Origin of the sequence: Streptomyces sp. NPDC059010, assembly GCF_042740355.1 — a bacterium.
Classification (GTDB): Bacteria; Actinomycetota; Actinomycetes; order Streptomycetales; family Streptomycetaceae; genus Streptomyces.
Map to the genome: position 1 here is coordinate 149,617 of NZ_JBHYJA010000005.1, position 41,893 is coordinate 191,509.

The following is a 41,893-nucleotide window of genomic DNA, read 5'->3' on the forward strand; positions in this document are numbered from 1 at the left end:
GGCCGACCCCCTGCTGGCCCGCCGGATCGCGGGCGCCCTGACGAAGGAACGGGCGACGCCCGCCCACGCCCCGCTCTCGGCCAAGCCGGTGCTGGACACCACGCCCACCCCGCCCACACCGCTGGGCCAGTAGAGGCCGCATCCCGGGGGCCCGGCGGCGTCGGCCCCGCGCCGCCCGGCCCCACCTTGCCTACCCTGGAGATGTGGCCCGCCCCAACGACGAGGTCGCCGCGCTGCTCCAGGAGTACGCGGACCTGATCTCGATCACCGGAGGAGACGCGTTCAGGACGCGTACCTACGAGAAGGCCGCCCGGGCGATCGGCGGCTATCACGCCGACGTGTCCACGCTCGACGTCAAGGGCCTCAAGGAGATCCCGAACGTCGGCAAGTCGATCGCCGAGAAGGTGGTCGAGTACTTCTCCAGCGGCAGCGTCTCCGCTGTCGAGGAACTGCGCGCGAAGATCCCCGCCGGGGTCCGGCAGCTGACGGCCATCCCCACGCTCGGCCCGAAGAAGGCCCTCGTCCTCTACGAGGAACTGGGCATCTCCACCACCGAGGAGCTCGCCGACGCCATCCACGAGGAGCGGCTGCGCGACCTGAAGGGCTTCGGGCCGAAGACGGAGGAGAACATCCTGCACGGCATCGGCCTGCTGAAGTCCTCCGGCGACCGGGTCCTGATCGATGTCGCCATGAGCCTCGCCGAGGACATCGTCGCCGAGATGTCGCAGGTCACCGGGGTCGAGCGCTGCGCCTACGCCGGATCGCTGCGCCGCGTCCGCGAGACGATCGGCGACATCGACATCCTCGTCGCGTCGAAGAAGCCGACGCCGGTCATGCGGGCCTTCACCGAGCTGTCGTACGTCTCGGAGGTCATCGCACACGGCGAGAAGAAGACGTCGGTCCGCACCGACAAGGGCCTCCAGGTCGACCTGCGGGTCGTGCCGCCGGACTCCTGGGGCGCGGCGATGCAGTACTTCACCGGATCGAAGGCGCACAACATCCGCACCCGGGAGATCGCCGTCCACAAGAAGCTCAAGCTCTCCGAGTACGGGCTCTTCGACACCGAGACCGGCGACAAGATCGTCTCCAAGACGGAGGAGGACGTGTACGCCCGGCTCGGCCTGCCCTGGATCCCGCCCACCCTGCGCGAGGACCGGGGCGAGATCGAGGCGGGACTGCGCGGTGAGCTGCCCGAGCTGGTCCAGGAGCGGGACATCCGGGGCGACCTGCACACCCACACCGACCTCACCGACGGGCTCGCCCCGCTGGAGGAGATGGTCGCCGCGGCCGCCGAGCGCGGCTACGCCTACTACGCGGTCACCGACCACGGCCCCGACATGGCCATGCAGCGCATGACCGACGAACGCATCCTGGCCCAGCGTGAACGCGTCCGCGAGCTCGACGGGGAGTACGGCAAGCGGGGCGGACGGGGCGGCATGCGGGTGCTGCACGGCGCGGAACTGAACATCGGCCCCGACGGCGACGTGGACTGGCCGGCGGAGTTCCTCGCCGGGTTCGACCTGTGCGTGGCCTCGGTGCACTCGCACTTCAACCAGGGGCGCGAGGCGCTGACCCGGCGCATCGTCCGTGCCTGCGAGAACCCGCACGTCCACATCATCGGCCACCCCACCACCCGCCTCCTCGGCAGACGGCCCGCCATCGACGCCGACCTCGACGCGATCTTCGCCGCCTGCGCCCGCACCGGCACCGCCCTGGAGATCAACTCCCACCCGGACCGGCTCGACCTGCGCGACGAGGACATCCTGCGGGCCCGGCGGCACGGCGTGCGGTTCGCCGTCGACAGCGACGCCCACGCCGTCCCCCACCTGGCCAACCTGCGCTACGGCGTCGGCACGGCGCAGCGCGGCTGGCTCACCAAGGACGACGTGATCAACACCTGGCCGCTGACCCGGCTGCGGCGCTTCCTGGAGAAAAAGTGACCCGGGGGCCTACAGGAACGGCGTCCCCGGATCGAGCCCGGACAGGACCCGGCCGTAGATCTCCAGGTTGGTCGCGGGATTCACGAACGAGTGCAGACTCAGCGCGTGCAGATCGCGCACCGCCCGCTGCATCGGCACCTCCCGGTGCAGCGACGACGCCCCGGACGCGGAGCCCAGCAGATCGACGGCCTCCTTGCACAGCCGTGCCACATAGCCGCTCTGCGCCCGGATCCTGGCCCGCTCCTCGGGCGTGTACGGCTCGCCGGACTCGGCCCGCGACTCGATCAGGGCGACGAACTCGGCGGTCAGCAGCTCGGCGCAGGAGATCTTCATGGCCGCCTCGGCCGCCTGCAGATGGGTGACCGTCGCCTCGTTCTGCCGCTGGTGGAAGGTGTACGTGATGCCCCGCCGGTGGCTGCGCTCGGTGAACTCCGCCAGCGCCGAGCGGGCCAGACCGAGCGCGTTCGGCGCCGTCCACGCGCAGAACAGCAGCGGGACGGGCATCCGGTAGAACAGGTCGTCGGCGTTGGCCTTCGAGGGGAACCCGCCCGCCAGCAACGGCCCGACCGGCAGGACCCGGTGTGCGGGGACGACCACGTCCCGCGCCACGACACTGTTGCTGCCACTGCCCGCAAGCCCCGACACGTACCAGTCGTCGAGGATCTCCAGCTCGGCCATCGGCACGGCAGCCCACAGCACCTCGGGCGGACCCTCTTCGGCTTCCGACTCGACCCGGACCGTCAGCAGATGCCAGTCGGCGTCGTGGCAGCCGGTGGCGAAGCCCGACGTGCCGTTGACGACGTAGCCGCCGTCCGACCGGACCGCGGTCGCGTCCGGGATCAGGGTGCCGCCCACCCGGACGTCGGGGCTGGTGAAGATCTCGTCCTGCGCCTCGTCCGGGAAGAGCGCCGCGATGTAGGAGCAGCCGGCCTGGATCAGCGTCTTGAACGCGGTCGAGCCGCACGCCGCCGCGATCTCGGTCACCGCGTCCACCTGGGTGCGCAGCCGGCTCTGGTAGCCGCCGTAGCGCCGGGGGACGTTCATCCGGTGGATCCCGGCCTCCGTCAGCGCCGCGGCGACCTCCGGCGCCACCCGCCGCTCCTGTTCGGTGCGCAGCGCGTGCTCGCGGACGAGAGGGCGCAGAGCGCGTACACGTGCGACCAGATCGACGTCGGTTCCAGCTGGCGCCATGGATGACCTCCCGGGCACGACGGGTCCTCAGAGCCTGTGAAGAAACCCCCGCCTGCGCCCTACGGGCGGACGACGGGGGTTTCTTCACAGGCTCTCACCGTGACGCGCTTCCCGTGCGCTGTCAACGGCCTCTCCGGGGGCTGGAGTTGAAGCCGTTCGCCGTGTGGCGCCGCTCGTGATCTTCGTCCGTTTGAGCGGCGGCGGGGAAGGGGAGCGTGCGGGAGGCGGGCCGGGTCGTCCGGGTCAGGCTTTGCCCATCTCGCCGCAGAGGGGTTGTCCTGACATTCCGTCCCTGCCTAGGGTCAGCTTCGTAGTGCAAGCGCTTTCTGGTGCGGGCTGTCCGCCGGCCGTCCGAGGAGAACTGCATGTCCCCAAGTCCCGCCCGCCGCCGCGTCGCCGTGATCGGCACCGGCGCCATCGTCAGCGGAAGCCATCTGCCCGCGCTGAGACACCACGCGGACCGGGTGGAACTGGTCGCCGCCGTCGATGTGGACCAGGCCCGGCTGGACGCCTTCCGGCAGCTCGCGGGCGAGGAGGTCGCCGGGTACACCTCGACGGAGGCCATGCTCGACGCCGTACGCCCCGACCTGGTGCTGATCGGCACGCCGCCGTCGCTGCACCGGGAGCAGACCATCGCGGCGCTCAAGGCGGGCGCCTGGGTGCTGTGCGAGAAGCCGCTGTGTCTGTCGCTGTCCGAGTACGACGACATCGCGGCGGCCGAGGAGGCGTCGGGGGCGTATGCGTCGGTGGTGTTCCAGCACCGCTACGGCTCCGGTGCCGTGCACGCCCGGGAGCTGATCGCCGGCGGTGAGCTGGGCGCCCCGCTGGTGGCGCACTGCCAGACGACCTGGCACCGCGACGCCGCGTACTACGCGGTGCCCTGGCGCGGACGCTGGGCCAGCGAGGGCGGCGGGCCGACGATGGGGCACGGCATCCACCAGTTCGACCTGCTGCTGCATCTGCTCGGCCCCTGGTCGGAGATCCGGGCCATGGCCGCGCGGCTGGTCCACGACACCGAGAGCGAGGACGTCTCGACGGCTCTCGTACGGTTCGAGAACGGCGCCATCGCCACCGTCGTCAACAGCGTGCTCTCCCCGCACGAGGTCAGCCGTATCCGCATCGACTGCGCCGACGCGACGGTCGAGCTCACCCACCTGTACGGCCACCGCAACGACGACTGGGTCTACACCCCGGCCCCGCACGTTTCCTCCGAGCGCGCCACCGCCTGGCGCACCCCCGCCACGGACGTGCCCAGCTCGCACACGGCCCAGCTCGGCGCCCTCCTCGACGCCTACGACAACGGTGTCCGGCCGCCCGGCAGCGGCCCGGACGCGCGGGGCACCCTGGACTTCGCCGCCGCCCTCTACAAGGCCGCGTTCACGGACAGCACGGTGCTCGCGGGGGAGATCGGGCCGTGCGACCCCTTCTACCCGGCCATGCACGGCGACGACCCCCACTGGGCCCCCAAGGAGCGCGCATGAGCATCCGCGTCACCCACGCGCACGGCGACCACGTCGCGGTCACGGCCGCGAACGGCACCGAGATCCTGCGGTACGTCTACCGTCCCGACCCCGACGCGTTCGAGTCCCGCAAGCCCTACGCCCACCCGGTGCGCACCCTCGCCGGGCACACCGTGACCGGCTACCGGCCCAGCGACCACCGCTGGCACAAGGGCCTGCAGATGACCGCGAGCCATCTGTCCGGCCAGAACTTCTGGGGCGGCAACTGCTACATCCACGGCGAGGGCTACCTCCCGCTGCCCGAGCGCGTCGGCTCGATGCGGCACGACGGCTTCTCGCTGTTCACGGCCGACGAGGACCGGCTCGCCTTCACCGAGGAGCTCACCTGGGTCGAGAACGGCGGCGAGGAGTGGGCACGCGAGGTGCGCGGGCTCACCGTCCACTCGGTGGACGAGGCGGCCGGCGCCTGGGCCCTGGACTGGTCGATCCGGCTGACCAACCTCCGAGCCGAGCCCCTGGCCTTCGGCTCGCCCACCACGGCGGGCCGCGAGATGGCCGGCTACACCGGACTCCAGTGGCGCGGGCCCCGCGACTTCACCGGCGGCACGGCGTTCGGACCCGACCTCGACGGGGGAGCGGGCGCGGACGCGGGCAAGCTGATGGGCACGCAGGCCCCGTGGCTCGCGTTCACCACCGAGCACGACGACGTCGACGGGCACTCCACACTCGTCTTCGCGCACGCCCCCGAGAACCTGGACGAGCGGTCCGCGATCCACGAGTCGCACTGGTTCGTGCGCTCCGAGCCGATCCCGACGGTCGCGTTCTCCTGGGCGTTCTTCGAGGAGTTCGAGCTGCCGCCCGGCGAGTCCTTCGTCTACCGCTACCGGGTGGTCTTCGCCGACGGGGCCTGGGACCGGGAGCGGGTGGGCGCCCACCTGGAGGGGCTGCCGTGGTGAAGCCGGAGCTTCCGCACCCGCTGCCCGGCGCCGTCGGTCTGTCCCACCTCAGCGCCTACGACTGGGAGGCCGCCGACGGGGTGTGCGGCGGCAGCCCGCATCTGCACCTGGTGTGCACCGAGGCGTACGTCGTGACCGGCGGCCGGGGCGCGGTGCAGACGCTGAGCCCCGACGGCTACCGGGACATCCCGCTGGAGCCGGGCTCGGTCGCCTGGTTCACGCCCGGGACCGTGCACCGGATGGTCCAGGGCGGCGATCTGCGGATCACCGTGCTGATGCAGAACAGCGGGCTGCCCGAGGCCGGGGACGCCGTCTTCACGTTCCCGCCCGAGGTCCTCGCGGATCCGCAGCGGTACGCGGCCGCGGCCACGCTGCCGCCCGGCACCGGCCCGCAGACGGCCGCCGCCGCACGCCGCCGCAGGGACCTCGCCGTCGAGGGCTACCTCGCCCTGCGCGAGACGCTCGTCGCCGGGGACGACGGGCCGTACCGGGAGTTCCAGCGCGCCGCCGCCCGGCTGGTGCGTGCCAAGGTGCCGAACTGGCGGGAGCTGTGGCGGGCCGGCGCCCTGGCCACGGCCGAGCGCACGGGCGCCCAGCTCGACGCGCTGGAGGCGGGGGAGCCGGCGTACCTGACCGACGCGACCGCGCACGAGACGGCGCCCACCCGGCTCGGCGGCTTCGGGATGTGCGGCCGCCGCGACGAGTACAACCTGCCCGGGACGACGCTGCCGTACGGCGGCGAGTAGCAGATCAGGGGGACCGAGGGGGGCCAACGCAAAGCCCGAGGAGAGGAGAGGTGACCTCGGTATGCCCGGACACAGGACAAAGGGGTTCTGCGTGTCGGCCGCCGCACTGGCGCTCTGCGTGGTGCTGGCGGGCTGCTCAGGATCCGGGGAGTCGGTCGGCGGCGGGAAGGTCGTGCTGCGCTACACATGGTGGGGCAACCCCGACCGCGCGGAGCGCACCGAGCAGGCCCTCGCCCTGTTCGAGAAACAGCATCCGGACATCCGGGTGCAGACGTCGTTCTCGGCCTACGAGCCCTACAAGCAGAAGCTCGCCACCCAGGCCGCCGGCGGTGACGCCCCCGATGTGATGCAGCTGGACTACCGGCAGATCGACCAGTACGCCTCCGGCGGCGTCCTGCTCGACCTCGCGCGGCAGAAGGCCGTACTGCGCACCGATCAGATCGACGCGGGCCTGCTCGCCACCGGCCGGCTGGGCGGCACGCAGTACGCGATCCCGCAGGGCCGCGGCACCGAGACCGTCGCCTACGACGTCAAGGCGTGGCAGGCGAGCGGAGTGCCGCTCCCCGGCAAGAGCTGGACCTGGACCCAATGGGCCGACGCCATGCGCGAGTTGGCCGAGAGGACTGGCAAGCCCGGCGCCACCGACCCCGGCCAGAGCGAGGACTGCTTCGAGGTCTGGCTGCGCGGCCGGGGCAAGTCCCTCTACACGAAGGACGGCGGCCTCGGCTTCACCTCCGACGACCTGACCCGCTGGTGGACGTTCACCGACGGGCTCCGGCGCGAGGGCGTCGTCTCACCGGCCGAGCAGACGACCCAGATCGACGGTTCGGTCGAGAACACCCCGCTCGGGCGCGGCGAGGCCGCCTCCGACGCCAACTGGGACGCTCCGGCCAGCGGTTTCCTCGCCCTCATACCGAGCGGTGTCGCGCTCGCGCCCATGCCGTCGGGGGAGGACGGCACCCCCGGGCAGTACTTCAAGCCGTCGATGTTCCTCGGCGTCGGCGCCAACACCGCTCACTCCGAGCAGGCCGCCCAGCTCGTCGACTTCCTCATCAACGACGCGCAGGCCGCGAAGATCCTCGGCGCGACCCGCGGCATCCCCGCCAACGACGCCATCCGCGAGGAGATCGAGCCGCAGCTCAAGGACTTCGACAAGACGATCGCCGCCTATCAGACGTCCCTGGAGGGCACCCTCAGGCCCCCGCCGCAGGCGCCGCCCTCCGGTGACAACGCCCTGCAGACCACCTTCCAGCGCGACTACGACCAGGTGTCGTACGCGCGCATGTCGCCCCGCGAGGCGGCCGAGAACTACGTCACCGAGGCGAAGGCGGAGCTGAGGTCATGACCACCACCACGATCCGCACCGGTAAGAAACCCGCCACGACCGCCACCGCGAAACGCCGCCCCAGGCGCGAACACCAGGGCCCCGCCTGGGTGTTCCTCTCCCCATGGGTGCTCGGCGCGATCGTCCTGACCCTGCTGCCGATGGCCGTGTCGCTGTACCTGTCGTTCACCGACTACGACCTGTTCAACGCGCCGCGCTGGGTGGGCCTGCGCAACTACGTCCAGATGTTCACCGAGGACCCGCGCTACTGGCGGTCGGTGCTGACCACCGTGACGTACGTCGTGATCGCCGTGCCGCTGCAACTGGCCCTCGCGCTGGCCGTCGCCCTCGCCCTGAAGTCCATGAAGCGCGGCAAAGGGTTCTACCGGTCCGCGTTCTACGCCCCTTCCCTGCTCGGCGCGTCGATGTCCATCGCGCTCGTCTGGCGGGCGGTCTTCAACGACGGCGGAACGGTGGACCACCTGTTCGGCACCGGCGGCTGGGTGAACCGGCCCGGCTGGGCGCTGCTCGCCGTGGCACTGCTGACGGTGTGGCAGTTCGGGGCGCCGATGGTCATCTTCCTCGCCGGACTCCAGCAGATCCCGGCCGAGCTCTACGAAGCGGCGGCGGTCGACGGGGCCGGGAAATGGCGGCAGTTCCTGTCCGTCACGGTGCCCATGCTGTCCCCGGTCCTGTTCTTCAACCTCGTCCTCCAGACCATCCAGGCCTTCCAGGTCTTCACACCCGCCTTCGCGCTCAGCGCGGGCAAGGGCGGCCCCGCCGACTCGACCCTCGTCTACACCCTCTACCTCTACGACCGCGGCTTCGTCGCCTCCCACATGGGCTACGCCTCCGCTATGGCCTGGGTGCTGCTGATCGTGATCGGCGCCGTCACGGCGGTGCTGTTCCGCACCTCGCGCTCCTGGGTCTTCTACGCCTCCGAGGGGGACCGATGACGACAACTGCCGTGATCCGCAAGCCGGTTCGCCGGGGGCGGGTCGTCCTGCACCTCGGCTGTCTGGCCGCCCTGCTGGTGATGCTCTACCCGCTGGCCTGGCTGCTGGCGACCTCGCTCAAGCCGGCCGACGAGGTCATCGCGAGCCTGGACCTGCTGCCCCGCCATCTGGAGTGGTCGAACTACTCCACGGCCCTGGACGGCGTCAACGACGTGTCCATCTGGCGCCTGTTGACCAACTCGCTGCTGATCGCGGGCGGCGCGGTCCTCGGCAACGTGATCAGCTGCTCGCTCGCCGCCTACGCCTTCGCGCGCCTGCGGTTCCGGTTCCGGGGGCCGCTGTTCGCGTTCATGATCGCCACGATCATGCTGCCGCATCACGCGGTGCTGATCCCGCAGTACATCATCTTCAACCAGCTCGGCCTGGTGAACACCTACTGGCCGCTGATCCTGCCGAAGTTCCTGGCGACGGAGGCCTTCTTCGTGTTCCTCATCGTGCAGTTCATGCGCGGTCTGCCGCGTGAGCTGGAGGAGGCGGCCCGCATCGACGGCTGCGGCCCGTTCCGCAGCTTCTTCCAGGTCGTCCTGCCGCTCACCCGTCCCGCGCTGATCACGACCGCCATCTTCACCTTCATCTGGACCTGGAACGACTTCTTCACCCAGCTCATCTACCTCTTCGACCCGGACAAGTTCACGCTCACGCTCGCCCTGCGGTCGTTCGTGGACGCCTCCAGCACCTCGGCGTTCGGCCCGATGTTCGCGCTGTCCGTGATCGCGCTGCTGCCGATCGTGCTGTTCTTCCTCGCCTTCCAGCGCTTCCTGGTGGAGGGCATGGCCAGCTCCGGGCTGAAGGGGTGAGCGGGATGCCGGCACGTGAGGCGGGCGAGGTGTTCGGCCCGCGCATGGCCCTGTTCGCCGACGTACTGAGCGTCGGCCTCGCCACGGCCGTGGCCGGTCTGCCCCTGCTGACCGCCCCGGCCGCGCTGTCGACGGCGTGCGCGGTGCTGCGGGGCGCGCGGGAGGACCAACCGGCCACCGCCGGGCGGTACTTCGCGCTGCTACGGCGCCGACTGCGGGCCGGCGACCTGGCGGCGGGCGCCCTCGCACTGGCGGGTGCGCTGCTGCTGGCCGCCGATCTGGCGCTGGCCGGGGCGGGGCTGCCGGGTGCTCCGGTGTTCGCGGTGACGGCCGCCGCGATCGGCGCGTGCGCCGCGGTCGTGGGCCTCAGGGCCTGCGCCCGCCCCGAGTCGCTCACCGACTGGCGGACGGCCGTAAGCGAGGCCGCCCGGGACGCCGTCCAGGACGTGGGCGGCAGCGGCCTGGTGCTGCTCGCGGTGGCGACCGCCGTCCTGTGCTCCTGGATGCTGGTGCCGCTCGCCTTCCTCGCCCCGGGGCCGTTGGCCCTGGCGCTGACCGCCGTTCATGTCCGACGGACCGTCATGTCCAAGAGTTAAGAGCGCATTGGGGCACTGGCGGTGTGAAGGTTGGTTGGCGCGTCAATCATCTTGTCATGAACCTGCGATCCGATGGGCGGGTCGCAGTCTCATGGAGGTGTGCCATGCACCGCAGACTCGCCACCGCACTGACCGCCTCGGCCTTCGCCCTCCTCACCGTCCTCGGCGCCGCCTCGGCCGCCGAGGCCGCCCCCGCGGACAAGCCCCAGGTCCTCGCGGGCTGGACCCAGACCAGCGCGTCCAGCTACAACGCCTGGGTCGCCGCCCGCGGCAACCAGTCCGCCTGGGCCGCCTACGGCTTCGACTGGTCCACCGACTACTGCTCCTCCTCGCCCGACAACCCCTTCGGCTTCCCCTTCGCCACGTCCTGCGCCCGCCACGACTTCGGCTACCGCAACTACAAGGCGCTGGGTACCTTCAGCGCCAACAAGGCGCGTCTCGACAGCGCCTTCTACGAGGACCTCAAGCGTGTGTGCGCGGGCTACGGCGGGGCGACGAAGTCCGCCTGCAACAGCACCGCCTGGACGTACTACCAGGCCGTGAAGGCCTTCGGCTGAGAGCAGCGCAGCGCGGAGGGGGCGCCGCGCGAGCGGCGCCCCTTCCGTCCGTGGGTGATCAGACCGTGGGCGATCAGTCCGCGGCCCGGAACGAGCGCAGCCGCAGCGAGTTGCCCACCACGAACACCGACGAGAAGGCCATGGCCGCCCCGGCGATCATCGGGTTGAGCAGTCCGGCCGCGGCGAGCGGCAGGGCGGCGACGTTGTAGGCGAAGGCCCAGAACAGGTTGGACCGGATGGTGCCGAGCGTCCTGCGGGCGAGCCGGATGGCGTCGGCGGCGACACGCAGGTCACCGCGGACCAGAGTGAGGTCGCCGGCCTCGATCGCGGCGTCCGTGCCCGTGCCCATCGCCAGTCCCAGGTCGGCCTGGGCCAGGGCGGCGGCGTCGTTGACCCCGTCGCCGACCATCGCGACCGAACGGCCCTCGCCCTGAAGGCGCTTGACCACATCGGCCTTGTCCTGCGGCAGCACCTCGGCGACGACGTCCTCGGGCGCGATGCCGACCTCGCGGGCCACCGACTGGGCGACGGCCGTGTTGTCGCCGGTCAGCAGGATCGGGGTGAGGCCGAGGGCGCGCAGCCGCCGTATCGCCTCGGGGCTGGTCTCCTTCACCGCGTCGGCGACCTCCAGCACCGCCCGTGCCTCGCCGTCCCAGGCGACCGCGATGGCGGTACGACCGGCAGCCTCGGCCTCGGCCTTGGCTCGCCGCAGATCCTCCGGCAGCTCCATCGCCCACTCCGCCAGCAGCCGCTCCCGGCCCACGAGCACCGCGTGGCCGTCGACCACGCCCTGCACCCCGAGACCGGGCACGTTCGCGAAGTCCTCCGGCGTCGGCAGCGAACCCAGCTTCTCCAGCGCCCCGTCGGCCACGGCACGGGCGATCGGATGCTCGGAGGCGTGCTCCAACGCGCCCGCGAGACGCAGCACTTCGGCCTCGTCGGTGGTGCCGGCGCTGTGCACGGCCAGCAGGGTCATCCGCCCCGTGGTCACGGTGCCCGTCTTGTCCAGGACGATCGTGTCGACCTTGCGCGTGGACTCCAGCACCTCCGGACCCTTGATCAGAATGCCGAGCTGCGCGCCCCGCCCGGTGCCCACCATCAGCGCGGTCGGCGTGGCCAGCCCCAGCGCGCACGGGCAGGCGATGATCAGTACGGCGACCGCCGCGGTGAAGGCGGCCGCCACACCAGCGCCGTTGCCGAGCCAGAAGCCGAGGGTGCCCAGCGCCAGCGCGATCACGACCGGCACGAAGACGGCGGAGATCCGGTCCGCGAGCCGCTGCGCCGCGGCCTTGCCGTTCTGCGCGTCCTCCACCAGCCGGGCCATCCGGGCGAGCTGGGTGTCGGCGCCCACCCGGGTCGCCGCCACGACCAGGCGCCCGCCCGCGTTGAGCGTCGCGCCGGTGACCGGGTCGCCCTCGGCCACCTCGACCGGCACGGACTCGCCGGTGAGCATCGAGGCGTCCACCGCCGATGAACCCTCGACGACGGTCCCGTCGGTGGCGATCTTCTCGCCGGGGCGCACCAGGAAGCGGTCGCCGACCTTCAACTCGGCCACGGGGACGGTCCGTTCGGCGCCGTCCGCACCCAGCACGGTGACGTCCTTGGCGCCCAGTTCCAGCAGCGCCTTCAGTGCCGCGCCCGCCTTGCGCTTGGAACGGGCCTCGAAGTAGCGCCCGGCCAGGATGAAGGCGGTGACTCCGGCGGCCGCCTCCAGATAGATGTTCCCGGAGCCGTCACCGCGCGAGATGGTCAGCTCGAAGGGGTGCGTCATGCCCGGCTCGCCCGCCGTGCCGAGGAACAGCGCCCACAGCGACCACAGGAACGCGGCCGACGTGCCGACCGAGATCAGCGTGTCCATGGTGGCCGCGCCGTGTCGCAGATTGGTGAACGCCGCCTTGTGGAAGGGCCATGCGGCATACGTCACGACGGGCGCCGCCAGCGTGAGCGACAGCCACTGCCAGTACTCGAACTGCAGGGCCGGGATCATGGCCATCGCGACGACGGGCACGGCCAGCGTCACCGCCGTGACCAACCGCTGCCGCAGCGGCCGTAGTCCGTCGTCCGCGTCGGTGTGTTCGGCCTCGTCCCGCTCGGGCGGCGTCGGCTCCTGCGCGGTGTAGCCGGTCGCCTCGACGGTGGCGATCAGGTCCTGGACGGAGACGTCAGCGTCGTAGCTGACCTTCGCCTTCTCGGTGGCGTAGTTGACGGTGGCCGTCACCCCGTCCATCCGGTTCAGCTTCTTCTCGATGCGCGCCGCGCACGAGGCGCAGGTCATGCCGCCGATGGCGAGCTCTACCTCGGTGGTGGGGCGGGACGCGGTGGTGGTCATCGCTGCTCCTCGTGCGGGTGGGCCCGGCAGCCCGGTGCGGCCGGGCCCGGGCGGTTCGGGACGGGTCAGGCGGCGCGGCCGGTCAGCTCGTAACCGGCCTCGTCCACGACCTCGGCGATCACGGCGTCGTCGGGCTCGCCGGCGCTGGTGACGGTGACCCGGCCGGTCGCGAGATCGACGCCGACCTCGGTGACGCCGTCCAGCTCGCCTATGGCCGTGGTGAGTGTGGCCTTGCAGTGGGCGCAGCTCATACCGGAGACGGCGTATGTGGTGGTGGCCATGGGTTCCTCCTGAGAAACGGGGTCCGAAGCAGAGTCGGAAACGGGCGAAGCGTGGTCCGAAGCGGGCCGGATGCGACCCGCATACGGGGTGGGGGTATCCTTCCCGGTGTCCATGTATACCCCTAGGGGGTAGTCAAGGCAAGCTCGGGATCAGGTTGACTTGATACCCCCCAGGGGTATGGTGAAGTGCATTGAAGGACCGTATCGAGCAATCGACCCGCAGGAGACCGTCATGCATGCCGGACTGAGGATCACGGCGTTCGCCGCCGCACTGGCCGCGACCTTCGGCACCGCCTACGGCGTGGGCCAGGGCATCGACCCCGTGGTGAAGGACCCCGCGCCCGCCCGCCACGAGAGCCACGGTGAGGCGTCGCCCGAAGCGGAGGGGGCGGGCGGCCGTGGTGCGCAGGAGACGGCGGCGGCCGGCGGGCTCCAGATCTCCGAGGGCGGCTACACCCTCGACCTGCGGACCCCGAGCGTCACCGCCGGCAAGCGCTCCGACCTGAGCTTCGTGATCCGCGACAGCGGCGGTCGCGCCGTCACCGCGTTCCAGCGCGAGCACGACAAGGAACTGCACCTCATCGTGGCCTCACACGACCTGGCCACCTACCGCCATCTGCACCCCGCCCGCGCCGCCGACGGCACCTGGAGCACCCCCGTCGACCTGCCCCGCGCCGGCGGCTACCGCGTCTTCGCCGACTTCACCCCGGCGAAGCAGGACGCCGGGAACCTCGTCCTCGGCACGGACCTGGCGGCGTCCGGCTCCTACGACCCGCAGAAGCTGCCCGCCCCGAACACCACCGCGAAGATCCACGGCTACGAGGTCCGCCTGGACGGCGGTCTGCACCCGGGCAAGGAGAGCGAACTCAAGCTGAAGGTCAGCCGAGACGGCCGCCCGGTCACCAACCTCCAGCCCTACCTGGGCGCCTACGGACACCTGGTGGCCCTGCGCTCCGGCGACCTCGCCTACCTGCACGTCCACCCGGGCGGCGAACCCGGCGACGGCAGGACGAGGCCCGGCCCGCAGATCTCCTTCGCGGCCACGGCACCGAGCAGCGGTACATACCGCCTGTACCTCGACTTCAAGCACGAGGGCCAGGTGCACACTGCGGCGTTCACGGTCCGCGCCGGTGCCGGGGCGACCACCGCAGAAGCGCCCGCGCACGACGACGGGACCGAGGGGCACGGGCACTGAGCGGCGCGGGGCACGGCGGGGCACAGACGCTTGGGCGTTCAGCGCACTCAGAGCACTCGGAGCGCTCAGATCCGCCCCGCCCGTCGCTGCCTGCGCAGCAGCAACCCCAGGTACACCCCGCCGACGACCGCGGTCACCACGCCGACCGGCAGCTGGGCCGTCTCGTGGACGTGCTGGGAGGCGAAGTCCGCCGTCACCACGAGGAGGGCGCCGGTGCAGGTGGCCGCGAGGAGGTTCGGGCCGGGGGCCCGGGTGAGGCGTCGGGCCAGCTGGGGGGCGATGAGGGCGACGAACGGGATGGGGCCGGCCGCGGCGGTGGCCACCGCGCAGGCCGCCGTGGCCAGCACCAGCAGCACGAACCGGGTCTGCTGGACGGGCACTCCGAGGCCGCCCGCCACGTCGTCGCCCATCTCCAGGATCTTCAGCCTGCTCGCGACGAGCGCCACCAGCGGCAGCACGACGAGCAGTCCGAGCGCGGCCGGGCGGACGTCCGCCCAACTGCGGCCGTTGAGGCTGCCGTTGAGCCACACCATCGCCTGCGCCGCCTGGGTGAAGCGGGCCTTGGCGAGGAGATAGGCGTTCACGCCCTGGAGCAGCGCGCTCACCCCGATGCCGACCAGCACCAACCGGTAGCCGTGGATGCCCTGCCGCCAGGCCAGCAGATACACCAGGATCGCGGTCGCGAGGCCCCCGCCGACCGCCCCGACGGCGATCTGCCCGCCGGTGCCGCCGACGAGCAGGACGACCAGCAGGCCCCCGGTCGCCGAGCCGTAGGTGAAGCCCACGATGTCGGGGCTGCCCAGCGGATTGCGGGTCAGGCTCTGGAAGAGGGCACCGCTCAGCCCGAGTGCCGCGCCGACCAGGATGCCGGTCAGCAGCCGGGGCAGCCGGAGGTCGTTGATGACGAAGTCGGTGCGCGGGCTGCCGTTGCCCAGCAGCGTGCGGACCACGTCCGCCGGGGAGATCGTGTACTCGCCGGTGCCGAGCGCCAGGACGCCGGCTCCGGCGGTCGCGGCGAGCACCAGCAAGCAGACGGTGGCCGCGCGTACGTCCACCCGCAGGGAGATGCGGTGCGAGCGGCTCCGTACGACATGTGCGCGGGTGCGCGGACCGGTGCGGGCCGGCGTCGGAGTCGGTGCCGGGGCCTGGGCCGTCATCCGGTCACCGCCCTGCGGTAGCGGACCAGGGCGATGAACACCGGGGCGCCGACGACCGCCGTGACCACGCCCGCGTCGAGTTCGTCGGGGCGGACGACGACCCGGCCGAGGACGTCCGCGAAGAGCAGCAGGGCCGGTGCCAGCAGCATCGACAGCGGCAGCGTCCAGCGCTGGTCGGCCCCGACGATCATGCGCGCGATGTGCGGGACGGCGAGGCCGACGAAGACCAGCGGCCCCACGGCCGAGGTCGCCGCGCCGCACAGCACCGTCATGGCGGCCAGGCCCAGGAACCGCGTCCGGTCCACATGGGCGCCCAGCGCCCGGGCGCCGTCGTCGCCCAGCGCGAGCGCGTTCAGCGGCCGGACCAGCGCCAGCGCCAGCACCAGGCCGACCACGACGAACGGCGTGATGGTCGTCAGCGTCCCGCTGTCGGCCCGGGCGAGCGACCCCACGCTCCAGAACCGCAGTTGGTCCAGCGCCTGCGCGTCGAGCAGCATCAGCGTCTGGCTGATCCCGGTGAACACGGCCGCGATCACCGCACCGCCGAGGGCCAGCCGCTCCGGGGTGGCGCCGCCCCGGCCGCCCGAGGCCAGCGAGTACACCAGCAGACCGGCGACGACCGCACCCGCCATGGCGAACCACACCGACGCCCACAGGCTCGTGATGCCGAGCGCCGTGATGGACAGGACCACTCCGGCGGCGGCGCCCGCGTTGATGCCGAGCAGCCCCGGATCGGCGAGCGGGTTGCGGGTGAGCGCCTGGATGAGCGCACCCGCGACACCCAGCGCGGCACCGGCCGCGATGCCCGCCAGGGTGCGCGGCACCCGGACGTCCCAGATCACCGAGGCCGCCGTCGACCCGTCGTCGTGGCGCAGCGCGTCGACCACGACGTCGAGCGGCAGCGCGCGCGAGCCGATCGCGAGGCTGAGCATGGCGGCGACGACCAGCAGGAGCAGGGCGCCGGCCACGGCCAGGGTGCGAGTGGAGCCGCGGCGCCCGCGGGGCTGCTTCTCCGTCTGTACGTCCGCCTGTACAAGTGGGGCCGTCCCGGCCTCAGTCGCCACCGGTGCCCTCCGCGCGGAGGCGATCGGCGATCAGCCGGCCGAGCGCCTTCTTGTCGATCTTGCCCACCGAGGTCCGAGGGAAGGTATCGATGACCTCCACCCGGTCGGGGAGCTTATACGCGGCGACCCCCCGCTCGGTGAGAAATGCCGCCAACTCCAGTTTCCCCGGGGCCTGTTCGCGCGGGACGAGATAGGCGCAGGTGCGCTCGCCCATCGTCTCGTCGGGCATGCCGACCACGGCAGCGTCGTGCACGCCCGGGTGGGCGAGGAGGTGGTTCTCCAGCTCCTCGGCGGAGATCTTGTCGCCGCCCCGGTTGATCTGGTCCTTGGCCCGGCCCTCCACGACCAGATGCCCGGAGGGCAGGATCCGCACCAGGTCGCCGGTGCGGTAGTAGCCGTCGGTCGTGAAGGCGCGGGAGTTGTGCTCGGCGGCGCGGTAGTAGCCGCGCAGGGTATAGGGGCCGCGGGTGAGCAACTCGCCGCTCTCACCGGACGGTACGTCGCGGTCGTCCTCGTCCACCACGCGGAGCTCGTCGGCGGGGGACAGCGGGCGGCCCTGGGTGCCGGTGACCAGCTCGGGCGGATCGTCGAGCCGGGTGTAGTTGAGCAGGCCCTCGGCCATCCCGAACACCTGCTGGAGCGTGCAGCCGAGGGCCGGTTCGACGCGGGCCGCGGGCTCGGCGCCCAGCTTGGAGCCGCCGACCTGGAGCAGGGCGAGGGAGGTGAGGTCGGCCTCCTCCCACTCCACCGCGTCCAGCCACAGCAGCGCGATCGGCGGGACCACGGCGGTGGCGGTGACCTGCTCCCGTTCGATGAGCTCGAAGGCGTCCTCCGGGCTCGGCGTGGGGGAGAGCACGACGGTGCCGCCCGCCAGCAGTGTGCCCAGCAGTCCGGGGCAGGCCAGCGCGAAGTTGTGCGCGGTCGGCAGCACCACCAGATAGACGGTGTCGCGGTCGAAACCGCAGACCTCGGCGCTCGCACGGACGTTGTACGCGTAGTCGTCGTGGGTGCGCGGGATGAGCTTCGGCTTGCCGGTCGTGCCGCCGGACAGCAGCAGTACGGCCACATCCCCGGGGTCGCGCCCGGGCAGCGGGGACGGTTCGGCGTCCACCTTGGCCAGCGCCGTGAACTCGGCGGCGTCGCCCGCCACCAGGATGTGCTCGACACCGGGTACGGCCTTGCGCAGGGCCCTGGCGAGTCCGCGGTGGTCGAAGCCGTCGTGCAGATCCGGGATCGCGTACGCTGTCGCGCCGGCCACCTCGGCGACATGGACGATCTCGCTCTCGCGATGTGCGGGCAGCGTGAGCACGGGTATCGCACCTGCCCTCAGCAGTGCGAAGAACAGCACCACGAACGCGTCGGTGTTGGGCAGCTGGACCACCACCCGGTCGCCGTCCCCGATGCCGAGCCGCCTGAGCCCCGCCGCCATGCGGTCGGCGCGCAGGTCGAGTTCGGCGTACGTCCACCGGTTGCCGTCGGCGTCCACGAGCGCCGTCCGCGTCGGCTCGCGCTCGGCGCTGTCCGTGAGCAGCCGGTCCAGTGGCCGCCCCTCCCAGTAGCCCTCCGCGCGGTACTTCTCGGCCAACAGGTCCGGCCAGGGCACCCAACCGTCGAGCATGCTCAACTCCCGCCTGCTGTTTAGGAAAGGCTTGCCTAATGAATCAGCGCGGTCAAGCCTGGGGGTGTGATCTGGACGGCGCCGCGCTGCGGCGGCTAGGGTCGGTACTGATTAGGTTAGGTTAACCTAAGTCCAGGGAGGTAGGTCCTTGCTGCGTTATCGGAGCGCGGAGACGGAACTGCCGGGAGACCCCGTTCAGTTGGCGGCGAAACTGGCGGAGTCGGGCTTGTTCGACCAGTACGTGATCTACGAACAGAACGGCGACGTCTGGTTCGCCGGAGGGGCGCTCGGCGAGATCCTGGTCGGCCGCTCCGAGATCCGCCGCCGATGGCTCGACGAGGAGACCGTGGCCCCGCTCGGGCCGCATCCGCTGCGCCAGGTCCACGAGAACCTCGGGCGGATGGGCGTCGAGGGCTGGAACGCCTACGGCTGGATGGCCTTCGAGTTCTCCCACCTCCACGCCGGCCGCCCCGACCGCGCGGGCGACGACGACCTGCTCCATCTGCTCGTCCCGCACAGCGAAGTCAGGCTCGGTCGGAACACCGCCCTCGTCCGCAGCGCGGACCAGGAGACGCTGGACGCGCTGCTCGCGTTACTCGACCGCGCCGACGCGCACCCCAGCGCCGTACCCCGCCCCATCGACGTGTCGGACACCGAGAGCCGCTACCCGGACATGGTCGCCCAGGCCATCGAGGAGATACGGACGTCCGACCTCCAGAAGGTCATCCTCTCCCGCTCCGTCGACGTGCCCTTCCCGGTCGACTTCGTCGCCACCTACGTCCACGGACGCTCGCACAACACCCCCGCCCGCTCCTTCCTGTTGAGCCTCGGCGGACGCCGGGTCGCCGGATTCAGCCCCGAGACCGTCGCCGAGGTGAGCGCGGACGGCGAGGTGGTCACCCAGCCGCTCGCCGGCACCCGGGCCCGCGGCTTCGGTGAGCGGGAGGACGAGCGGCTGCGCGCCGAACTCCTCGCCGATCCCAAGGAGATCTCCGAACACGTGCTGTCCGTCAAACTCGCCGAGGAGGAGATGGCCACCGTCTGCCGCCCGGGCACGGTCTCGGTGCGCGACCTGCTGAGCGTCCGCAGACGCGGCAGCGTGCAGCACCTCGGCTCCAGCGTGCACGGTCAGCTGGCCGACACGGCCACCGCCTGGGACGCCCTGCGCGCGGTGTTCCCCGCCGTGACCGCCTCCGGCATCCCCAAGGGCCCGGCCTACGACTGCATCGCGCGGCTGGAGAAGGAACCGCGCGGCATCTACAGCGGGGCCGTACTCCGGGCCGGCGGCGACGGATCCCTCGACGCGGCCCTGGTGCTGCGCAGCATCTTCGAGGAGGACGGCCGCACCTGGCTGCGGGCCGGCGCCGGGATCCTCGCCGGGTCGACTCCGGCCCGGGAGCTGGAGGAGACCTGCGAGAAACTGCGCAGCGTCGCCCCCTACGTCGTTCCCGCACAGGGTTAGGGGCGCGCGTGCGACTGGGAGAAGTGGTCGTCGACGTAGCGCCGTTGCGCTCCAGCAGGGACTTCAGACTGATCTTCGCCACCCAGGCGATCTCCATGGTGGGCACCCACCTCACCTCGGTGGCGGCCAGCCTGCAGATCTACACCCTCACCGGCTCGTCGGTCCAAGTGGGCCTGATGAGCCTGGTGCTGGGCCTGTCGCTGCTGGTCGGGCTGATCACCGGTGGCCTGCTCGCCGACCGGGTCGACCGGCGCCGGGTCATGCTCGTCACCCGGGCCGTGACCGCGATCGTGATCGCGGGGCTCGCGGTGAACGCGGCGCTGCCCGACCCGCAGGTGTGGTTCGTCTTCGTGGCGGCCGTGCTGGCGGGCTTCACCGCCGGGCTGGGCGGACCGGCCCTGATGGCCGCGACGCCCGCCCTGGTGACCCCCGGGCAACTGGCCGCCGCCGGCGCGCTGACCACCCTCACCGCCCAGCTCGGCGGCATGGTCGGGCCGTCCCTCGCGGGCGTGATCGCGGCCGGGCCCGGCGTCGCCTGGTGCTTCGCCATCGACGCGGCCATATACGTCGTGGGACTGGCCCTGCTCGCACCGCTGCCGAAGCTTCCCCCCGAGGGATCGGTCGAGGCGCAGCATCCGCTGAAGGCGATGGGGGAGGGGCTGCGCTTCCTGCGCGGCAACCAGGTGGTGGCGGGACTGCTGCTGATCGACGTGTGCGCGGTGGTCTTCGCGATGCCGTACGCGCTGTTCCCCGAGCTCGGTACCGAGCACTTCGGCGGCGGACCGTCCACCGTCGGACTGCTCTACACCGCGCCCGCGGTCGGCTCCTTCTTCGGGGCGCTGACCAGCGGGTGGACCGGCCGGGTGCACCACACCGGACGGGCGCTGATCGGCGCGGTCGCGGTATGGGGCGTGGCGATCACCTGCTTCGGCCTGAGCCCCAGCCTGGGGTTCGCGCTGGTCTTCCTGGCCCTCGCCGGCCTCGGCGACACCGCCTCGGAGATCCTGCGCCGCGCCCTGCTCCAGCACTACACGCCGGACCGGCTCCAGGGCCGCGTCGGCAGCCTGTGGCTCGCCCAGGCCACGGCCGGGCCCTCCGTCGGCAATGTCGAGGCGGGCCTGGTGTCCAGGGCGCTCGGCTCGTCCAGTGGGGCCGTGGTGGTCGGCGGACTGGTCTGCCTCGCGGGCGTCGGGGCCCTGGCCCTGGCCATGCCGGGGCTGCGCAGGGCCACGCTCAGCAGGCCTCCGGACGCGGACGAGGACGACCGGGCGGCGCCCGCTGAAGCGTCCCCGGCAGCCGACTGACACAGCCTCGGACGACAGGGCGGTGAACCATGCCGAGCGCGCGGATCAACGGAATCCGGCTGCACTACGAGGACACCGGCCACGGCGATCCGGTGGTCCTGGTGATGGGCCAGGGCGCCGCGGGCCGGGCCTGGCACCTCCACCAGGTGCCGGACCTGGTCGACGCCGGATACCGGGTCGTCACCTTCGACAACCGCGGCATCCCACCGACCGACGAGTGCCCGGACGGCTTCACCGTCGAGGACCTGGTGGCCGACACGGCCGGCCTGGCCGAGCACCTCGGCCTCACGCCGTGCCGCTTCGTCGGCGTCTCCATGGGGGCGTACGTCGTCCAGGAACTGATGCTGGCCCGGCCCCGCCTCGTCCGGCAGGGCGTACTGATCGCCACCCGCGGCCGCACGGACGCACTGCGCGCCGCGATGGCCGAGGCCGAACGCGCCCTCCACGACAGCGGGTTGGAGCTGCCACCCGCCTACACCGCATGGATCCGCGCCCTGCAGAACCTGTCACCCGCCACCCTGGACGACGAGCGGCAGGTCCAGGACTGGCTGGAGCTCTTCGAGTTCTCACCGCAGCCCCAAGGGCCCGGCGTACGGGCCCAGTTGGACCTTGAGATCCCGGACGGCCGACTGGCGGCCTACCGGGCGATCGACGTGCCCTGCCTGGTCGTCGGCTTCGCGGACGACGTGGTCCTCCCGCCGCACCTGGGCCGCGAGGTCGCCGACGCCATCCCCGGCGCCGTCCACCAGGAGATCAAGGGCTGCGGGCACTACGGCTACCTGGAACGCCCGGACGAACTGAACCGGGTGCTCCTGGAGTTCTTCCGCGACCGTCCTTCCCCACCCGGCGAAGTTAATTTAGGTTAGCCTCACCTAAGTAGTCTCCCCAGGGGGTCATGGTGCACCGCACCTTGCTGAACGGCAAGATCCACCGAGCCACCGTCACCCAGGCAGACCTGCACTACGTGGGATCCCTGACGATCGATCAGGACCTCATGGAGGCCGCCGACATCGTCGAGGGCGAAGCGGTCCAGGTCGTCGACATCGACAACGGCGCCCGGCTCACCACCTACGCCATCACCGGTGACCGCGGCAGCGGCGTCATCGGGATCAACGGCGCCGCCGCCCATCTCGTCCACCCCGGTCACCTGGTGATCATCATGTCCTTCGCCGCGCTCCCCGAGTCCGAGCGCGTCACCCACCGGCCCAGGGTCGTCCACGTCGACAAGGCCAACCGGATCGTCGCGCTCGGCGCCGACCCCGCCGAACCGGTACCGGGCGCGGCCGACCAGTTCACCGGCGCCTTCACCCACGTCGCGCCACATCCGTCCGGCGAGCAGGAGAGGAACTGAGCCATGGCCAACCCCTTCGACGACGACAGCGGCGTCTTCCGTGTCCTGGTCAACGACGAGGGCCAGCACTCCCTGTGGCCGGACTTCGTCCCCGTCCCCGACGGCTGGTCCTGCGTGCACGGCCCGGCCGACCGGGCCGCCTGCCTGGAGTACATCGAACGGCACTGGACGGACATGCGCCCGCGCAGCCTCGCCGAGGCCATGCGCCGGGCCGAGGGCTGATGGCCGGCCGCCCGGCCGTGGAGGACGTCCTCCCCCTGTCGCCCATGCAGGAGGGGATGGTCTTCCACGCGCTGTACGACGAGCAGGGGCTCGACGTCTACACCGGCCAGATGACCCTCCGCCTCGACGGCCCGGTGGACCAGGAACGGATGGGCACGGCGGTCGCGCGGCTGCTCGTCCGGCACGCCAACCTGCGGGCCGCGTTCCGCACCCGGCGCTCCGGAAGCCCCGTCCAGGTGATCAGGAGCACGGTCAGGGCGCCCTGGCAGGTCACCGACCTGTCCGCCCTGCCGCCGGAGACACGCGAACCGGCCCTGGAGCGGCTGCTCGCCCAGGACCGTGCCGAGCGGTTCGACCTGGCCCGGCCACCGCTGCTGCGGTTCCGCCTGATCGCGCTCGACGCGCGCGACCACCGCCTGGTGATCTCCTCCCACCATCTGCTCTGGGACGGCTGGTCCGCGCCCGTCCTGGTCCGCGAACTCTTCCAGCTGTACGCCGCCGACGGCGACCCCGACGCCCTGCCCCGCGCACGGCCGTACCGCGACTACCTGGCCTGGCTGGCACGACAGGACCGGGCGGCCGCCGAGCGTTCATGGCAGGTCGCGCTGGCAGGACTTGACGATCCGTCATTGATCGCGCCGGATGCCCGGGACCTGCCCGCCGAGGAGCCCGAGAGGCTGGTACGGGAACTCTCCGAGCGGGACACCGAGGCCCTCACCGCCACCGCCCGGGCCCACGGTCTCACCGTCAGCACCGTGCTCCAGGGCCTGTGGGCCGTGCTGCTCGGCAGACTCACCGGCCGCACGGACGTCGTCCTCGGCGCCACCGTCTCCGGGCGCGACGCCGACGTCCCCGGCATCGAGTCGATGGTCGGCCTCTTCATCAACACCCTGCCGGTCCGCGTACGGTTACGCCCCGCCGAAACCCTCGCCGACCTGCTGACCCGCCTCCAGTCCGAGCAGTCCGCCCTCCTCGACCACCGGCACCTCGGCCTCGCCGACATCCAGCGCGCCGCCGGACACACCGCCCTGTTCGACACCCTGGTCGTCTTCGAGAGCTACCCCATCGACGACGACGGCATCGCCCGCGCCCTCGGGGCCGACGGCCTGCGCATGACGGATGTCTCGGTCCATGACGCCACGCACTACCCGCTGACCCTCACCGCGTTGCCCGGCACCCGGCTGACGCTGACCTTCAGCCATCGGCCGAGCGTGTTGGACCGTGCTGCCGTGACCCACATCGCGTCCCAACTGGACCTGCTGGTCCGGGACTTCACCGAACGGCCCGAGACCCCCGTGGCCCGGCTCGGCCCGCCGCCCCAGGCACACGAGCCGGACGCCCGAAACGAGCAACCCCTCCCGCACCTCACGGTCCGCGAACTGTTCGAGGACCAGGCGGCCCACACCCCCGACGCCCCCGCCGTCCTCCACGACGACACCACCCTGACCTTCACCGAACTCGACGCCCGCGCCGACCGATTGGCGGCTGCCCTGACCGCACGGGGCACCGGCCCGGAGTCCGTCGTCGCCGTGGCCCTGCCCCGCAGCCCCGACCTGGTCACCGCGCTCCTCGCGGTACTGAAGGCCGGAGCGGCCTGTATGCCGATCGACCCGGGCTACCCGCCGGACCGCATCGCGCTGATGCTGGACGACGCACAGCCCCGACTGGTGATCTGCGATCCACCCACGGCCCAACAGCTCGGCGTCGACCGGGAGTTGGTGTGCCCGCCGGACGCGGAGGCAGCCGTACGAGAACGACCGCCGCTGTCTCCCGACCACCCGGCGTACGTCATCTTCACCTCGGGCTCCACCGGCCGCCCCAAGGGGGTGATCGGAACCCAGCGGGCGCTGGCCAACCGGCTCCGCTGGGGCCGGGAGCTGGGGGACGCCGGACGCGGTGTCCGCGTCTCGAAGAGCCCGCTGAGCTTCATCGACGGCCTCACCGAACTGCTCGGCGCCCTCGTCGCCGGCGAAGCGGTGGCACTCGCCGACGACGAGGCGACCGGCGACCCGACGGCCCTCGCCGCACTGGCCGACCGCCACCGGGCCACCCTCCTCACCGCGGTCCCCAGCCTCTACACCACCCTCGTCGAATCCGCCCCGCCGGACGCCTTCGCCTCCGTCCGCACCTGGATCTCCAGCGGCGAACCCCTCCCCGGCGAACTCGCCGAGGCGATCACCCGGCGCTGGCCACACGCGCGACTGGTCAACCTCTACGGCTGCTCCGAGGCGGCCGGCGACAGCCTCGTCCAGGTCCACGACGGCGGCGAAGGCCCCGTGCCGCTCGGACAGCCGATCGCGCACACCCGCGCCCACGTCCTCGACCCGTTCCTGCACCCGTCGCCCGTCGGCGCGGTCGGCGAGCTGTACCTGGCTGGAGCAGGTCTGGCCCGCGGCTACCTCAACCAACCGGGCCGCACCGCCGAACGGTTCGTAGCAGACCCCTTCGGCCCGTCGGGCAGCCGCCTCTACCGCACCGGCGATCTGGCGAGGCTGCGGGCCGACGGCACGGTGGAGTTCCTCGGCCGGGCCGACGACCAGGTCAAGGTCAGGGGCTTCAGGATCGAACCCGGCGAGATCGAGGCGGCGATACGGGCGCTGCCGGATGTCGGCAGGGCCGCGGTCGTGGTCCGGGAGGACGGCTCGGCCCCACGACGCCTGGTCGCCTACGTCACCGCGGCCCCCGGCACCGACCTCGACCCCCTCACCCTGCGGCGCGCCCTCGCCGAGCGGCTGCCCGCCCACCTCGTCCCGTCGGCCGTGGTGGTGCTGGACGACCTGCCGCGCACCCCCAGCGGCAAACTCGACCGACGCGCCCTGCCCGCCCCCGACTTCACGGAGACATCCGCCTTCGAACCACCGCGCACCGAACCGGAGAAGGTGCTGTGCGGGCTGTTCGCGGAGGTGCTCGGGCTGGAACGGGTCGGCGTCCACGACGACTTCTTCGAACGCGGCGGCGACAGCATCGTCTCGGTCCGCCTGGCCGACCGCGCCCGCAGAGCCGGACTCGCCCTGTCGCCGCGGGACGTGTTCACCCACCGCACCCCGGCCGGGCTCGCCCGGGCCCTGCCCGACGAAACCGGCCCCGCGCCCGAGGAGTTCACTCCGACCGGCGCCCCACTGGTGTCACTCAGCCAGTCGCAGCTCGACAAGGTCAAGGCGAGGTGGAGGACTCGATGAGCAAGACACCCGGGGACGACGGTTCCCTGGTCGAGGACGTTCTGCCGCTCTCCCCGCTCCAGCAGGGCCTGCTGTTCCACGCCCTGTTCGACGAGGGCGCCCAGGACGTCTACACCATGCAGTCCCTGGTGGAGATCGAGGGCCCCCTGCGCCCCGCACTGCTGCGCACCGCCGCCGAGGAACTCTTCGCCCGGCACGCCGGCCTGCGCAGCGCCTTCCTGCACGAGGACCTGGACGAACCGGTGCAGGTGGTGCTCAAACAGGTACCCGTGAACTGGGCCGAGGAGGACGGCGACCCCGCCGCCCTGATCGCCGCGGACGCAGCCGCCCGCTTCGACCTCACCGACCCACCCCTGCTGCGCCTGACACTCGTGCGCCGGGGCGCCGACCGCTGGCTCCTGATCCTCACCAACCACCACCTCCTGCTGGACGGTTGGTCCATCCCCCTCCTGGTCCGCGAACTCCTCCAGCTCTACGCCGCCCGGCTCGCCCCCGGCACGACGGCCCCGCTGCCCGCCGTACGGCCGTACCGGGACTTCCTCGCCTGGCTGGCCTCCCGCGACCGCGAAGCCTCCGCCGAGGCCTGGCGCACGGCGCTGGCCGGCGCGGCACCGACGGTCCTGGCGCCGTCGTCCGCCGGGCTGGTCCCGGTACCGCCCGAGCTGCATACCCTGCGGTTGACCGAAGAACTGACCGGACGGGTACAGGAGTTCGCGCGGAGCAGGGGCATCACCGTCAACACGGTCGTGCAGGGCCTCTGGGCGCTGCTGCTGGCCCGGCTGACCGGCCGGGACGACATCGTCTTCGGCGCGACGGTGGCCGGACGGCCCGCCGAACTCGCCGGGACGGAGTCCATGATCGGCCTGTTCATCAACACGGTGCCGGTCCGGGCGACCGTACCGCCGGCCGAACGGGCGGGCGACTTCCTGCGCCGACTGCAGGACGAGCAGTCACGCCTGATGGACCACCAGCACCTGGGCCTCACCGAGATCCAGCGCCTCGCCGGCGCGGGCGACCTCTTCGACACTCTGCTGGTCTTCGAGAACTACCCCATCGACGAGACCGCGGTGGCCGAGGCCGAGGCATCCGCCGGTCTGCGCATTGTCGACGTGAAGGGCTCAGGGGCTACCCATTACCCCCTGACCCTGGCCGTACTGGCCGAACGCCGGCTGGGCGTCGTCTTCGAGTTCCGCCCCGACTGCTACGAGCGTGCGGCGGTGGAGAGGCTGGCGGGCCGCTTCGAGCGCCTGCTCCTGGCGGTGCTGGCCGCCCCCGACGTCCCCTTGGCCCGCCTGGACGTCCTCGCCCCCGAGGAGCGGACGGCGCTGCTGGCGGGCGGGGCGGGGGAGCGGCTGCCGGTGCCGTACCGCACGATGCCGGAGGTGTTCGAGGCGCAGGCGGCGCGCACGCCGGACGCGGTGGCGGTGGTCGGGGACGGCCGGAGTCTGACGTTCGAGCAACTGAACAGCGCCGCGAACCAACTCGCCCGGCATCTGGTGGAGTTGGGAGCCGGACCGGAGCAGATCGTGGCCTTCGCCCTGCCTCCGACGCCGGACATCATGATCGCACTCCTGGCGATCCAGAAGGCGGGCGCGGCCTATCTGCCCCTGGATCCGGCATGGCCGGAGGAGCGGATCGCCGGGATGCTGGCGGATGCGAGCCCGGTGGCGCTCATAACAACGTCGACCGCAACGCCCCCAAAGGGGCGCGGGGCCGCGACATATGCGGCTCCGCCGCGTGGGCGCGACCAGCCACGGACAACCGGTAGCCGCCATCCGGCAGCGCCCCCCGACCGCTCAGTGCTTCTCGACGCCCCCGACACGCGACAGCGCCTCGCGCACACACCCGCCTCCAACCTCACCGACACCGACCGCCACCATCCCCTCCTCCCCGAACACCCCGCCTACGTCATCCACACCTCCGGCTCCACCGGCCGCCCCAAAGCCGTAGTCGTCCCCCAGCGAGCCATCACCAACCTCTTCACGGCCCACAACACCGCCCTGCACAACCCCGCCTCCAAGGCCACCGGCGGACGCCCCCTCCGCATCGGCCACGCCTGGCCCATCGCCTTCGACGCCTCCTGGCAGCCCATGCTGTGGATGTTCGCCGGCCACGAACTGCACATGGTCCCCGAGGACGTCCGCCGCGACCCCGCAGCCCTGCGGGACTTCCTGGCCAGGCACGCCATCGAGTTCATCGAGCTGTCCCCGTCGCTGCTCGGCGAGCTGGTCGCCCAAGGGAGTGACTGGCAGGCCGAGTTGAAGGTCATCGGCGTCGGCGGCGAGGCCGTACCGCCCGACCTCTGGCGCACCCTGCGCGACACCGACGGACTCGCCGCGCACAACCTCTACGGCCCCACCGAATGCACCGTCGACTCGGCCGACTGCGACCTCGCCCGCACCGACCACCCCGCCATCGGCCGCCCCGTGGCAGGCGGCACCCTCTACATCCTGGACGGACACCTCAACCCCGTCCCCGTCGGAGTCGAGGGCGAGCTGTACGTGGCGGGCGCCGGCCTGGCCCGCGGCTACCTCGGCCAACCGGCGGCCACCGCGAGCCGTTTCGTCGCCGACCCCTTCTCCGGCGCCCCCGGCGCACGCATGTACCGCACCGGCGACATCGCCCGCTGGACCGAGGACGGCCTGGTGGAGTGCCTGGGCCGGGTCGACGACCAGGTCAAGATCAGGGGCTACCGGATCGAACCCGGCGAGATCGAGGCGGTCCTGCTGGAGCACGACCTCGTCGAGCGAGCGGCGGTCGTCGTCCGCGAAGACGCCCCAGGGGTACGGCGGCTGGTCGCCTACGTCGTCCTGTCCGCACCGCCCACCGAGGAGGTCGCGGAGTTGCTGCGCCGGGCCGTGTCCGCCGTACTGCCCGACTACATGGTGCCGTCGGCCTTCGTCCCCGTGGACGGCTTCCCGCTCACCCTCAACGGCAAGCTGGACACCGCCGCCCTTCCGGCGCCGACCCGGTCCGCGGGGCCGGCCGCGCAGCCGCCCCGGAACCCGGCCGAGGAGCGGCTCGCCCTCCTGTTCGCGGATGTGCTGGGGCTGGACTCGGTCGGGGTGCACGACAGCTTCTTCGCCCTCGGCGGCGACAGCATCGTGTCGATGCGGCTGGTCAGCCAGGCAAGGGCGGCCGGGTTCACGATCTCGCCGCGGGACGTGTTCGAACGGCCCACGATCGCCGAGCTCGCGGAACTCGCCGAACTCGCTGAATGGGCGGGCACCGGCGCATCCCGCACCGGCACCACAGAACACCGGACCTCCGACCCCTCCGCCGGCACCGGCGACATACCCCTCACCCCCATCCTGACCTGGCTCACCGAGCAGGGCGGCCCCTTCCGCGCCTTCAGCCAGGCCCGCTTCCTGCGCACCCCGCCCGGCATGGACCTCGACGGCCTGCAGCGCACCGTCCAGTCCGTCCTGGACCGGCACGACCTGCTGCGCTCCAGCTTCGCCCGGGCAGCGGACGGGACCTGGCGTTTCCATGCCGCGCCCGCAGGCACGGCCCGCGCAGCCGACCACGTACGCCGGATCGATGCCGAGCGCCTGGAGCACACGGCGATCGGCACGCTGGTGCCGGAGGCGATGGACGAGCTGGTGGCCGAGCTCGATCCGGCGGCCGGGGTGATGGCGAGGTTCCTGTGGTTCGACGCCGGCGGCGGTCGCGAGGGGCGGCTCCTCGTCGTGCTGCACCACCTGGTGGCCGACGCGGCGTCCTGGGGGGTCCTGGTCGCAGACCTGGCCGCCGCCTGGGAGGGCAGGGACCCGTCACCCGTCGGCACCTCCTTCCGTGAGTGGGCGCGGGCGCTTCAGGAACTGGCACCGACCCGCTCGGCCGAACTCGCCTACTGGAAGGGCGTACTGGACCGGCCCGAACCGCCCTTGGGAGCCGGCCCCCTGGACCCCGCCCGGGACACCAGGGCCACCCTCCACAGGCACTGGACCACGCTGGGCGCGGAGCACACCGCAACCCTGACCACGGCCGGCGTCCAGGAAGTGCTGCTGACCGCGCTGGCCCTCGCCGTACCGTCCTGGCGGGGCGGCCCCGACCCCTCGGTCCTGATCGCCCTGGAGGGCCACGGCCGCGAGGAGCACCTCCTCCCCGGCGCCGACCTCACCGGCACCCTCGGCTGGTTCACCAGCGTCTTCCCGGTCCGGCTCGACCCCGGCGCCACGGACCACGTACGCCGCGTCCGCGACCAGCTGAGCGCCGTTCCCGACAAGGGAATCGGCTACGGCCTGCTCCGCCACCTCAACCCGGAGACCGCCCCGCAACTCGCCCAACTGGCCGATCCCCAGATCCAGTTCAACTACCTGGGCCGGATGACGATGGGCGAGCGCCGCGACACCGCCGTGTTCACCAGCGCCCCCGAGACGGGTGCCATGGGCAGCGGAGCCGACCCCGCCATGCCCGCCCCCTACGCCCTCGTCGTCGACGCGGTGATCAGCGGGACGGAACTCTCGGTGTGCTGGCAGTGGCCGGAACGGCTGTTCACACAGGCCGATATCGAGCGGCTGGCCGCGCTGTGGACCACGTCCCTCGAACTGCTCCTGAAAGGCGGAGACCAGTGACGCAGACCCCCGCCGCCGACCTCGCCGCACGCAAGCGCGAACTCCTGCGCCGCAGGCTGGAGAGCGCCGGTCTGGCCGACGCGGCCACCCACACCGAGCGCATCCCGCCCCGGCCCGCGGACACGGCCCGGCTGCCGCTGTCGTACGCCCAGTCCAGGATGTGGCTGCTTCAGCAGCTCGACCCGGCCAGCCCCGCCTACAACGTCTGCCTCGCCATCCGCCTGCGCGGCCCGCTCGACCCGACGGCCCTGCGCACGGCCCTCCAAGGGCTGCTCGACCGGCACGAGATACTCCGCACCCGCTACCCGGCCACCGCCGACGGCACCCCGGAGCAGATCGTGGACGCCGGGGCCGAGGTGGAGTTCGCCACGGCCGACCTGCGCGGTCAGGCAGGGGAGGAGCAGGAGCGCAGGGCGGCGGAACTGGCCCGGACCGCCTCGGCGACGCCCTTCGACCTCGCCGCCGACCACCCACTGCGCGCGTTGCTGGTCCGGCGCGCGGAGCAGGACCACACCCTTGTCCTGACCGTGCATCACATCGCCTGGGACGGAGGGACGTTCAACGCCCTCTCCCGCGACCTGACCGCCCTCTACCGCGCGGCCGTCAACGGCGATCCCGCACCGCTGCTCGATCAACTGCCCCTCCAGTACGGCGACTTCGCGCACTGGCAGCGCACCACCTGGACGGACGAGCGACTCTCCGACCACCTCGACCACTGGCGCACCACGCTGGTACCCGAGCCGCGCCCCCTCTCCCTGCCCACCGACGCCCCACGCACCGCCCGCCCCACCGCGCACGGCGACCGCCGCTTCCACACCTTCGCCCCCGACGTCACCGACCGGCTCACCGCCTTCGCGCGGGGTGCGGGCGCGACGCCCTTCATGGTGCTGTTCGCCGCTCTGGCCGCCCTGCTGCACCGCACCACGGGCGCCACCGACATCCCCATCGGCTCGGCCGTCATGAACCGCGACCTGCCCGGCCTCGAAAAGCTGATCGGCAACTTCGGCAACACCCTCGCCCTGCGCGCCGATCTCGACGGCGATCCCGGCTTCGGCGAACTGGTCGAGCGGGTCAAGCAGGTGTGCACGGACGGCTACGCCCACCAGGACATGCCGTTCGACAAACTGGTGGAGCGACTGAAGCCGGAACGGCAGCCCGGCCGGTCCGTCTACTTCGACGTCATGCTGCTCTTCCTCACCCAGGGGCTCGAAGGACCGCGGCTTCCGGGCGTGACCGCCGAGTGGGAGACCGTCCACAACGACACCACCCAGTTCGACCTGTCCCTGGAGGCCTTCCTCACCGGCGGCCGCCTGCGGATCGAGGCCACCTACCGCAGCGGCCTCTTCACCCCGGACACCGTCGACCGGCTGCTCCGGCACCTGGAGACGCTCCTCGCCGCGGCCCTCACCGACCCCGAACTCGCCCTCTCCCGGCTGCCGTTGATGACGGAGGCCGAGGAGCGCCGGGTCCTGTCGGACTGGAACGCCACCGACCACCCCGTCCCCGCCACCCATCTGCCCGACCTCCTCGGCCGGCAGGCCGCACGCACTCCCGGCGCCCCGGCCCTCATCGCCGACGACGGCTCGCCCGTCCTCGACCACGCCACCCTGCACGCCCGCGCCAACCGCCTGGCCCGGCTGCTGGTCTCCCACGGCGTGGGCCCCGAGCACCTCGTGGGTGTGGCCCTGGACCGCGGAACCGACCTGGTGGTGGCGTTGCTCGCGGTGCTGAAGGCGGGCGCGGCGTATGTGCCGTTGGACACCGGCTACCCGGCCGAGCGACTGGCGTTCATGGTGCAGGACGCCGAACCGACGCTCGTCCTGACCGCCACGGACACGGCCCGCGTACTGCCGTCCGGAGTCCCCCTCCTCCTGATCGACACGGACACCTCCGCCTTCGACTCCGCGGAGCTCACCGACGAGGACCGGCTGCGGCCCCTGCGGCCCGAGCACCCCGCCTACGTCATTCACACCTCCGGCTCCACCGGCCGCCCCAAGGGGGCCGTCGTCCCGCACGCCGGGATCGTCAACAGGCTGCTGTGGATGCAGGAGACGTACGGACTCGGCCCCGGGGACCGTGTGCTGCAGAAGACGCCGGCCAGTTTCGACGTCTCCGTCTGGGAGTTCTTCTGGCCGCTGATCACCGGCGCCGTGCTGGTGCTCGCCCGGCCCGGCGGCCACCGCGACCCCGGCTACCTCGCCGAGCTGATCCGCGACCGGCGCGTCACCACCGTGCACTTCGTGCCCTCGATGCTGCGTGTGTTCCTCGACGACCCCGCCGCCGGGCAGGCGCGCGGCATCCTGCGCAGAATCGTGTGCAGCGGCGAGGCCCTTCCCGCCGAACTCGCCGAGCGCTGCGCCGAGTCGCTGCCCGGAACCGAACTGCACAACCTGTACGGCCCCACCGAGGCCGCCGTCGACGTCACCGCCTGGCCGTGCGCCGACGGGACGCGGTCCGCCGCCGGTTCCGTGCCGATCGGCCGCCCGGTGTGGAACACCCGCACCCTCGTGCTGGACGCCGCCCTCCGCCCCGTACCGCCCGGCGTCCCCGGCGAGCTCTACCTCGGCGGCGCCCAGCTGGCCCGCGGCTATCTGCGCCGGCCCGGCCTCACGGCCGACCGTTTCGTCGCCGACCCGTACGGCCCGCCCGGCACCCGCCTCTACCGCACCGGCGACCTGGTCCGCTGGACCGCGCACGGGGCGCTGGAATTCCTCGGCCGCTCCGACGACCAGGTCAAGATCCGCGGCTTCCGCGTCGAGCCGGGCGAGACCGAGGCCGCCGTGGCCGCCCTGCCCGGCGTGTCCCAGGCGGCGGTGACGGTACGTCAGGACCAGCCGGGCGAGCCGAGGCTGGTGGCGTACGCCGTGCCCCACCCCGGCGCCGCACTGGAACCGCTGCGGGCCAGGCAGGACCTCAAGGCCACGCTCCCCGAACACCTGCTGCCCGCCGCGGTCGTCGTCCTCGACGCCCTGCCGCTGACCCCCAACGGCAAACTCGACCGCGCGGCCCTGCCCGCCCCCGACCTCTCCGGCCTCACCACCGCCACCGCCCCCCGCACCGGGGCGGAGGCGACCCTGTGCGCGCTCTTCGCCGACCTGCTCGGCCTGCCCACCGTCGGCATCCACGACGAGTTCTTCACCCTCGGCGGCCACTCCGTGCTGGCCACCCGCCTGGTCGCCCGCATCCGGGCCGAGCTGGGAGCCGTCGTCCCCCTGCGCGCCGTGTTCGACACCCCGACCGTGGCCGCCCTCGCCCCGCTCCTGGCAGCCCCGGCCGCCGAACGACGCCCCGCGCTGCGGCCGGCCCGGCGCCCCGACCCGGTCCCGCTGTCCTCCGCGCAGGCCAGGCTGTGGTTCCTGTACCGGCTGGAAGGGCCGAGCCCGACCTACAACATCCACACCGCCGTACGCCTCACCGGACCGCTCGACAGCGATGCGCTGCGCGCCGCCCTCGATGACGTCGTGGCCCGTCACGAGGCCCTGCGCACGGTCTTCCCGGACGACGACGGCACCCCGTACCAGCGGATCCTGACGGACGCGTCCGTGCCGTTCGAGATGGTGCCGACCGGGGCCGGTGCCGGGGCTGGGGAACTCTACGCGCTGCTGCGTGAGGCCGCCGCGTACTCCTTCGCGCTGGACACCGAGATTCCCGTACGAGCCACGCTGTACGCCCTGGCCCCCGAGGAGCACGTCCTGCTCCTCCTCGTCCATCACATCGCGACCGACGGCTGGTCGGCGGAGCCGATGCTGCGGGACCTGGAGACGGCCTACGCGGCGAGGGCGCGAGGCGACCGGCCCGCATGGCCGCCGCTCGCCGTTCAGTACGCCGACCACACGCTGTGGCAGCGGCAGTTGCTCGGAGAAGAGGGCGGGGCGGCCGAGGCCGAACTCGATTACTGGGCACGGCAGTTGGAGGGCCTACCGGAGGAACTCCAGCTGCCCGTCGACCGGCCTCGACCGGCCGTCGCCGGGTACCGGGCCGGTGCCGTGGACTTCGACCTCGGCCCGGACGTCCACGACGCGCTGCGGGACCTCGCCGCGGAAGCCGGCGGCACCGTCTTCATGGCGCTCCAGGCCGCCCTCGCGGTTCTGCTCGGCCGACTCGGCGCGGGGGACGACATCCCCATCGGAACGCCGGTCGCCGGACGGGGCGACGCGGCGCTCGACGACCTCGTGGGTCTCTTCGTCAACACGCTGGTGCTGCGCACCGACCTCTCCGGCGACCCGACCTTCCGTACCCTGCTCGCCCGGGTGCGCGAGACCGACGTGGACGCGTACGCCCACCAGGACGTCCCGTTCGAGCGGCTGGTGGACGCGCTCGCACCGGCCCGCTCGATGGGCCGGCATCCGCTCTTCCAGGTGATGCTCGCACATCAGCAAGCCCCGGACGAGACAAGGGACTTCGCGGGGCTGACGCTGCGCGAACTGCGCGTCGACCTCTACACGGCGAAGACCGACCTCGCCTTTCACGTCTTCGAACGGGCGGACGGCGGGGGCATCACCGGCTCGCTTGTCCACAGCAGCGACCTGTACGACCGTGAATCCGCCCAGGACATGGTCGAGCGGTTCGTGCGGCTGGTCGGCGAGCTGGCCCGGCACCCCGACCTGCCCGTTGCCCTGGCCGACGTCCTCACCCCGCGCGAGCGCGTCCGGATGCTGGGGGAGTGGAACGACACCGCCCACCCCATGCCCGCCACCACCCTGACCGCACTGGTGGAGGAACAGGCGGCGAAGACCCCTGACCTCACCGCCGTGGAGTACGGCATCGAGGGCGGTACCCGACTGACGTACGCCGAGCTCAACGCCCGCGCCAACGCCCTTGCCCGGCAGCTGACCTCACTCGGGGTCGGCCCCGAGCGCTGCGTCGGCATCCATCTGGAACGCTCGGTGGAGATGGTCGTAGGACTGCTCGCCGTGCTGAAGGCGGGCGGGGCGTTCGTGCCCCTGGAGCCGTCGTGGCCGGCGCGCCGGATCGTGGAGGTGAGCCGGAACGCGGCGCTGACGGCGGTGCTCGGGCGGCCGGGGAACGCAGCGGTGTTCGGGGCCGACGCCCCACCGTTCGTGGAAGTGCGCCTCGACGGTCCGCAGGAGACCGACAACCCGGCCGTCCCCGTCGATCCCGAGGGCCTCGCCTACGTCATCTACACCTCCGGCTCGACCGGCGTCCCCAAGGGGGCGATGATCCGGCACCGGGCCATCGCGCACCGGCTGTTGTGGCAGCGCGGGCTGCTCGGTTTCGGCACCGACGACGCGGCCCTGTTCAAGGCACCGCTCGGCTTCGACATCTCCATCAACGAGATCTTCCTGCCTCTGGTGAACGGCGGCCGCGTGGTGATCGCCGAACCCGGCGGCGAACGCGACGCCGACTATCTCCTCGACACCGTCGAACGCCACCGGGTCACCTTCACCTACCTCGTCTCCTCGATGCTCGACCTGCTCCTGGAGCTGGACGGCTTCGCCCGGCGGGCCCGCTCGCTCAGGCATGTGTGGTGCGGCGGCGAGGTGCTCACCCCCGAGCTGTTCGCCCGCTTCCGGGCCGCGAGCCCCGCGGTGATGTACCACGGGTACGGGCCGGCCGAGGCGACCATCGGCGTCAGCCACGTCGTCTACCGGACCGGTGCGATCCGCAGCGCCGTCTCCATCGGGCGTCCGAACGGCAACACGCGGTTGTACGTCCTGGACGACCGGCTCCAGCCCGTGCCGGTCGGCGTGCCCGGCGAGCTCTACGCCGGGGGCGTCTATCTCGGCCGCGGCTATGTGAACGACCCTCGCCGCACGGCCGACCACTGGGTGGCCGAACCGTTCGGCCCGCCCGGCGAACGGCTCTACCGCACCGGCGATCTGGTGCGGTGGCAGCGCGACGGCACCCTGGAGTTCCTCGGCCGGGCCGACAACCAGGTGAAGATCCGCGGTATGCGGGTCGAGCTGGAGGAGATCGAGGCGATCCTCGAACAGCATCCCGGCGTCCGACGCGGGGTCGTGGTGATCCGGGAGGACGCACCGGGCGTCAAGCAGCTCGCCGGGTACTACCTGGCCGCCGAGGAGCCGGGCGACCTGCACGGCTGGCTCCGGGAACGACTGCCCGAACACATGGTGCCGCGCACCCTGACCGCGTTGGACGCCTTCCCGCTGCTGCCCTCCGGCAAGGTCGACCGCGGCTCCCTGCCGGCGCCCGCGACCACGGCCCCGGCAGCGCCGGCCCGGGAGCCCGCCGACGAACGCGAGTGTCTGCTCTGCGAGTTGTTCGCCTCCGTCCTCGGGGTGGCCCGCGTCGACGTCGACGACAACTTCTTCGAGCTCGGCGGCGACAGCATCGTCTCCATCCGCCTGGTGACCCTGGCCCGCAAGGCCGGTCTCCTGCTCAGCCCCCGGCACGTGTTCCAGACGCCGACTCCGGCCGGGCTGGCCGCCGTGGCCACCGAGCGAACCGAGCCCGCCGGGCGCAGCGACACCGGCCTGGTGGAGGAGGCGGTCGGCGAGGCGGACCTGACCCCGGTCATGCACTGGACGGCGGGCCCGGACCTGTCCTACGACGGTCTCGCGCAGGCGGTCCTGCTCGTGACCCCGCCGGGGCTGACGTACGCCGTCGCCGTCGCCGTCCTCCAGGCGGTGCTGGACCGCCACGACATGCTCCGTGCCCGGCTGACGGACAAGTTGGTGGTGCCCGCCGAAGGAGCGGTGCGCGCCGGTGAGCTGCTGAGCCAGGTGCGGGACGCGGCAGTCGACGATCAGCTGGCCGCCGCCGTGGCCCGGCTCGATCCGGCGGCCGGGCGCATGCTCCAGGCCGTCTGGTTCACCGACTCGGGACGGCTGCTCCTCGTGGCCCATCACCTGGTGGTCGACGGTGTGTCCTGGCGGATCATCATGTCCGACCTCACGGAGGCCTGGCAGTCGGGCCGGGCCCTCCCGCGTGGCGGCACCCCCTTCCGCACCTGGAGCAGGCTCCTCGGCGAGGAGGCCCACCGGCCCGACCGGGTGCGTGAACTGGCCTGGTGGACACAGTCGTTGGACGGCGCGAGTCCGCTGATCGAGCGCACTCCCGACGCCGGCGCCGGGCTGCGGGAGCGGAGTCTGGTGCTCCCGCCCGGGATCACCGGGCCACTGCTGACCGAGGTGCCCGCCGCCTATCACGCCGCCGTCCCCGACGTCCTGCTCACCGCCCTGGCGCTCGCCGCCGCGTCCTGGGGGGAACGGCGCGGTGACCCGACCGGACGTTCGCTGCTGGTCGGCCTGGAGGGGCACGGGCGCGAGGAGGACATCGCCGAGGGCGTCGAACTGTCCGCCACGGTCGGCTGGTTCACCACGTTCCACCCGGTCGCCGTCGACCCCGGCCCGCTCGATGCCGGCGAGGCGCTCTCCGGCGGGCCCGCCGCGGGCATCGCGCTCAAGCGGATCAAGGAGCAACTGCGCGCCGTACCGGACCACGGCATCGGCTACGGCCTTCTGCGCCACCTCAACCCCGACACCGCACCCGCCCTGGAGAAGCTCCCGCAGCCACAGATCCTCTTCAACTACCTCGGCCGATTCACCGCGTCCGGCGCGACGGACGAGCCCTGGGAACTGGCCCCCGAGGCCCCCATGCTGCGCGTGCCCGCGCCGACCGCGTCCGTCGGCCTGGAGATCAACGCCGTCGCCGTCGAGGAGGCGGACGGCGTCCGGCTGCATGTCTCCGCGTCCTGGCCGGACGGCTTCCTGACCGAGCCCGAGGCGGCAGACCTGCTCGCCCTCTGGGAGCGCGCCCTGCACGGCCTCGCCCGGCACGCCGAGGACACCCCGGCGGGCGGTCTCACCCCGTCGGACCTGCCCCTGGTCGAACTGACCCAGGAAGACATCGACGACTTCGAGAACGACCTCGACGACTTCGAGAGCGGTCTCGACCAATCCGAGCACGATCTCGACGACTTCTGAGCCCATGGACGACTTCTGAGCCCCACGGACGACTTCGGAGGAACCGGTGACGCAGCACCACCCGACCGCGGACGAGCTGCTCCGTTCGGTCACCGACACACTCGGCTCGGAGGCACCGCCGAGCGAGGACGACAGCCTCATCGCCTGGGGCCTGGACTCGATCACCCTGATGAAGATCGCGGGCGGCTGGCGCAAGCGGGGCATCCGGGTCAGCTTCGCCGAACTGGCCAAGGAACCCACCCTGCGCGCCTGGCGTGAGCTGCTCGCGGCCCATGTCCCGGCCACCGCGCGGCCCGCCGAGCCCCCGGCCCCGCCACCGTCGCCCCCCGCGCCCGAACCCCGCGAGCCCTTCCCGCTGGCCGTGATGCAGCACGCGTACTGGATCGGCCGCGGCGACGAGACCACCCTCGGTGCGGTCGCGGCCCACCTCTACGTCGAGTTCGACGGCTCCGGCGTCGACCCCGACCGTCTCGACATGGCCGTACGCGCTCTCGCGGCCCGCCACGGCATGCTGCGCGCCCGCTTCACCGACGACGGCCGCCAGCAGATCCTGCCCGGCCTCACCGGGCCCGCGACGGTCGTCCACGATCTGCGCACCCTGGACGCCCGGACGGCGGCGGCCGGGCTGGAGGACGTCCGGCACTCCTCCTCGCACGCCCGTCTGGACATCGCGGCCGGGCAGGTCTTCTCCGTGCAGCTCTCCCTGCTGCCGGACGGCTCCAGCCGGCTGCACGTGGACGTCGACATGCTCGCCGCCGACGCTCTCAGCTACCGGGTCCTCCTCTCCGACCTGGCCAAGCTCTACGAGCACCCCGCCACCCCGCTCCCCCCGATCCGTACCAGCTACCCGGAGTACCTCGCGGAGCGCTCGGACGTACGGCGGCTGAGCCGGGAGCAGGCAGGGGAGTGGTGGCAGCGGCGTATCCCGCAGCTGCCCAGCGCCCCCGAACTGCCGCTGGTGCCCGAGGCGGAGCGCACGGATCCGACCCGGGTGACCCGCCGCCACCACTGGCTGCCGCCCGCCGAGAAGCGACGGCTGACCGCCCGCGCCCACCAGCACGGGCTCACCCCGGCCATGGCGGTGGCGACCGCCTTCTCCGAGGTCCTGGCCGCCTGGAGCGGACAGCCCCGCTTCCTGCTGAACGTGCCGATGTTCGACCGCAGGGGCTCCCACCCCGACGTCGACCTGCTCGTCGGCGACTTCACCAGCTCGGTGCTGCTCGACGTCGACCTGGCCGAACCGGGGTCGTTCACCGAGCACGCACGGCGCCTCCAGGACCGTATGCACACGGACGCGGCGCATGCCGACTACTCCGGCGTGGAAGTGCTGCGCGACCTGTCCCGGCTGGGCGGCGAACAGGTCCTCGCGCCCGTGGTGTTCACCAGCGCCCTCAACCTGGGTGAACTCTTCGACGCGGGCGTACGGCAGGCCTTCGGCAAGCCCGTCTGGATCATCTCCCAGGGGCCGCAGGTGCTTCTCGACGCCCAGGTGACCGAGGTCGACGGCGGGCTGCTGGTCAACTGGGACGTGCGGGAGGACGCCTTCCCGCCCGGCATGGTCGACGCGATGTTCACCGCCTTCCACGGGCTCGTCACCCGGCTCGGCACCGACGGCACGGTCTGGGAGCGGCCGGTGCCCGCGCTGCTGCCGCCCGGGCAGCCGGCGGTCCGCGCCAAGGCCAACGCCACCGACGGACCGCGCAGCCACCGGCTGCTGCACCAGGGCTTCTTCGCACGCGCCGCCGAGCGGCCGGACGCCCCCGCCCTGCTGTGGGGCGACGAAGGCGCCCTGTCCTACGGCGAGTTGGCCGACCGTGCGCTGCGGACCGGGGCAGCGCTGGTGGAGCGCGGCGTGCGCCCCGGCGACACGGTCGCGGTCAGCCTGCCCAAGGGGCCCGACCAGATCACCGCCGTACTGGGCGTCCTGGCCGCGGGCGCCGCCTATGTGCCGATCGGCGTCGAGCAGCCGCCCGCCCGGCGCGACCGTATCCGTGCCACCGCGGGCTTCCGCGTCGTGCTGACCGACGGACGCCCGGTCGAGGGTCTGGAGGCCCTGCCGGTCGCCGAGGCGGTGCGCACCGCGCCCCTGCCGGAACTGGTCGTGGTGGACGAGGAGCAGCCCGCCTATGTGCTCTTCACCTCCGGCTCCACCGGCGAGCCCAAGGGCGTCGAAGTGCCGCACCGGGCCGCCATGAACACCGTCGACGACCTCAACGACCGCTACGGCGTGGACACTTCGGACCGATGCCTCGCCCTGTCCGCCCTGGACTTCGACCTCTCCGTGTACGACATCTTCGGGCTGCTGAGCGCGGGCGGCGCCGTCGTGCTGGTGGACGAGGGCGACCGGCGTGAGGCGAGCCAGTGGGCCGACCTCGTGCGGACCCACGCGGTGACGGTCCTCAACTGCGTACCCCCGCTCCTCGACATGCTCCTCCTCGCCACCGCACCCGGCGAACTCACCGGTCTGCGGGCGGTGTTGCTCGGCGGCGACTGGGTGGGCACCGACCTGCCGGGGCGGCTCGCCGAGCGGGCGCCCGGCTGCCGGTTCACCGGGCTGGGCGGGACGACGGAGACCGCGATCCACTCCACCGTCTGCGAGGTGACGCAGGCTCAGGTGCCCGCGCACTGGCGGGCGGTGCCGTACGGCACGCCGTTGCGCAATGTCCGCTGCCGTGTGGTCGACGCCCATGGGCGGGACTGTCCGGACTGGGTGCCGGGCGAGCTGTGGATCGGCGGGGACGGGGTGGCGCTCGGGTACCGGGCCGATCCCGCACGTACGGCCGAGAAGTTCACCGAGGCGGACGGGCTGCGCTGGTATCGCACCGGGGACCTCGCGCGGTACTGGCCCGACGGCACCCTGGAGTTCCTCGGGCGCCGGGACCACCAGGTCAAGGTGCGCGGCTTCCGGATCGAGCTGGGCGAGGTGGAGGCGGCGCTCGCCGGGCACCCCGCCGTGCGGCGGGCCGTGGCCGGGCTGACCCGCGGGCAGGGCGTCCAGCTGGCGGCCGCGGTGGCCGCCGACGCGGGGACGGGCGAGGACCAGCTGCGGGAGTGGGCGCGGTCCGTGCTGCCGCCGCACATGGTCCCGGCCCGTATCGCCGTCGCCGCGGAACTGCCGCTCACCTCCAACGGCAAGCTCGACCGGCGCGCCGTACAGGAGCTGTGGCGGCTGGAGGAGGCGGAACGGCACCGGGCGCCCGGCACCGCCCTGGAGACGGTCGTGGCCCGCGTCTGGCAGGACGTCCTCGGCGTCGAACGCGTCGGCCTGGACGACGGCTTCTTCGCCCTCGGCGGCGACTCGGTGCTGGCCACCGTCATCGTCGGCCGGCTGCGCGAGGCGCTGGACACCTCGGTGGTCTCCGTACGCTCCCTCTTCGCGACCCTCACGGCCGGCGGCATGGCCAAGCGGCTCTCCGCCGAGGAGGACACTCCCGGGCGTCTCGAACAGGTCGCGGCGATCCATCTGGAGATCGAGGACATGTCGGCGGACGAGGTCGACTCCGCACTGCGCGAGGCGTGAGGAAGAAGGGAAAGGAAGGAGGGGTGGGGGGGCGCCAACGCCCCCCACCCCCCCAACACCCCCCCCCCCGCGGCCGCACGCGCGCGTATTTTAACCCGGGGCCCAGTTGTGCAGCGCCCCCCGGGTGACCCGCACCGACGGGCG

26 protein-coding genes (1 of these 26 cut by a window edge) are annotated in these 41,893 nt (G+C 72.5%); 20 read left to right on the plus strand and 6 right to left on the minus strand.

Going from position 1 to position 41,893, the window contains the following annotated elements; all coding sequences use genetic code 11:
- Together ACFWYS_RS06980 and polX are read left to right on the plus strand one after the other, a co-directional pair.
- A protein-coding gene (locus tag ACFWYS_RS06980; RefSeq protein WP_384764466.1) for a DegT/DnrJ/EryC1/StrS family aminotransferase crosses the window boundary here: on the plus strand, positions 1-133 show its final stretch. It extends 1,103 nt beyond the left edge of the window; only the last 133 of its 1,236 coding nucleotides appear in the window; its start codon lies beyond the left edge, outside the window; its stop codon occupies positions 131-133.
- 70 nt (positions 134-203) lie between these two features.
- Entirely contained in the window at positions 204-1,940 is a 1,737-nt protein-coding gene (gene polX / locus ACFWYS_RS06985; RefSeq protein ID WP_384764469.1) for a DNA polymerase/3'-5' exonuclease PolX, read from the plus strand.
- A gap of 9 nt (positions 1,941-1,949) precedes the next feature.
- Here polX and ACFWYS_RS06990 read toward each other — a convergent pair whose 3' ends face one another.
- Positions 1,950-3,131, minus strand: coding sequence for a flavin-dependent monooxygenase (locus tag ACFWYS_RS06990; RefSeq protein WP_384764471.1), 1,182 nt, complete (start codon positions 3,129-3,131; stop codon positions 1,950-1,952).
- Between the two features lie 365 nt (positions 3,132-3,496).
- Here ACFWYS_RS06990 and ACFWYS_RS06995 point away from each other — a divergent pair, with 365 nt between their 5' ends.
- The 8 genes from ACFWYS_RS06995 to ACFWYS_RS07030 all read left to right on the plus strand — a co-directional run bounded on the left by ACFWYS_RS06995 (position 3,497) and on the right by ACFWYS_RS07030 (position 10,583).
- Complete coding sequence (locus ACFWYS_RS06995; RefSeq protein ID WP_384764473.1) at positions 3,497-4,612, plus strand: Gfo/Idh/MocA family protein; 1,116 nt, start codon at positions 3,497-3,499, stop codon at positions 4,610-4,612.
- Positions 4,609-5,547: a PmoA family protein gene (locus ACFWYS_RS07000; RefSeq protein WP_384764475.1), complete on the plus strand. Its 939-nt coding sequence runs from the start codon at positions 4,609-4,611 to the stop codon at positions 5,545-5,547. Before ACFWYS_RS06995 ends, ACFWYS_RS07000 begins: the two co-directional genes overlap by 4 nt.
- Positions 5,541-6,293, plus strand: a complete 753-nt coding sequence (locus tag ACFWYS_RS07005) for a cupin (protein WP_384764477.1) — start codon at positions 5,541-5,543, stop codon at positions 6,291-6,293. Before ACFWYS_RS07000 ends, ACFWYS_RS07005 begins: the two co-directional genes overlap by 7 nt.
- A 61-nt stretch (positions 6,294-6,354) precedes the next feature.
- Complete coding sequence (locus ACFWYS_RS07010; RefSeq protein ID WP_384764479.1) at positions 6,355-7,638, plus strand: ABC transporter substrate-binding protein; 1,284 nt, start codon at positions 6,355-6,357, stop codon at positions 7,636-7,638.
- Positions 7,635-8,573: a carbohydrate ABC transporter permease gene (locus ACFWYS_RS07015; protein ID WP_384764481.1), complete on the plus strand. Its 939-nt coding sequence runs from the start codon at positions 7,635-7,637 to the stop codon at positions 8,571-8,573. Before ACFWYS_RS07010 ends, ACFWYS_RS07015 begins: the two co-directional genes overlap by 4 nt.
- Positions 8,570-9,430, plus strand: coding sequence for a carbohydrate ABC transporter permease (locus ACFWYS_RS07020; RefSeq protein ID WP_384764483.1), 861 nt, complete (start codon positions 8,570-8,572; stop codon positions 9,428-9,430). Before ACFWYS_RS07015 ends, ACFWYS_RS07020 begins: the two co-directional genes overlap by 4 nt.
- 5 nt (positions 9,431-9,435) lie before the next feature.
- On the plus strand, positions 9,436-10,026 hold the full coding sequence (locus tag ACFWYS_RS07025; protein WP_384764485.1) for a hypothetical protein: 591 nt from the start codon (positions 9,436-9,438) through the stop codon (positions 10,024-10,026).
- A 104-nt stretch (positions 10,027-10,130) separates the two neighbouring features.
- Positions 10,131-10,583: a phospholipase gene (locus tag ACFWYS_RS07030; protein WP_384764487.1), complete on the plus strand. Its 453-nt coding sequence runs from the start codon at positions 10,131-10,133 to the stop codon at positions 10,581-10,583.
- A 73-nt stretch (positions 10,584-10,656) separates the two neighbouring features.
- Here the strand turns inward: ACFWYS_RS07030 and ACFWYS_RS07035 are convergent, their stop codons facing one another.
- Together ACFWYS_RS07035 and ACFWYS_RS07040 are read right to left on the minus strand one after the other, a co-directional pair.
- A complete protein-coding gene (locus ACFWYS_RS07035) occupies positions 10,657-12,912 on the minus strand; it encodes a heavy metal translocating P-type ATPase (protein WP_384764489.1) in 2,256 nt (751 codons plus the stop codon).
- A gap of 65 nt (positions 12,913-12,977) precedes the next feature.
- Entirely contained in the window at positions 12,978-13,193 is a 216-nt protein-coding gene (locus ACFWYS_RS07040; protein WP_384764491.1) for a heavy-metal-associated domain-containing protein, read from the minus strand.
- A 232-nt stretch (positions 13,194-13,425) separates the two neighbouring features.
- On the opposite strand from ACFWYS_RS07040, the gene ACFWYS_RS07045 reads away from it, so the two are divergent.
- On the plus strand, positions 13,426-14,388 hold the full coding sequence (locus ACFWYS_RS07045; RefSeq protein ID WP_384764493.1) for a hypothetical protein: 963 nt from the start codon (positions 13,426-13,428) through the stop codon (positions 14,386-14,388).
- A 65-nt stretch (positions 14,389-14,453) separates the two neighbouring features.
- On the opposite strand, the gene ACFWYS_RS07050 is transcribed toward ACFWYS_RS07045, so the two are convergent.
- Genes ACFWYS_RS07050 through ACFWYS_RS07060 form a run of 3 tightly spaced genes read right to left on the minus strand, consistent with a single transcriptional unit; the run spans position 14,454 to position 18,227 of the window.
- Positions 14,454-15,545, minus strand: coding sequence for a FecCD family ABC transporter permease (locus ACFWYS_RS07050; protein WP_384764494.1), 1,092 nt, complete (start codon positions 15,543-15,545; stop codon positions 14,454-14,456).
- Positions 15,542-16,609 carry a FecCD family ABC transporter permease gene (locus ACFWYS_RS07055; RefSeq protein ID WP_384764496.1) on the minus strand — a complete coding sequence of 356 codons (1,068 nt, stop codon included), beginning with the start codon at positions 16,607-16,609 and terminating at the stop codon, positions 15,542-15,544. The genes ACFWYS_RS07050 and ACFWYS_RS07055 overlap by 4 nt, the downstream gene beginning before the upstream one ends.
- On the minus strand, positions 16,599-18,227 hold the full coding sequence (locus ACFWYS_RS07060; RefSeq protein ID WP_384764499.1) for a (2,3-dihydroxybenzoyl)adenylate synthase: 1,629 nt from the start codon (positions 18,225-18,227) through the stop codon (positions 16,599-16,601). The genes ACFWYS_RS07055 and ACFWYS_RS07060 overlap by 11 nt, the downstream gene beginning before the upstream one ends.
- Positions 18,228-18,375: 148 nt before the next feature.
- On the opposite strand from ACFWYS_RS07060, the gene ACFWYS_RS07065 reads away from it, so the two are divergent.
- Genes ACFWYS_RS07065 through ACFWYS_RS07105 form a run of 9 tightly spaced genes read left to right on the plus strand, consistent with a single transcriptional unit; the run spans position 18,376 to position 41,749 of the window.
- Positions 18,376-19,689 (plus strand): salicylate synthase, encoded by a 1,314-nt coding sequence (locus ACFWYS_RS07065; RefSeq protein WP_384764501.1) that lies wholly within the window; start codon positions 18,376-18,378, stop codon positions 19,687-19,689.
- Between the two features lie 8 nt (positions 19,690-19,697).
- Positions 19,698-20,993 carry an enterobactin transporter EntS gene (gene entS, locus ACFWYS_RS07070; RefSeq protein WP_384764503.1) on the plus strand — a complete coding sequence of 432 codons (1,296 nt, stop codon included), beginning with the start codon at positions 19,698-19,700 and terminating at the stop codon, positions 20,991-20,993.
- A gap of 29 nt (positions 20,994-21,022) precedes the next feature.
- Positions 21,023-21,859 carry an alpha/beta fold hydrolase gene (locus ACFWYS_RS07075; protein WP_384764505.1) on the plus strand — a complete coding sequence of 279 codons (837 nt, stop codon included), beginning with the start codon at positions 21,023-21,025 and terminating at the stop codon, positions 21,857-21,859.
- A 29-nt stretch (positions 21,860-21,888) separates the two neighbouring features.
- Entirely contained in the window at positions 21,889-22,344 is a 456-nt protein-coding gene (panD, locus tag ACFWYS_RS07080) for an aspartate 1-decarboxylase (RefSeq protein WP_384764507.1), read from the plus strand.
- Between the two features lie 3 nt (positions 22,345-22,347).
- Positions 22,348-22,566 carry an MbtH family protein gene (locus ACFWYS_RS07085; protein ID WP_384764509.1) on the plus strand — a complete coding sequence of 73 codons (219 nt, stop codon included), beginning with the start codon at positions 22,348-22,350 and terminating at the stop codon, positions 22,564-22,566.
- Positions 22,566-25,745 (plus strand): amino acid adenylation domain-containing protein, encoded by a 3,180-nt coding sequence (locus ACFWYS_RS07090; protein ID WP_384764510.1) that lies wholly within the window; start codon positions 22,566-22,568, stop codon positions 25,743-25,745. Before ACFWYS_RS07085 ends, ACFWYS_RS07090 begins: the two co-directional genes overlap by 1 nt.
- Complete coding sequence (locus ACFWYS_RS07095; protein ID WP_384764512.1) at positions 25,742-30,322, plus strand: amino acid adenylation domain-containing protein; 4,581 nt, start codon at positions 25,742-25,744, stop codon at positions 30,320-30,322. The genes ACFWYS_RS07090 and ACFWYS_RS07095 overlap by 4 nt, the downstream gene beginning before the upstream one ends.
- Complete coding sequence (locus tag ACFWYS_RS07100; protein WP_384764513.1) at positions 30,319-38,229, plus strand: amino acid adenylation domain-containing protein; 7,911 nt, start codon at positions 30,319-30,321, stop codon at positions 38,227-38,229. The genes ACFWYS_RS07095 and ACFWYS_RS07100 overlap by 4 nt, the downstream gene beginning before the upstream one ends.
- A 46-nt stretch (positions 38,230-38,275) precedes the next feature.
- Entirely contained in the window at positions 38,276-41,749 is a 3,474-nt protein-coding gene (locus ACFWYS_RS07105) for an amino acid adenylation domain-containing protein (RefSeq protein ID WP_384764515.1), read from the plus strand.
- Positions 41,750-41,893 lie beyond the last annotated feature (144 nt).

What these genes read in the sequence shown, in the direction of transcription:
- ACFWYS_RS06990 (WP_384764471.1), bottom strand. Translation starts at nt 3,131, where the DNA reads ATGGCGCCAGCTGGAACCGACGTCGATCTGGTCGCACGTGTACGCGCT.
- ACFWYS_RS06995 (WP_384764473.1), top strand. Translation starts at nt 3,497, where the DNA reads ATGTCCCCAAGTCCCGCCCGCCGCCGCGTCGCCGTGATCGGCACCGGC.
- ACFWYS_RS07000 (WP_384764475.1), top strand. Translation starts at nt 4,609, where the DNA reads ATGAGCATCCGCGTCACCCACGCGCACGGCGACCACGTCGCGGTCACG.
- ACFWYS_RS07010 (WP_384764479.1), top strand. Translation starts at nt 6,355, where the DNA reads ATGCCCGGACACAGGACAAAGGGGTTCTGCGTGTCGGCCGCCGCACTG.
- ACFWYS_RS07015 (WP_384764481.1), top strand. Translation starts at nt 7,635, where the DNA reads ATGACCACCACCACGATCCGCACCGGTAAGAAACCCGCCACGACCGCC.
- ACFWYS_RS07020 (WP_384764483.1), top strand. Translation starts at nt 8,570, where the DNA reads ATGACGACAACTGCCGTGATCCGCAAGCCGGTTCGCCGGGGGCGGGTC.
- ACFWYS_RS07025 (WP_384764485.1), top strand. Translation starts at nt 9,436, where the DNA reads ATGCCGGCACGTGAGGCGGGCGAGGTGTTCGGCCCGCGCATGGCCCTG.
- ACFWYS_RS07030 (WP_384764487.1), top strand. Translation starts at nt 10,131, where the DNA reads ATGCACCGCAGACTCGCCACCGCACTGACCGCCTCGGCCTTCGCCCTC.
- ACFWYS_RS07035 (WP_384764489.1), bottom strand. Translation starts at nt 12,912, where the DNA reads ATGACCACCACCGCGTCCCGCCCCACCACCGAGGTAGAGCTCGCCATC.
- ACFWYS_RS07040 (WP_384764491.1), bottom strand. Translation starts at nt 13,193, where the DNA reads ATGGCCACCACCACATACGCCGTCTCCGGTATGAGCTGCGCCCACTGC.
- ACFWYS_RS07045 (WP_384764493.1), top strand. Translation starts at nt 13,426, where the DNA reads ATGCATGCCGGACTGAGGATCACGGCGTTCGCCGCCGCACTGGCCGCG.
- ACFWYS_RS07050 (WP_384764494.1), bottom strand. Translation starts at nt 15,545, where the DNA reads ATGACGGCCCAGGCCCCGGCACCGACTCCGACGCCGGCCCGCACCGGT.
- ACFWYS_RS07060 (WP_384764499.1), bottom strand. Translation starts at nt 18,227, where the DNA reads ATGCTCGACGGTTGGGTGCCCTGGCCGGACCTGTTGGCCGAGAAGTAC.
- ACFWYS_RS07075 (WP_384764505.1), top strand. Translation starts at nt 21,023, where the DNA reads ATGCCGAGCGCGCGGATCAACGGAATCCGGCTGCACTACGAGGACACC.
- panD (WP_384764507.1), top strand. Translation starts at nt 21,889, where the DNA reads ATGGTGCACCGCACCTTGCTGAACGGCAAGATCCACCGAGCCACCGTC.
- ACFWYS_RS07085 (WP_384764509.1), top strand. Translation starts at nt 22,348, where the DNA reads ATGGCCAACCCCTTCGACGACGACAGCGGCGTCTTCCGTGTCCTGGTC.
- ACFWYS_RS07090 (WP_384764510.1), top strand. Translation starts at nt 22,566, where the DNA reads ATGGCCGGCCGCCCGGCCGTGGAGGACGTCCTCCCCCTGTCGCCCATG.
- ACFWYS_RS07095 (WP_384764512.1), top strand. Translation starts at nt 25,742, where the DNA reads ATGAGCAAGACACCCGGGGACGACGGTTCCCTGGTCGAGGACGTTCTG.